The sequence below is a fragment of the Streptomyces sp. NPDC050164 genome (assembly GCF_044459945.1).
Classification (GTDB): domain Bacteria; phylum Actinomycetota; class Actinomycetes; order Streptomycetales; family Streptomycetaceae; genus Streptomyces; species Streptomyces coeruleorubidus_A.
On sequence record NZ_JBITJK010000023.1, the window covers coordinates 87,318 to 142,308 of the forward strand.

General features: G+C 70.5%; 54 protein-coding genes, 5 pseudogenes and 1 riboswitch (1 of these 60 running past the window's edge). Of the genes and pseudogenes, 32 read left to right on the forward strand and 27 right to left on the reverse strand.

What is annotated here, in order from left to right; genetic code table 11:
• The first annotated feature begins 124 nt into the window (after window positions 1-124).
• Window positions 125-733: a TetR/AcrR family transcriptional regulator gene (locus tag ACIBNA_RS27195; RefSeq protein WP_399167782.1), complete on the forward strand. Its 609-nt coding sequence runs from the start codon at window positions 125-127 to the stop codon at window positions 731-733.
• A gap of 7 nt (window positions 734-740) precedes the next feature.
• Here ACIBNA_RS27195 and ACIBNA_RS27200 read toward each other — a convergent pair whose 3' ends face one another.
• The 4 genes from ACIBNA_RS27200 to ACIBNA_RS27215 form a co-directional block, all read right to left on the reverse strand.
• Entirely contained in the window at window positions 741-1,064 is a 324-nt protein-coding gene (locus tag ACIBNA_RS27200) for a DMT family transporter (protein ID WP_399167783.1), read from the reverse strand.
• A 147-nt stretch (window positions 1,065-1,211) separates the two neighbouring features.
• A complete protein-coding gene (rsgA, locus tag ACIBNA_RS27205; protein WP_399167785.1) occupies window positions 1,212-2,222 on the reverse strand; it encodes a ribosome small subunit-dependent GTPase A in 1,011 nt (336 codons plus the stop codon).
• 17 nt (window positions 2,223-2,239) lie between these two features.
• Entirely contained in the window at window positions 2,240-3,556 is a 1,317-nt protein-coding gene (aroA, locus tag ACIBNA_RS27210; protein WP_274819327.1) for a 3-phosphoshikimate 1-carboxyvinyltransferase, read from the reverse strand.
• A gap of 124 nt (window positions 3,557-3,680) precedes the next feature.
• Window positions 3,681-4,403: a M50 family metallopeptidase gene (locus tag ACIBNA_RS27215; RefSeq protein WP_399167787.1), complete on the reverse strand. Its 723-nt coding sequence runs from the start codon at window positions 4,401-4,403 to the stop codon at window positions 3,681-3,683.
• A gap of 50 nt (window positions 4,404-4,453) precedes the next feature.
• On the opposite strand from ACIBNA_RS27215, the gene ACIBNA_RS27220 reads away from it, so the two are divergent.
• The 10 genes from ACIBNA_RS27220 to ACIBNA_RS27265 all read left to right on the forward strand — a co-directional run bounded on the left by ACIBNA_RS27220 (window position 4,454) and on the right by ACIBNA_RS27265 (window position 14,454).
• Window positions 4,454-5,269: an SOS response-associated peptidase gene (locus tag ACIBNA_RS27220; protein ID WP_399167789.1), complete on the forward strand. Its 816-nt coding sequence runs from the start codon at window positions 4,454-4,456 to the stop codon at window positions 5,267-5,269.
• Between the two features lies 1 nt (window position 5,270).
• Window positions 5,271-5,909: an alpha/beta family hydrolase gene (locus ACIBNA_RS27225; protein ID WP_399167791.1), complete on the forward strand. Its 639-nt coding sequence runs from the start codon at window positions 5,271-5,273 to the stop codon at window positions 5,907-5,909.
• Window positions 5,910-6,165: 256 nt separating this feature from the next.
• Window positions 6,166-6,852, forward strand: a complete 687-nt coding sequence (gene sigR / locus ACIBNA_RS27230) for an RNA polymerase sigma factor SigR (protein ID WP_059416549.1) — start codon at window positions 6,166-6,168, stop codon at window positions 6,850-6,852.
• Window positions 6,849-7,160, forward strand: coding sequence for a mycothiol system anti-sigma-R factor (gene rsrA, locus ACIBNA_RS27235; protein WP_033314427.1), 312 nt, complete (start codon window positions 6,849-6,851; stop codon window positions 7,158-7,160). Before sigR ends, rsrA begins: the two co-directional genes overlap by 4 nt.
• Window positions 7,161-7,312: 152 nt before the next feature.
• The gene (locus tag ACIBNA_RS27240) at window positions 7,313-8,644 is read left to right on the forward strand and encodes an HD-GYP domain-containing protein (RefSeq protein WP_399167792.1); all 1,332 of its coding nucleotides are present in this window, start codon (window positions 7,313-7,315) and stop codon (window positions 8,642-8,644) included.
• On the forward strand, window positions 8,641-9,888 hold the full coding sequence (locus ACIBNA_RS27245) for an HD-GYP domain-containing protein (RefSeq protein ID WP_399167794.1): 1,248 nt from the start codon (window positions 8,641-8,643) through the stop codon (window positions 9,886-9,888). Before ACIBNA_RS27240 ends, ACIBNA_RS27245 begins: the two co-directional genes overlap by 4 nt.
• 117 nt (window positions 9,889-10,005) lie before the next feature.
• Window positions 10,006-10,986, forward strand: coding sequence for a hypothetical protein (locus ACIBNA_RS27250; protein WP_274822165.1), 981 nt, complete (start codon window positions 10,006-10,008; stop codon window positions 10,984-10,986).
• A 69-nt stretch (window positions 10,987-11,055) separates the two neighbouring features.
• Window positions 11,056-11,706 carry a peptide deformylase gene (def, locus tag ACIBNA_RS27255; RefSeq protein WP_399167796.1) on the forward strand — a complete coding sequence of 217 codons (651 nt, stop codon included), beginning with the start codon at window positions 11,056-11,058 and terminating at the stop codon, window positions 11,704-11,706.
• 295 nt (window positions 11,707-12,001) lie between these two features.
• Window positions 12,002-13,087: an epi-isozizaene synthase gene (cyc1, locus tag ACIBNA_RS27260; RefSeq protein ID WP_399167797.1), complete on the forward strand. Its 1,086-nt coding sequence runs from the start codon at window positions 12,002-12,004 to the stop codon at window positions 13,085-13,087.
• A complete protein-coding gene (locus ACIBNA_RS27265) occupies window positions 13,084-14,454 on the forward strand; it encodes a cytochrome P450 (RefSeq protein ID WP_399167799.1) in 1,371 nt (456 codons plus the stop codon). Before cyc1 ends, ACIBNA_RS27265 begins: the two co-directional genes overlap by 4 nt.
• Here ACIBNA_RS27265 and ACIBNA_RS27270 read toward each other — a convergent pair.
• The 9 genes and pseudogenes from ACIBNA_RS27270 to ACIBNA_RS27310 form a co-directional block, all read right to left on the reverse strand.
• A pseudogene (locus ACIBNA_RS27270) lies at window positions 14,408-14,705 on the reverse strand (helix-turn-helix domain-containing protein); the annotation flags it as partial. The gene ACIBNA_RS27265 and the pseudogene ACIBNA_RS27270 overlap by 47 nt on opposite strands.
• 48 nt (window positions 14,706-14,753) lie before the next feature.
• The gene (locus ACIBNA_RS27275; RefSeq protein ID WP_399167802.1) at window positions 14,754-15,761 is read right to left on the reverse strand and encodes a ribonucleotide-diphosphate reductase subunit beta; all 1,008 of its coding nucleotides are present in this window, start codon (window positions 15,759-15,761) and stop codon (window positions 14,754-14,756) included.
• The gene (locus ACIBNA_RS27280; RefSeq protein ID WP_399167804.1) at window positions 15,761-18,118 is read right to left on the reverse strand and encodes a ribonucleoside-diphosphate reductase subunit alpha; all 2,358 of its coding nucleotides are present in this window, start codon (window positions 18,116-18,118) and stop codon (window positions 15,761-15,763) included. Before ACIBNA_RS27280 ends, ACIBNA_RS27275 begins: the two co-directional genes overlap by 1 nt.
• A gap of 145 nt (window positions 18,119-18,263) precedes the next feature.
• Window positions 18,264-18,346: riboswitch (cobalamin riboswitch) on the reverse strand.
• A gap of 77 nt (window positions 18,347-18,423) precedes the next feature.
• Window positions 18,424-18,930: a GNAT family N-acetyltransferase gene (locus tag ACIBNA_RS27285; protein ID WP_399167806.1), complete on the reverse strand. Its 507-nt coding sequence runs from the start codon at window positions 18,928-18,930 to the stop codon at window positions 18,424-18,426.
• Between the two features lie 72 nt (window positions 18,931-19,002).
• A complete protein-coding gene (mctP, locus tag ACIBNA_RS27290) occupies window positions 19,003-20,631 on the reverse strand; it encodes a monocarboxylate uptake permease MctP (RefSeq protein ID WP_399167808.1) in 1,629 nt (542 codons plus the stop codon).
• A complete protein-coding gene (locus ACIBNA_RS27295) occupies window positions 20,628-20,894 on the reverse strand; it encodes a DUF3311 domain-containing protein (protein WP_399167810.1) in 267 nt (88 codons plus the stop codon). The genes mctP and ACIBNA_RS27295 overlap by 4 nt, the downstream gene beginning before the upstream one ends.
• Window positions 20,895-21,015: 121 nt before the next feature.
• Window positions 21,016-21,216 carry a YbdD/YjiX family protein gene (locus ACIBNA_RS27300; RefSeq protein WP_399167812.1) on the reverse strand — a complete coding sequence of 67 codons (201 nt, stop codon included), beginning with the start codon at window positions 21,214-21,216 and terminating at the stop codon, window positions 21,016-21,018.
• Window positions 21,188-22,674: pseudogene (locus ACIBNA_RS27305) on the reverse strand (carbon starvation CstA family protein). The gene ACIBNA_RS27300 and the pseudogene ACIBNA_RS27305 overlap by 29 nt, the downstream one beginning before the upstream one ends.
• A 74-nt stretch (window positions 22,675-22,748) precedes the next feature.
• Complete coding sequence (locus ACIBNA_RS27310; protein ID WP_399167814.1) at window positions 22,749-23,513, reverse strand: GntR family transcriptional regulator; 765 nt, start codon at window positions 23,511-23,513, stop codon at window positions 22,749-22,751.
• A gap of 312 nt (window positions 23,514-23,825) precedes the next feature.
• Between ACIBNA_RS27310 and ACIBNA_RS27315 the strand changes: the two genes are divergently transcribed.
• The 4 genes from ACIBNA_RS27315 to ACIBNA_RS27330 all read left to right on the forward strand — a co-directional run bounded on the left by ACIBNA_RS27315 (window position 23,826) and on the right by ACIBNA_RS27330 (window position 28,589).
• Window positions 23,826-25,109, forward strand: coding sequence for an extracellular solute-binding protein (locus tag ACIBNA_RS27315; protein ID WP_399167816.1), 1,284 nt, complete (start codon window positions 23,826-23,828; stop codon window positions 25,107-25,109).
• Between the two features lie 73 nt (window positions 25,110-25,182).
• Entirely contained in the window at window positions 25,183-26,172 is a 990-nt protein-coding gene (locus ACIBNA_RS27320) for a carbohydrate ABC transporter permease (RefSeq protein WP_399167818.1), read from the forward strand.
• Window positions 26,169-27,008, forward strand: a complete 840-nt coding sequence (locus ACIBNA_RS27325; RefSeq protein WP_399167820.1) for a carbohydrate ABC transporter permease — start codon at window positions 26,169-26,171, stop codon at window positions 27,006-27,008. Before ACIBNA_RS27320 ends, ACIBNA_RS27325 begins: the two co-directional genes overlap by 4 nt.
• A 9-nt stretch (window positions 27,009-27,017) precedes the next feature.
• Window positions 27,018-28,589, forward strand: a complete 1,572-nt coding sequence (locus tag ACIBNA_RS27330; protein WP_399167822.1) for a glycoside hydrolase family 3 protein — start codon at window positions 27,018-27,020, stop codon at window positions 28,587-28,589.
• A 230-nt stretch (window positions 28,590-28,819) separates the two neighbouring features.
• On the opposite strand, the gene nagB is transcribed toward ACIBNA_RS27330, so the two are convergent.
• The gene (nagB, locus tag ACIBNA_RS27335; protein WP_399167825.1) at window positions 28,820-29,605 is read right to left on the reverse strand and encodes a glucosamine-6-phosphate deaminase; all 786 of its coding nucleotides are present in this window, start codon (window positions 29,603-29,605) and stop codon (window positions 28,820-28,822) included.
• A 292-nt stretch (window positions 29,606-29,897) separates the two neighbouring features.
• Between nagB and ACIBNA_RS27340 the strand changes: the two genes are divergently transcribed.
• Complete coding sequence (locus tag ACIBNA_RS27340; protein WP_399167827.1) at window positions 29,898-30,968, forward strand: SIS domain-containing protein; 1,071 nt, start codon at window positions 29,898-29,900, stop codon at window positions 30,966-30,968.
• Window positions 30,969-31,127: 159 nt separating this feature from the next.
• On the opposite strand, the gene ACIBNA_RS27345 is transcribed toward ACIBNA_RS27340, so the two are convergent.
• Entirely contained in the window at window positions 31,128-31,880 is a 753-nt protein-coding gene (locus ACIBNA_RS27345) for an SDR family oxidoreductase (RefSeq protein ID WP_399167829.1), read from the reverse strand.
• A 97-nt stretch (window positions 31,881-31,977) separates the two neighbouring features.
• On the opposite strand from ACIBNA_RS27345, the gene ACIBNA_RS27350 reads away from it, so the two are divergent.
• Both ACIBNA_RS27350 and ACIBNA_RS27355 read left to right on the forward strand, forming a co-directional pair.
• A complete protein-coding gene (locus tag ACIBNA_RS27350) occupies window positions 31,978-32,670 on the forward strand; it encodes a TetR/AcrR family transcriptional regulator (RefSeq protein WP_399167831.1) in 693 nt (230 codons plus the stop codon).
• Between the two features lie 401 nt (window positions 32,671-33,071).
• The gene (locus tag ACIBNA_RS27355; RefSeq protein ID WP_274822166.1) at window positions 33,072-34,538 is read left to right on the forward strand and encodes a sensor histidine kinase; all 1,467 of its coding nucleotides are present in this window, start codon (window positions 33,072-33,074) and stop codon (window positions 34,536-34,538) included.
• 191 nt (window positions 34,539-34,729) lie between these two features.
• Here the strand turns inward: ACIBNA_RS27355 and ACIBNA_RS27360 are convergent, their stop codons facing one another.
• Both ACIBNA_RS27360 and ACIBNA_RS27365 read right to left on the reverse strand, forming a co-directional pair.
• Window positions 34,730-34,987, reverse strand: a complete 258-nt coding sequence (locus tag ACIBNA_RS27360; protein ID WP_003992873.1) for a WhiB family transcriptional regulator — start codon at window positions 34,985-34,987, stop codon at window positions 34,730-34,732.
• Window positions 34,988-35,306: 319 nt separating this feature from the next.
• Window positions 35,307-36,275, reverse strand: coding sequence for a diacylglycerol/lipid kinase family protein (locus tag ACIBNA_RS27365; protein ID WP_399167833.1), 969 nt, complete (start codon window positions 36,273-36,275; stop codon window positions 35,307-35,309).
• Between the two features lie 115 nt (window positions 36,276-36,390).
• Between ACIBNA_RS27365 and ACIBNA_RS27370 the strand changes: the two genes are divergently transcribed.
• Window positions 36,391-36,831, forward strand: a complete 441-nt coding sequence (locus ACIBNA_RS27370) for a hypothetical protein (RefSeq protein WP_399167834.1) — start codon at window positions 36,391-36,393, stop codon at window positions 36,829-36,831.
• Between the two features lie 3 nt (window positions 36,832-36,834).
• Here ACIBNA_RS27370 and ACIBNA_RS27375 read toward each other — a convergent pair whose 3' ends face one another.
• The 3 genes and pseudogenes from ACIBNA_RS27375 to ACIBNA_RS27385 form a co-directional block, all read right to left on the reverse strand.
• The gene (locus ACIBNA_RS27375) at window positions 36,835-37,980 is read right to left on the reverse strand and encodes an RNA polymerase sigma factor SigF (RefSeq protein WP_399167878.1); all 1,146 of its coding nucleotides are present in this window, start codon (window positions 37,978-37,980) and stop codon (window positions 36,835-36,837) included.
• 17 nt (window positions 37,981-37,997) lie between these two features.
• Window positions 37,998-38,411, reverse strand: coding sequence for a hypothetical protein (locus tag ACIBNA_RS27380; protein ID WP_003992877.1), 414 nt, complete (start codon window positions 38,409-38,411; stop codon window positions 37,998-38,000).
• A 260-nt stretch (window positions 38,412-38,671) separates the two neighbouring features.
• Window positions 38,672-38,933, reverse strand: a pseudogene (locus ACIBNA_RS27385) (UBP-type zinc finger domain-containing protein).
• Window positions 38,934-38,996: 63 nt separating this feature from the next.
• Between ACIBNA_RS27385 and ACIBNA_RS27390 the strand changes: the two are divergent.
• Complete coding sequence (locus ACIBNA_RS27390) at window positions 38,997-40,595, forward strand: Na+/H+ antiporter (protein ID WP_399167836.1); 1,599 nt, start codon at window positions 38,997-38,999, stop codon at window positions 40,593-40,595.
• A gap of 79 nt (window positions 40,596-40,674) precedes the next feature.
• Here ACIBNA_RS27390 and ACIBNA_RS27395 read toward each other — a convergent pair whose 3' ends face one another.
• Window positions 40,675-41,592, reverse strand: a complete 918-nt coding sequence (locus ACIBNA_RS27395) for a 1-aminocyclopropane-1-carboxylate deaminase/D-cysteine desulfhydrase (protein ID WP_399167838.1) — start codon at window positions 41,590-41,592, stop codon at window positions 40,675-40,677.
• Window positions 41,593-41,904: 312 nt separating this feature from the next.
• A pseudogene (locus ACIBNA_RS27400) lies at window positions 41,905-42,131 on the reverse strand (DUF6010 family protein); the annotation flags it as partial.
• A gap of 291 nt (window positions 42,132-42,422) precedes the next feature.
• On the opposite strand from ACIBNA_RS27400, the gene ACIBNA_RS27405 reads away from it, so the two are divergent.
• From ACIBNA_RS27405 to ACIBNA_RS27415, 3 genes are all read left to right on the forward strand, one after another.
• Window positions 42,423-43,829, forward strand: coding sequence for a family 2B encapsulin nanocompartment shell protein (locus ACIBNA_RS27405; RefSeq protein WP_399167840.1), 1,407 nt, complete (start codon window positions 42,423-42,425; stop codon window positions 43,827-43,829).
• 111 nt (window positions 43,830-43,940) lie between these two features.
• Window positions 43,941-45,110, forward strand: a complete 1,170-nt coding sequence (locus tag ACIBNA_RS27410) for a family 2 encapsulin nanocompartment cargo protein polyprenyl transferase (protein WP_399167841.1) — start codon at window positions 43,941-43,943, stop codon at window positions 45,108-45,110.
• 304 nt (window positions 45,111-45,414) lie between these two features.
• Window positions 45,415-46,032, forward strand: a complete 618-nt coding sequence (locus tag ACIBNA_RS27415; RefSeq protein ID WP_399167843.1) for a GNAT family N-acetyltransferase — start codon at window positions 45,415-45,417, stop codon at window positions 46,030-46,032.
• Between the two features lie 512 nt (window positions 46,033-46,544).
• Here ACIBNA_RS27415 and ACIBNA_RS27420 read toward each other — a convergent pair.
• Window positions 46,545-47,135 carry a TetR/AcrR family transcriptional regulator gene (locus tag ACIBNA_RS27420; RefSeq protein ID WP_399167845.1) on the reverse strand — a complete coding sequence of 197 codons (591 nt, stop codon included), beginning with the start codon at window positions 47,133-47,135 and terminating at the stop codon, window positions 46,545-46,547.
• A 112-nt stretch (window positions 47,136-47,247) separates the two neighbouring features.
• Here ACIBNA_RS27420 and ACIBNA_RS27425 point away from each other — a divergent pair, with 112 nt between their 5' ends.
• The 5 genes from ACIBNA_RS27425 (at window position 47,248) to ACIBNA_RS27445 (ending at window position 50,122) form a co-directional block, all read left to right on the forward strand.
• Complete coding sequence (locus ACIBNA_RS27425) at window positions 47,248-47,832, forward strand: dihydrofolate reductase family protein (protein ID WP_399167847.1); 585 nt, start codon at window positions 47,248-47,250, stop codon at window positions 47,830-47,832.
• 26 nt (window positions 47,833-47,858) lie between these two features.
• The gene (locus ACIBNA_RS27430; protein ID WP_399167849.1) at window positions 47,859-48,134 is read left to right on the forward strand and encodes a hypothetical protein; all 276 of its coding nucleotides are present in this window, start codon (window positions 47,859-47,861) and stop codon (window positions 48,132-48,134) included.
• 84 nt (window positions 48,135-48,218) lie between these two features.
• Window positions 48,219-48,632 (forward strand): YciI family protein, encoded by a 414-nt coding sequence (locus ACIBNA_RS27435; protein WP_399167851.1) that lies wholly within the window; start codon window positions 48,219-48,221, stop codon window positions 48,630-48,632.
• Between the two features lie 28 nt (window positions 48,633-48,660).
• Window positions 48,661-49,881, forward strand: a complete 1,221-nt coding sequence (locus ACIBNA_RS27440; protein WP_399167853.1) for an RNA polymerase sigma factor — start codon at window positions 48,661-48,663, stop codon at window positions 49,879-49,881.
• Between the two features lie 10 nt (window positions 49,882-49,891).
• Window positions 49,892-50,122 carry a hypothetical protein gene (locus ACIBNA_RS27445; RefSeq protein ID WP_399167855.1) on the forward strand — a complete coding sequence of 77 codons (231 nt, stop codon included), beginning with the start codon at window positions 49,892-49,894 and terminating at the stop codon, window positions 50,120-50,122.
• Here the strand turns inward: ACIBNA_RS27445 and ACIBNA_RS27450 are convergent.
• A complete protein-coding gene (locus ACIBNA_RS27450) occupies window positions 50,119-50,853 on the reverse strand; it encodes a VOC family protein (protein ID WP_399167857.1) in 735 nt (244 codons plus the stop codon). The genes ACIBNA_RS27445 and ACIBNA_RS27450 overlap by 4 nt on opposite strands.
• 105 nt (window positions 50,854-50,958) lie before the next feature.
• On the opposite strand from ACIBNA_RS27450, the gene ACIBNA_RS27455 reads away from it, so the two are divergent.
• Both ACIBNA_RS27455 and ACIBNA_RS27460 read left to right on the forward strand, forming a co-directional pair.
• A complete protein-coding gene (locus tag ACIBNA_RS27455; RefSeq protein ID WP_399167859.1) occupies window positions 50,959-52,113 on the forward strand; it encodes an anion permease in 1,155 nt (384 codons plus the stop codon).
• Between the two features lie 16 nt (window positions 52,114-52,129).
• Window positions 52,130-52,363, forward strand: a complete 234-nt coding sequence (locus ACIBNA_RS27460) for a hypothetical protein (RefSeq protein ID WP_399167861.1) — start codon at window positions 52,130-52,132, stop codon at window positions 52,361-52,363.
• 75 nt (window positions 52,364-52,438) lie between these two features.
• Here the strand turns inward: ACIBNA_RS27460 and sodN are convergent, their stop codons facing one another.
• Window positions 52,439-52,834, reverse strand: a complete 396-nt coding sequence (gene sodN / locus ACIBNA_RS27465) for a superoxide dismutase, Ni (protein WP_399167863.1) — start codon at window positions 52,832-52,834, stop codon at window positions 52,439-52,441.
• A gap of 223 nt (window positions 52,835-53,057) precedes the next feature.
• Between sodN and ACIBNA_RS27470 the strand changes: the two are divergent.
• A pseudogene (locus ACIBNA_RS27470) lies at window positions 53,058-53,231 on the forward strand (S24 family peptidase); the annotation flags it as partial.
• A 65-nt stretch (window positions 53,232-53,296) separates the two neighbouring features.
• Here the strand turns inward: ACIBNA_RS27470 and ACIBNA_RS27475 are convergent.
• The gene (locus ACIBNA_RS27475; RefSeq protein WP_274819406.1) at window positions 53,297-53,956 is read right to left on the reverse strand and encodes a CGNR zinc finger domain-containing protein; all 660 of its coding nucleotides are present in this window, start codon (window positions 53,954-53,956) and stop codon (window positions 53,297-53,299) included.
• A gap of 89 nt (window positions 53,957-54,045) precedes the next feature.
• Between ACIBNA_RS27475 and ACIBNA_RS27480 the strand changes: the two genes are divergently transcribed.
• Window positions 54,046-54,816, forward strand: a complete 771-nt coding sequence (locus ACIBNA_RS27480) for a class I SAM-dependent methyltransferase (RefSeq protein ID WP_399167865.1) — start codon at window positions 54,046-54,048, stop codon at window positions 54,814-54,816.
• A gap of 55 nt (window positions 54,817-54,871) precedes the next feature.
• Here the strand turns inward: ACIBNA_RS27480 and ACIBNA_RS27485 are convergent, their stop codons facing one another.
• Window positions 54,872-54,991 carry the 3' end of an amino acid ABC transporter ATP-binding protein gene (locus tag ACIBNA_RS27485; RefSeq protein ID WP_399167867.1) on the reverse strand. It continues 642 nt past the right edge of the window, so the window shows 120 of its 762 coding nt (coding positions 643-762); its start codon lies beyond the right edge, outside the window; it ends in the stop codon at window positions 54,872-54,874.

The following is a 54,991-nucleotide window of genomic DNA, read 5'->3' on the forward strand; positions in this document are numbered from 1 at the left end:
CAAACCGCCGGAGGTACCCGCGTAGGTCGGCTCAAAGGCGCCCCCGCATGCGCTCGTGAACCCTTGACAGTGGTTTCGTGCGCGTCAAATCTGGGCGCAATGCCGCTCGCCCCAAGGGGAGGCGATGATGCCTGCAGCGCGGGAATCTCTACTGGACGCCGCTTACACGGCGCTGGCGCGCCGGCCGTGGTCCGCCGTACGGATGGTGGACGTGGCCGCGGCGGCAGGAGTGTCCCGGCAGACGCTGTACAACGAGTTCGGCGGCAAGGACGGCCTCGCCCGGGCGCTCGTACGGAGGGAGGCCGACGGATATCTCGCCGGCGTCGACCGCGCGCTCACCGCGCACAGCGACCCGCGCGACCGGCTCACCGCCACCGCCGAGTGGACCACCGCGGCGGCCCGCGAGAACGCCCTCGTCCGCGCCATGCTCACCGGCTGCTGGAGCGAACGGCTGCCGTCCCCGGCCCTGTCGGCCGTGCCCTCCACCTCCGTCGTACCGGCCCAGCGCCGCGCCGACGGCCCACTGCCTTCCCCCGGCGACTTCGTCGCCTTCGTCCGCGACCGTGCCGTCACCGCCCTGGCGGGATCCGGCACCCCCAAGTCCGACACCGCGGACCTCGCCCGCGCATGCGAACTCGCCGTCCGGCTCGCCCTGTCCTGCGTGGCCGCGCCACCCGGCGAGGGCGGCGTCGCCGCCCTGGTCCGCAGCGCCCTTCAGCGGCAGGCCGGCTGACAGGGCGTCAGTGCGCCGAACCCGACAACTGGAGCCCGACCACACCGATGATGACGAGGCTGATCGACACGATCTTCAGCGTCGACACCAGGTCGCCCAGGAACACCATGCCGTAGATCGCCGTGCCCGCCGCGCCGATACCGGTCCACACGGCGTAGGCGGGACCCACATCGAGTCTCTTCAGCGCCAGGGTCAGCAGGCCGAAGCTGCCGAGGGCGAAGACGCAGAACGCGATCGTCGGCCAGAGCCGTGTGAAACCGTGCGACAGCTTCAGACACACGGCGAAGCCGGTCTCCAGCAATCCCGCCACTATGACCAGCAGCCACGCCATGAGTCGTTCCTCCCGTATCCCACGTTCAGCGACCGCTTAGTCAGTTGGAGCGTGTACGCCAGATTTTTCAGCTTCTGGTCGGTCTTGCGTCCGGCTTGGTGCGATTATGCACTTACCGTCCACACGCCAAGACAAACAACGCGGAGGTCAGTCGCCTTCCTTCCGCTCCCGCGTGGCCAGCAGCCGCCGCAGCGAGTACAGCCGCGCCGGATCCGCGTGCCCCTCCGCCACCCACGCGTCCAGCGCGCAGTCGGGCTCGTCATGGCTGCACGCGCGCGGGCAGCCCTCGGTGCCCGGCTCCAGGTCGGGGAAGGCGTGGATGACCTGGGCAGGGTCCACGTGGTGCAGCCCGAAGGACCGTAGGCCCGGCGTGTCGATCACCCAGCCGTCGCTGCCCGACAGCGGCAGGGCAAGCGCCGAGGTGGTGGTGTGCCGGCCGCGGCCCGTCACCGCGTTCACATGTCCCGTCGTACGCCGTTGCTCCTGTGGCACCAGCGCGTTGACCAGGGTCGTCTTGCCGACACCGGAGTGGCCGACGAACGCGGTGATCTTGCCGTCGAGCTGCTCGCGTACGCGGGCGACGGCGGTGCCGCTTTGGAGTTCCTCGCGGCTGGTGACGACGTAGGGGATGTCGAGGTGCCCGTACAGCTCCAGCAGCTTGTCGGGCGGGGCGAGGTCCGACTTGGTCAGGACCAGCAGCGGGTCCAGGCCGCCGGCGTAGGCCGCGACCAGGCAGCGGTCGATCAGCCGCGGGCGGGGCTCGGGGTCGGCCAGGGCGGTGACGACGGCCAGCTGGTCGGCGTTGGCGACGACCACGCGCTCGTACGGGTCGTCGTCGTCCGCCGTGCGACGGAGTACGGACGTCCGTTCCTCGATGCGGACGATCCTCGCGAGTGAGTCCTTCCTTCCGGACAGGTCGCCGACGAGCGCCACGCGGTCGCCGACCACCGCCGCCTTGCGGCCCAGCTCGCGGGCCTTCATCGCCATCACCACACGGTCCTCGACGAGGCAGGTCAGGCGGCCCCGGTCGACCGTGAGGACGAGACCCTCGGCGGCGTCCTCGTGCTTGGGCCGGATGTTCGTCCGGGGCCGGGTGTTCCGGCGGCCGGGACGGGTGCGGATGTCGTCCTCGTCGGTGTGCTTGCCGTAGCGGCGCATGACCTGATCCCCGCGTCCTACGCCCCGAGCATCCCGGTCCACAGGTCGGGGAAGTCGGGCAGGGTCTTGGCCGTCGTCGCCACGTTCTCGATCTGCACTCCGTCGACCACCAGGCCGAGGATCGCGCCGGCCGTGGCCATGCGGTGGTCGTCGTACGTGTGGAAGATCCCGCCGTGCAGTCGGCGCGGGCGGATGTGCAGACCGTCGGCGGTCTCCGTGACGTCACCGCCGAGTTCGTTGATCTCCTTGGTCAGCGCCGCCAGGCGGTCCGTCTCGTGCAGCCGCAGATGGGCCACGCCGCGCAGGGTCGACGGGGAGTCCGCGAGGGCCGCGACCGCCGCGATGCCCGGCGTCAGCTCGCCGACCTCGCTCAGGTCGACGTCGATGCCGTGGATCGAGCCGGAGCCGGTGAACACGAGCCCGAACTCGGTCAGTTCGCAGGAGCCGCCCATCTCGGTGAAGATCTCGCGCAGCCGGTCACCGGGCTGGGTGGTGCGGGCCGGCCAGTCCGGGATGACGACCCGGCCGCCGGTCACCAGCGCGGCCGCCAGGAACGGCTGGGCGTTGGACAGGTCCGGCTCGATCGTCAGGTCGCGGCCGAGCAGGGCGCCGGGCGTGACCCGCCAGACGTTCGGTTCGCCGCCCGACTCGGGTGTGTCCACCTGGGCGCCGACCGCGCGCAGCATGTCGACGGTCATGCGGATGTGCGGCATGGAGGGCAGCGTGGCGCCGGTGTGGCGGACCTCGACGCCCTGGTTGAAGCGCGGGCCGGACAGCAGCAGGGCGCTCACGAACTGCGACGAGGAGGACGCGTCGATGGCGACCGGGCCGCCGTCCAGGGCGCCGCTGCCGTGCACGGTCAGCGGCAGCGCGCCACGGCCGTCGTCGTCGATCCGGGCGCCGAGCTGACGCAGCGCGTCGATGACTCCGTTCAGGGGACGCTCGTAGGAGCGGGGGTCGCCGTCGAAGCGGACGGGACCGTCGGCGAGCGCGGCGACCGGCGGCAGGAACCGCATCACCGTGCCGGCGTTGCCGACGTCGACCGTGGCCGGGCCGCGCAGGCCCGTGGGGATCACACGCCAGGCCTCGCCGGTGCCGTCCGGGCCGACGCCTTCCTCGATCTCGATGCCCATGGCGCGCAGCGCGGCTGCCATCAGCAGCGTGTCGCGGGAGCGCAGCGGGCGGCGCAGCCAGCCCGGTTCGGAGGCGAGGGAGGCGAGGACGAGGGCGCGGTTGGTGACCGACTTGGACCCGGGCACGTGGACCGTCGCGTCGACGGCTCCGCTCGCGTGCGGGGCGGGCCAGAGGGCGGTGTCTGCGGTGTTCGGGGCCATGGGCCCCACTTTATAAGGAGGCCGTCGCTCGGGTGCGGTGCCGTGGGGCTGGTCGCGCCCAGGCGGCGGGGCCGCACGTCGGCGCAGTCCCGCGCCCGGTGCGGCTGCGCCCCTTCGGGGCGCGTCACAAGTCCAGCAGCCAGCGCCCGCCCCCTATCAGGGAGCACAGCGACACCGCATGGAAAAGAAACAGCCACAACGCCGCCGGCACATGCGTCAGGCGCGACAACTGGTCCGCGTCCGAGTCCCCCGCCCCGCCCCGCGCCCGCTTGGCCTGGAGCTCGAACGCCGGACGCACCCCGCCGATCAGCAGGAACCACACCACCACGTACGCGAACGCCGCCTGTACCTGAGGGCCGGCCAGCCAGGACACCAGGACGAACAGGCCGCCGGTGACGATCATGGTGAGGGCGCCGTAGGCGTTGCGGATCATCACGAGCATGGCCAGCAGCAGGGCCGTGGCCAGCCACAGCAGGAGCGTGATGCGGTCGGAGCCCAGCAGGGCCGCGCCGCCGAGGCCCAGCAGGGGCGGGGCGGTGTAGCCGGAGGCCGCGGTGAGGATCATGCCGATGCCGTACGGCTTGCCGCGGCTGACGGTCAGGCCGCTGGTGTCCGAGTGCAGCCGTATGCCGGTGAGGGTGCGGCCGGTGAGCAGGGCCACGAGCCCGTGTCCGCCCTCGTGAGCGATGGTGATGGCGTTGCGGGAGATACGCCACAGGCCGTGCAGGATCACCACGGCGAGCGCGACTGCCAGGGTCGCGATCACCACCCAGAGGTCGGGCTCGGGCTGCGTGCCGGAGACCTCGTCCCAGAGGGAGGCGAGGGAGGCGGTTGCGGTGCTGTCCATGTGCGGCGTTGGCTCCCTGTGGGCGAATGGAATCTGGCAGTGTGGCACGTATGTGCGGACGGTATGCAGCGAGTCGTAGGCCAGAGGATCTCGCAGGAATCTTTGAGATCGAGAAGTGGGAGCCCGAGGAGACTCTGGAGCCCGACTACAACGTGGCGCCCACCAAAGAGGTCTACGCCGTCCTCGACCGCCCTCTGAAAGACGCGGACGACCCGCGCCCGGTTCGGCAGCTGCGCAAGCTGAAGTGGGGGCTCGTCCCGTCCTGGTCGAAGACCCCCGAGGGCGGCGCCCGGATGATCAACGCCCGCGCGGAGACCGTCCACGAGAAGCCGTCCTACCGCCGCGCCTTCACCTCCCGGCGCTGCATCGTGCCCGCCGACGGCTACTACGAGTGGGTCACCGGCAGGCAGGAACGCGAGCTGGAGGTCGAGGGCAAGAAGAAGCGGCCGCGCAAGCAGCCCTACTTCGTGACACCGGCGGACGGGTCGGTCTTCGCGATGGCCGGGCTGTACGAGTTCTGGCGGGACAAGACACTGCCGGACGACCACCCGCAGGCCTGGTGGGTGACGTGCTCCGTCATCACCACCGAGGCCGAGCAGAGCCCGCTGGCGGTGTCCCCGGCGGACGGTCCGCGGACTCTGGCCGAAATCCACCCCCGGATGCCGCTGATGCTGACGCCCGAGCGCTGGGACACCTGGCTGGACCCCTCCCGCACGGACGCCGACGACCTGCGCGAGCTGCTCGCCCCGCCGCCCGCCGGGCTGATGCGCGCCTACCCCGTCACCACGGCCGTCAGCAACGTCCGCAACAACGGCCCCGAGCTGCTCAAGGAGCTGGAAGGGCCCGAAGAGGGCACACTCTTCTGACGTGAGTTCCGACACGACCGAGATCGTCGAGACCGACGCCGGCCCCGCCCGTATCACCTGGCACGAGGCGAAGAAGGCCCGGCTGGTGCTCGCCGTCAGCCACGGCGCAGGCGGCGGCATCGAGGCCCGCGACCTGCAGGCCCTGGCCGCCGTCCTGCCCGCCCACGGCGTCACCGTGGCCCGCGTGGAGCAGCCCTGGCGGGTGGCCGGGAAGAAGCTGGCCCCCGCGCCCAGGACCCTGGACCTCGGCTGGCGCGGCATCTGGCCCGCGCTGGCCGAGCCCGGACTGCCGGTGATCTCCGGCGGCCGCAGCGCCGGGGCCCGCGTGGCCTGCCGTACCGCCGGCGAACTCGGCGCCCACGCGGTCCTCGCCCTTGGCTTTCCCCTGCACCCGCCCGGCAAGCCCGAGAAGTCCCGCGCCGCCGAGCTGCTGGGTTCCGGGGTGCCCGCCCTGGTCGTCCAGGGCGGGAACGACCCGTTCGGGAAGCCCGAGGAGTTCCCCGAGGGGCCGTACGAGCTCGTCGAGGTGCCGTACGGCGATCACGGCTTCGCCGTCCCCAAGCGCGCGGAGATCACGCAGGACGAGGCAGTGGCGGTCATCACGGACGCGGTCGTGGGGTGGACCGGGTCACTCGGGTAAAGCTCCGGGAATGCCGGGGCGGCGAGCACTGTTGTGCGGGACGTACGTGCTGGAGACCAGCGCCGACGCCGTAGGAGAGGAAGTCCGCCGCATGGGTTCGATCTACTGCCCGAGCCGCAGCAGCCGCCCCGACCTGGACTGGACGGTGCTGCACGCGGCCAGGACCGCACCCATTCGGGCGGCGGGCGGACCGGATCGTCGTCTATCCTCCGATTCGGGTGAGACCGGTCTCGGTCTCACGAGAACACTGGAGGAGGTGGGTCCGGTCACTGGGACCGACGCAGGGACCGAACACGGCCAGGCGGAGCAGCCCGAGGGCCAGGGTGGCACGGGCGCGGAGACGGCCGCGGAGCGCAACGCGCGCTTCGAGCGGGACGCGCTCGAGTTCCTCGACCAGATGTACTCGGCCGCGCTGCGCATGACGCGCAACCCGGCCGACGCCGAGGACCTGGTGCAGGAGACGTATGCCAAGGCGTACGCGTCCTTCCACCAGTTCCGCGAGGGCACCAATCTCAAGGCGTGGCTGTACCGGATCCTCACCAACACCTTCATCAACTCGTACCGCAAGAAGCAGCGTGAACCGCAGCGCTCCGCGGCCGAGGAGATCGAGGACTGGCAGCTCGCCCGTGCCGAGTCGCACATGTCGACGGGCTTGCGCTCCGCGGAGTCGCAGGCGCTCGATCACCTGCCCGACTCGGACGTGAAGGCAGCGCTCCAGGCGATCCCCGAAGAGTTCCGCATCGCCGTGTATCTCGCGGACGTCGAGGGCTTTGCGTACAAGGAGATCGCCGACATCATGGGGACACCCATCGGTACGGTGATGTCCCGGCTGCACCGGGGACGCCGTCAGCTGCGCGGCATGCTGGAGGACTACGCCCGTGACCGCGGAATGGTCCCGGCCGGCGCCGGAGAGTCGAACGAAGCGAAAGGCTCGGGGTCATGAGCTGCGGAGAGCCGCACGAGACGGATTGCAGCGAAATCCTCGATCATCTCTACGAGTTCCTCGACCGTGAGATGCCGGACTCGGACTGCGTGAAGTTCGAGCACCACTTCGAGGAATGCTCGCCCTGTCTGGAGAAGTACGGGCTCGAGCAGGCCGTGAAGAAGCTGGTCAAGCGCTGCTGCGGGCATGACGACGTGCCGGGCGACCTGCGCGACAAGGTCATGGGGCGGATCGAGCTGATCCGCTCCGGCCAGGCCGTCCCCGAGCAGGACGTCACGGCCTCGCCTGCCACGCCGCAGGAATCCTGATACTCCTGCGCTTTTCAACTACCCCGCCTCTCAAGGGGTAGTCATCCTCGAACGCATCACTCGAACGTGCTAACCCGCGGGTTATCGGCCCGCGGAGCCCCTGTCGGCGTCCTAGGCTCCGGGCCTGACGGACATGGCCGGGGGAGGGGTGCATGGAAGCGGTACCGGTGCGGGCACGGGTGTTCGTCGCCTGCGTCGCCGTCGCCGCCCTCCTCTGTCTGCTGCCGCTGCCGGACGTCCACACGCCCTGGTGGGCCGTGGCGCTGCTCGCCGCGCTGTACGCGGGCTGCGAGCGCGTCGCCCGGTCCCGGTTCGTCGGGATCTCCCATCCGGCCGGGACCTTCTCCCCCGTGCTGCTCGCCGGTGCCTTCCTGCTGCCCGCGCCCGCCGCCGCCCTGGTGGCCGTGCCCGGTGCGCTGCTCTCGCACGTCGAGCAGCGGCCCGTGGCGCTGCGCCGGGTCTGGCGGGCCGCCCAGCTCGTCCTCGGCGTATGGGCCGCGGCCCGGGTGCACTGGGCGCTCGGCGGGCGGGACGCGGTCGTCGCGGGCGACGTCCCCTACGCGCTCGGACCGGCCGGGGCGGCCGTGCTGGCGTTCTGCCTGGTGCTGGCGCTGCTGGACGGCGGGATCCTGGCCCTGGCCGAGCGGGTGCCGGTACGGCGGGCCTGGCGGGGACTGGTGGCGCGCTCCCTCGCGCCCATCGCCGTGCACGGACTGGCCGGGCTGATGATGGCCGTGCTGTGGCGCAGCCCGTACGGTCCCGTGGCCGCGCTGCTCGTGCTGCTGCCGATGTGCGTCTCCTGGTGGGCCTTCGCGCAGTACCACCGGGAACGGGCCGCCCATCAGGCGACCATCCGGGCGCTGGTCCAGGCCGTCGACATCAAGGACGGCTACACGCGCGGGCACAGCGAGCGCGTCGGGCAGGCCTCCATGATGATCGCGCGCGAGCTGGGCATGGACGACGAGCGAGTCGAGGTGCTCCGCTTCGCCGGGATCCTGCACGACGTCGGCAAGCTGGGCGTCCCCACCCGGCTGCTCAGGAAGGACGGGCCGCTCACGCCCGAGGAGCGGCGGGTGATCGAGCTGCACCCCGAGTACGGGCACGAGATGGTGCGCGGCATCGGCTTCCTCGGGGAGGCCCGCGCCGCCGTGCTGCACCACCACGAACGGCTGGACGGCACCGGGTACCCCTACGGCCTGATGGGCAGCCAGATCCCGGAATCCGCCCGTGTCGTGGCGGTCGCGGACGCCTTCGACGCCATGACCTCCACACGGAGCTACAGCAGGGCCCGGCCCGTCGCGGTCGCCCTGGCGGAACTGAAGCGGTGCTCCGGCAGCCAGTTCGACCCGGTGATGGTCGCGGCTCTCGTGGAGGCCGTCGGCCGGGCCGGGTGGCGCCCCGCCGTGACCGCCGACGACGTCCACCCGCCCCGGATTCCGCCGCCCGGCGCACCCGTCTCCAGCCGGCCGGGAGCACACCGGTGAGCGCGTACCGCCCGCCGCCGCTGTTCACACTCGTCCACGCCTGTGCCGCCCTCCTCGCCGCAGGGTCCCTCGCCGTCACCCTCTACAACGGGCTGGAGGAACGTGGGGTCGCCCTCGCCTTCGGTGTCCTCGTCACCGTCGGGGAGCTCGCCCGGCGCAACGGTGCGCAGGTCAGGGAGCCGGCGCCGCTCGGGGCCGCCGCGGCCCTGTCGTACGCGCTGCTCGGCGAGGCCGGCGGGCGGGCCACGCACCACGGCCTCGCCCAGGTCGTCGCCGTCGTGCTGGCCGCCTCGCTGCTCGGCAGCGTGCCGCACGTGGCGCGCGGGCAGGGACCCACGCTCGACCATCTGGCGCGCCGGGTGCTCACCGCCGGGTTCGTCGCCGTGTGCTTCCAGCCCCCCTACAACCGGGGCACGTTCGACGACTGGGGCGGCCCCGCCTACGCGCTGCTGCTGCTCGCGCTGCTGTCCCTGACCGCGCTGTGCGACGCCGTGCTCGCCGCCGCGCTGGCCCACTCCCGCACCGGCTGGCCCTTCGGGCCGGTGCTGAGGGACGAGCTGCGGGCCGTGTGCGGCATCGGCTCCGCCGTCATCGCGACCGGGGCGGTGATGGCCCTGGCGGTCGCCGTCGTGGGCCTGTGGGCGCTGCCCGTCTTCTCCGTGCCGCTGCTGCTCGCCCAGATGTCGTTCCGGCGGTACGCCGCCGTCCGGGCGACCTACCGGCAGACCATCGCCTCCCTCGCCCGGGCCACCGAGGTCGCGGGGTACACCCCCTGCGGGCACGCCCGCCGCGTCGCCGCGCTCAGTCAGGCCGTGGGGCGTGACCTGGGCCTCACCGAGCCCGAGCTGGCCGTGCTGGAGTACGCCGCGCTCATGCACGACATCGGCCAGCTGAGCCTCGTCGACCCGGTGCCGGCGGGCGCCACCGCGGGCCTGCCCGCCGCGGAACAGCGGCGGATCGCGCTGCTCGGCGCAGCGGTCGTACGGCAGACGGGCGTCGACGAGGCGGTCGCCGTGGTCGTGGAGCGGCAGGCCGACCCCTACGCGGAGCAGCCGCCGGCCGCGCGGATCGTCCGGGCCGTGAACGCGTACGAGGAGAAGTCCCGGGAAGGCGGTCCCGGCGGACCACTGACGGCGCTGGAGGAACTCCGCCTCGCCACCGCCGGGGAGTACGCCCCGGAGGTGGTGGAATCGCTGGCCCGGGTACTGTCCAGGAGCAGTCTGACCTTGCCCATGACTGGGTAACCCATGGGTAATGAGCGCCCCGGAGGCCGTACGTGGTTGGATGCGAAGAAGAAGGTGTCCGGGGGCTCGAAACACAGCTACGGCCAGCCCACCGCACGGAACTGGCAGGCGGGAATCGTGAGGATCTTCGGCAAGGGACGGCACCGGCCCTCCGCCTCCTGGCGGCAGGCCACAGACCGGGCGTTCACGCTCATCGGCGACGGCCGGTACGAGGACGCCGGCGCACTGTTGACACGTGCCGCCGACCTGGAGCCCTGGCTGTCCGAGTCCTGGTTCAACCTCGCCCTGCTGCACAAGTTCCGGCACGACTGGGAGCAGGCGCGGGCGGCGGGCCTCAGGGCCGTGGCGCTGCTCGACCGGGACACAGGCGCGCCCGACTGGTGGAACGTCGGCATCGCCGCGACCGCCCTCCAGGATTGGCCGCTGGCCCGGCGCGCCTGGCAGGCCTACGGGCTGCGGGTGCCGGGGCCGGCCAACGACTCCGGTGAGCCCGTCGGCATGGACCTCGGCAGCGCGGCCGTACGGCTGTCCCCGGAGGGGGAGGCCGAGGTCGTGTGGGGACGGCGGCTGGATCCCGCGCGGATCGAGGTGCTGTCCATTCCGCTGCCGTCGTCGGGGCGGCGCTGGGGTGAGGTCGTGCTGCACGACGGCGTGCCGCACGGGGAGCGGACCACGGCCGCCGGGCACACGTACCCGGTGTTCGACGAGATCGAGCTGTGGGCGCCGTCGCCGGTGCCGACGTGGGTGGTGCTGCTGGAGGCGGCGACCGAGGCGGACCGGGACGCGCTGGAGCAGCTCGCCGCGGATGCCGGGTTCGCCGCGGAGGACTGGTCTTCTTCGGTGCGGTTGCTGTGCCGGATGTGCTCCGAGTCACGGATGCCGTCCGATGAGGGCGACGGGGAGCATCTCGATCCGCATGATCACAGTGAGCCGGGGCATCCCGGGCCGCTGGGGCATCGGACGGACGGGCAGCTGTGGGTTCCCGAGCGGGAGTGCGGGCTGGCTGCGCCGGCTTCGCTTGTGAGGGGGCTGCTGGACGGGTGGGTGGCCGACAGTCCGGATTCCCGGGACTGGCGGGATCTGGAAGAGGTCTGCTAGGTCCTGCTTCCCCCGTACCCTGTATCAGCATCCCAGCTTGGATTTGTTCAGGAAGGCGTACGTAACGTCATGGCTCAGCAGGACACCGATCAGCAGCGCGCGGGCGTGCTCCCCGTCGATGACGAGGGGTACGTGATCGACACGGAGGACTGCGAGGAGCGCGAGGCGGCCTGGCGGGAGCGGGGGACCTCGCGGCCGATCACGGTGGTCGGGAACCCGGTGCTGCACAAGGAGTGCAGGGACGTCACCGAGTTCGGCGACGAGCTGCAGCAGCTGGTGGCGGACATGTTCGCGAGCCAGCGCACCGCCGAGGGTGTGGGCCTGGCCGCCAACCAGATCGGCGTCGACCTGAAGGTCTTCGTCTACGACTGCCCGGACGACGAGGGCGTCCGGCACACCGGCGTCGTCTGCAACCCCAGGCTCGTCGAACTGCCCGCCGAGAAGCGCCGGCTGGACGACAGCAACGAGGGCTGCCTGTCGGTGCCGACCGCGTACGCGCCGCTCGCCCGGCCCGACTACGCCGAGGTGACCGGGCAGGACGAGAAGGGCAACTCGATCCGGGTGCGCGGCACCGGATACTTCGCTCGGTGTTTGCAGCACGAGACCGACCACCTGTACGGCTACCTGTACATCGACCGCCTCTCCAAGCGTGAACGCAAGGACGCGCTGCGGCAGATGGCCGAGAACGAGCCCCGGTACCCCGTCGTCGCGAACGACTGATACCCCACGATCACCAGGCGAACGGCGTCTGTTCGGGTTTCCCACCCTGGACAGGCGCCGTTCGTCTGCGTCGTTCGCCTGTCCGTCGCACGTTCGATCGCTTCCGCTCTCCTGGTGATCCGGTACTAGTCACTCAACGGGAGGTTCCCGGCACTATGGGGTAGCGAATGAAGCAAATGCGGTCCCAGGACGGTCAGTTGTAGTGCTGAATGGGGGGAGCGGGACATGCAACGGCGCACGCCCGGCACGGAAGGAGGGGCGCCCGCGCCAACTGGCGGCTGAGAGGGGTTAGTTCGTGCATGCTTTGTCACACGGCACCACATCGACACCGACCACCATCGCAGTTCCACCGTCGCTCTCCCTTCAGGTGATCGAGGCGGCGTTTCCCCGGCAACTCCACCCGTATTGGCCGAAGTGCCAGGAGAAGACCCGGGCGTGGCTGCTCGAAAAGCGGCTCATGCCTGCGGACAAGGTGGAGGCATATGCCGACGGCCTGTGCTACACGGACCTCATGGCCGGGTACTACATCGGCGCCTCCGACGAGGTCATGCAGGCGATCGCGGACTACAGCGCCTGGTTCTTCGTCTGGGACGACCGTCACGACCGCGACATCGTGCACGGCCGCCCGGTCGCCTGGCGGCGGCTGCGGGACCAGTTGCACACGGCCCTCGACTCACCCGGGGAGCACCTGCACCACGAGGACCCACTGGTCGCGGGGTTCGCCGACAGCGTGCTGCGGCTGTACGTCTTCCTGCCGGCGACGTGGAACCTCCGGTTCGCCCGGCACTTCCACGAGGTGATCGACGCGTACGACCGGGAGTTCCACAACCGCACCCACGGAATCGTGCCCACGGTCGCGGAATATCTCCGGTTGCGCCGGCTCACCTTTGCCCACTGGATCTGGACGGATCTGCTGGAGCCGACCGCGGGATGCGAACTCCCCGACGCCGTGCGAAAACACCCGGCATATCGGCGGGCCGCGCTGCTGAGCCAGGAGTTCGCCGCTTGGTACAACGATCTCTGCTCGCTGCCGAAAGAATTAGCGGGCGACGAGGTGCACAATCTAGGAATCAGTCTCATCGCCCATGAGGGGCTGACCCTGGAACAGGCGGTCGCGGAAGTCAGGAACCGTGTCGAGAATTGCATCACGGAATTCCTCGACGTCGAAAAGGAAGCATTACGGTTCGCCGACGACCTCGCCGACGGCACCGTGCGGGGGAAGGAACTCAGCGCCGCCGTGCGGGTCTGTCTGGGAAATATGCGGAACTGGTTCAGTTCCGTCTACTGGTTCCATCACGAGTCCGGCCGGTACATGGTCGACAGCTGGGACGACCGGTCCACGCCCCCGTACGTCAACAACGAAGCGGCAGGTGAGAAATGACCGTCGAGTCTGTGAAGCCTGAAGCCCCTGTGGTTCCTCAGCTGCGTGAACCGCCCCGGGCGGGCGGCGGTGTCCCCGTCCTGGGGCACGGCTGGAAGCTGGTGCGCGACCCGCTGGCGTTCATGTCCCGGCTGCGCGACCACGGCGACGTGCTCCGCCTGAAGCTCGGGCCGAAGACGGTCTACGCCGTCACCACCCCGGCCCTCACCGGCGCCCTGGCGCTGAGCAACGACTTCGTCATCGCCGGGCCGCTGTGGGAGTCCCTGGAGGGCCTGCTCGGCAAGGAGGGCGTGGCCACGGCGAACGGCCCGCGGCACCGGCGCCAGCGGCGCACCATCCAGCCCGCCTTCCGGCTCGACGCCATCCCCGCCTACGGGCCGATCATGGAGGAGGAGGCGCACGCGCTCACCGAGCGCTGGAAGCCCGGCGAGACCATCGACTGCACCTCCGAGTCCTTCCGGGTGGCCGTGCGCATCGCGGCCCGCTGCCTGCTGCGCGGCGACTACATGGACGAGCGGGCGGAGCGGCTGTGCGTCGCGCTCGCCACCGTCTTCCGCGGGATGTACCGGCGGATGGTGGTGCCGCTCGGGCCGCTCTACAAGCTGCCGCTCCCGGCCAACCGCGAATTCAACCGGGCATTGGCCGATTTGCATCTCCTGGTGGACGAGATCGTCGCCGAGCGCCGCGCATCCGGTCAAAAGCCGGACGATTTGCTGACGGCATTGCTGGAGGCGACGGACGAGAATGGCGATCCCATCGGGGAACAGGAGATCCACGACCAGGTCGTCGCGATCCTCACCCCCGGCAGCGAAACCGTCGCCTCCACGATCATGTGGCTGCTGCATATGCTCGCGGAACACCCTGAACAGGCGGACAGGGTGCGTGACGAAGTAGAAGCGGTCACCGGTGGGAGGCCGGTGGCATTTGCGGATGTCCAAGGACTCAGGCACACCAACAATGTCGTCGTCGAGTCCATGCGCTTGAGCCCGGCCGTGTGGATTCTGACGCGGCGCGCGGTACGGGACACGGAACTCGGCGGATACCGGATTCCGGCCGGGGCGGACATCGTCTACAGCCCGTACGCGATCCAGCGCGATGCGAAGTCGTACGAGCGGCACCTGGAGTTCGACCCCGACCGCTGGCTTCCGGACCGGGTCAAGGACATCCCCAAGCACGCCATGAGCCCGTTCAGCGTGGGCAACCGCAAGTGCCCGAGCGACCACTTCTCGATGGCCCAGCTGACGCTGATCACGGCGGCGCTGGCCACCAAGTACCGCTTCGAGCAGGTGGCCGGCTCGAACGACGGCACCCGGGTCGGCATCACACTGCGGCCGCACGACCTGCTGCTGCGGCCGGTGCCGAGGTGAGCGGGGGAGAGGGCCAGGCCGCTTCGGGGCCCCCGAAGGTCCGCTGGTAGGCGTCCGGCGTCGGGACCACGGCCCGGACGAAGCGGTGGCGCGGCGCGGCCGCGTTGCCGAACCCTGTTCGACCGGCGAACGCGTCCATCTTCTCGTCCGTCGCTTCCAGCAGCCGCTGGGCCGGCAGCACGCGCTGGCGCAGGATCCAGCGGTGGGTTGGTGATCCCGGTCTGCTGGAAGCGACGGGCGAGGCTCGCGGGTACTGCCGGGCTCAGGGAGGCCCAGGAGACCCGCGCAGGTGTGTCGGCTCAGAAGTCCTCGTCCAGGTCGACGGTGCCCTCCACCGCCACCTGGTACGCGGAGGGCCGCCGCTCGAAGAAGTTGGTCAGCTCCTGAACCCCCTGGAGCTCCATGAAGGAGAAGGGGTTCTCGGAGCCGTACACCGGAGCGAAGCCCAGGCGGGTGAGCCGCTGGTCGGCGACGCACTCCAGGTACTGCCGCATCGACTCGGTGTTCATGCCCGGCAGGCCGTCACCGCACAGGTCGCGCGCGAACTGCAGCTCGGCCTCGACGGCCTCGCGGAGCATGTCCGTCACCTGCTGCTGGAGCAGGTCGTCGAACAGCTCCGGCTCCTCCTTGCGGACGGTGTCGACCACGTCGAAGGCGAACGACATGTGCATCGTCTCGTCGCGGAACACCCAGTTGGTGCCGGTGGCCAGACCGTGCAGCAGGCCCCGGCTGCGGAACCAGTAGACGTAGGCGAAGGCACCGTAGAAGAACAGGCCCTCGATGCACGCGGCGAAGCAGATCAGGTTGAGCAGGAAGCGGCGCCGGTCGGCCTTGCTGTCCAGCCGGTCGATCTTCTCCACCGAGTCCATCCACGTGAAGCAGAACTCGGCCTTCTCGCGGATGGAGGGGATGTTCTCGACGGCGGCGAAGGCGGCGGCACGGTCCTCCGGGTCGGGGAGGTAGGTGTCCAGCAGGGTCAGGTAGAACTGGACGTGCACCGCCTCCTCGAAGAGCTGACGGCTCAAGTACAGCCGCGCCTCGGGGGAGTTGATGTGCTTGTACAGCGTCAGCACCAGGTTGTTCGCGACGATCGAGTCACCCGTGGCGAAGAAGGCGACCAGCCGGCCGATCAGGTGCTGCTCGGCGGGTGACAGCTTGGCGAGGTCGGTGACGTCCGAGTGGAGGTCGACCTCCTCCACCGTCCAGGTGTTCTTGATGGCGTCCCGGTAGCGCTCGTAGAAGTCCGGGTAACGCATCGGGCGGAGAGTCAGCTCGAAGCCGGGGTCGAGAAGGTTTTGGGTGGTCATTATTGGCAGGCCTCGCAGGACTCGGGGTTTTCCAGGGAGCAGGCGACGGCGTCTTCGGGCGCCGCCTGCTGCACGGGGACGGTGCCCTGGGCGGCGCGGGCGATGCGGGTCGCCGGGCGCGAGCGCAGGTAGTACGTGGTCTTCAGCCCGGACTTCCAGGCGTAGGCGTACATCGAGGAGAGCTTGCCGATGGTCGGCGTCTCCAGGAAGAGGTTCAGGGACTGGGACTGGTCCAGGAACGGGGTCCTGGCCGCCGCCATGTCGATCAGGCCGCGCTGCGGGATCTCCCACGCCGTGCGGTACAGGGCGCGTACGTCCTCCGGGATCCAGGCGAAGTCCTGCACCGAGCCGTTCGCCTCGCGCAGGGCCTCCCGGCTGCGGGCATCCCAGACGCCGAGCCGCTTCAGCTCCTCCACCAGGTAGGAGTTGACCTGGAGGAACTCACCCGACAGCGTCTCGCGCTTGAACAGGTTGGACACCTGCGGCTCGATGCACTCGTACACGCCCGCGATGGAGGCGATCGTGGCCGTCGGTGCGATGGCGAGGAGCAGGGAGTTGCGCATGCCGGTCGCGGCGATGCGCTCGCGCAGGACTGCCCAGCGCTCCGGCCAGGCCGGCTCCACGTCGTAGTGGTCGGGATGGAGCACGCCCCTGGCGGTACGGGTCTTCTCCCAGGCGGGCAGTGGTCCGTTGCGCTCGGCCAGGTCGGCGGAGGCCTCGTACGCGGCGAGCATGATGCGCTCGGCGATACGGGTGGAGAGCGCCTTGGCCTCCGGCGAGTCGAAGGGCAGGCGCAGCTTGAAGAAGACGTCCTGCAGGCCCATGGCTCCCAGGCCCACGGGACGCCACCTGGCGTTGGAACGGCCCGCCTGCTCGGTCGGGTAGAAGTTGATGTCCACGACCCGGTCGAGGAACGTGACGGCCGTACGGACGGTCTCGTCCAGCCGCTCCCAGTCGATGTCCCCGCCGGCCTGGTCGACGAGCGCGCCGAGGTTGACCGACCCCAGGTTGCAGACCGCCGTCTCCCCGTCGCTGGTGACCTCCAGGATCTCCGTGCAGAGGTTGGAGGAGTGGACGACGTGGCCCGGCTCGGCCGTCTGGTTGGCGGTGCGGTTGGCGGCGTCCTTGAAGGTCATCCAGCCGTTGCCGGTCTGCGCGAGGGTGCGCATCATGCGGCCGTACAGCTCGCGGGCGGGCAGGGTCTTCCTGGCGAGACCCTTCGCCTCGGCCGCCCGGTAGGCGGCGTCGAACTCCTCGCCCCACAGGTCGACCAGCTCGGGCACGTCGCAGGGGGAGAACAGCGACCACTGCGCGTCGGCGTTCACCCGCCGCATGAACTCGTCGGGCACCCAGTGCGCGAGGTTCAGGTTGTGCGTGCGGCGCGCGTCCTCGCCGGTGTTGTCGCGCAGCTCCAGGAACTCCTCGATGTCCGAGTGCCAGGTCTCCAGGTAGACCGCGGCGGCGCCCTTGCGGCGGCCGCCCTGGTTCACGGCGGCGACCGAGGCGTCGAGGGTCTTCAGGAACGGGACGATGCCGTTGGAGTGGCCGTTGGTGCCGCGGATCAGCGAACCGCGCGCACGGATACGGGAGTACGCGATTCCGATACCGCCGGCGTGCTTCGACAGCCGGGCCACCTGGTGGTACCGGTCGTAGATGGAGTCCAGCTCGTCCTTGGGGGAGTCGAGGAGGTAGCAGGACGACATCTGGGGGTGCCGCGTGCCGGAGTTGAAGAGGGTGGGGGAGGAGGGGAGGTAGTCGAGGCGGCTCATGAGCCCGTAGAGCGCGGCGACTTCGTCCAGTGCGCGAGCGGTGTCGTCCTCGGCGAGACCGGCGGCGACGCGGAGCATGAAGTGCTGTGGCGTCTCGATCACGCGACGGGTGATCGGGTGCCGGAGCAGGTAACGGCTGTGGAGCGTGCGCAGGCCGAAGTAGCCGAAGCGGTCGTCGGCGGCCGTGTCGATCAGGGCGTCGAGACGGGCGGCGTGGATGCGTACGAACTCGGCGGTCCGGTCGGCGATGAGGCCCTCCCGGTGCCCGACCGCGACGGACTCGGTGAAGCATGTGACGCCCTGCGAGGCGGCCTCGGCGCGGATGCCGATCGTCAGCAGGCGCGCGGCCAGCCGGGAGTAGGCGGGATCCTCGGAGATGAGGCCGGCGGCCGCCTCCGTCGCCAGATCGCGCAACTCCGACTCGTCGGCCCGCGCGGACCGGCCGCGCAGCGCGGCGGCGGCGACCCGGCCGGGGTCGGTGTCGGGGAGGTCGGCGGTCAGCTCGGTCAGGGTCCGCAGCAGCGCGGCACCGGGACCGTCGTGCTCTTTTTCGGCGGCTGAGACCGGATCGGCTGGCGCGATGGTCACGTGGGGCTCTCCCTCGCTCGGCACGGGGGCCTCGCGCAGGGCAGGGGCAGCACACGAGCACACGCGGCGTCGCGTCCACCGGCCCATTCCACGAGGCCCGGATGTTCGGGGTACACCGGCCGGACGGCCGGGCGCGCTGTCGGCAGGTCCTCGGACTGACTCCCATGCACGCATAAAGAGGCATGGGTACACCGTTGCGGGACAGTTCCGGATTCACACCGGATTCCCCTGCGGCGACAGCGAGCATGAGCATACATCTTGTGCCGGGTGGAGAAAGCACCCCTAGATGTAGTGTCGCGATGGTTTCACAGCGTCAACTCGTAGGTGAGGAGAGTGATGTCGTCGAGCTCCGGAATCGGGTTCCAGTCCCGCTCCGGGACACGGACGAAGCCGAGACGTTCGTAGATGCGGTGGGCGGCGTACATGGTGCGCTGCGTCGACAGGACGACGCGGACGCAGCCGTCCGTCGCGCGGGCGCGGTCGACGCAGGCGCGGACGAGGGCCTCTCCGGCGCCGCGGCCGCGGGCCTCGTGGGCGACGGCGAGCATCCGTATCTCGGCCTCTGAGGGCAGGGCGATGTCGGCCATGGGACCGCCGGCGGGGACGAAGGTGACGCCACCGAGCAGGTGTTCGCCCCGGGTGGCCACCAGGACGTCCGCGGCGGCGGCCCGCTTGGCCACGTCCTTGAGTTCGCCGAGGTACGAGTCGCTCTCACCGAAGTCGAGGAGGTCGTCCTTCAGGTAGGCCTGGGCGGTGATCTCGCCGAGGGCGTCGTATTCGGTGGGCTTCACTCGCCGGATGAGGATGTCCATGGTCCGAGTGTGCGGGACGGGTATGACAACGGGCCGCCGGCTTTTCACCGACGGCCCGTCGTCACCTGCGACTCAGTGCGAGGTGCCCGCCGTCGCCGGCGGAAGCTCCACCTGGACGCCGGGGTCGCCCGCGTCCGCCGTGTAGTCCTCCGGCTTGGTCTCGTCGACGCCGTCGGGGGCCTTCAGGGCCCTGAGGATGAAGGTCAGGATCACGGTGACGACGACGTTCAGGACGAACGCCGTGAGGCCGATGTAGCCGATCTCGCCGATGCCGGGGATCTCCTTCGAGGAGCCGCCGAAGTGCTTCTGGGTCGGTGAGGCGACGCCGTACGCGGCGACCGTGCCGTAGAGCATGCCGACCGCCCAGCCGGCGAGCAGGGCCCAGCGGTGGAACCAGCGGGTGAACAGGCCGCCGACCAGGGCCGGGAAGGTCTGCAGGATCCAGATGCCGCCGAGGAGCTGGAAGTTGATGGCGACCGTCTTGTCCATGGTGAGGACGAAGGCCAGGGCGCCCACCTTCACCAGCAGCGAGACGAGCTTGGAGACCTTGGTCTCCTGCGCCGGCGTGGCGTCGGGCTTGATGAAGTCCTTGTAGATGTTGCGGGTGAAGAGGTTCGCGGCCGCGATGGACATGATGGCGGCCGGGACCAGGGCCCCGATGCCGATCGCCGCGAAGGCCACGCCCGCGAACCAGTCCGGGAACATGGTCTCGAACAGCTGCGGGATCGCCAGCTGCCCGTTCTGCACCTTGATCCCGGCCGCGATCGCCATGAAGCCGAGCAGCGCGAGCAGGCCCAGCATCAGCGAGTACAGCGGCAGGATCGTGGTGTTGCGGCGGATCACCTCACGGCTCTTCGAGGACAGCGTCGCCGTGATCGAGTGCGGGTACATGAAGAGCGCGAGCGCGGAGCCCAGCGCCAGCGTGGCGTACGTCCACTGCCCCGCCTCCGCCGGCACCAGCGCACCGCGCGGCGCGCCCGTCGCCGGGTTGGTCTGACCGTACGCCTCGCCGGCCTTGGCGAAGATCTCGTCGAACCCGCCCAGCTTGATCGGGATGTAGATGATCGCCACCGCGATGACGATGTAGATCAGGGTGTCCTTCACGAACGCGATCAGCGCCGGCGCCCGCAGGCCCGACGAGTACGTGTACGCCGCCAGCACACCGAAGGCGATCAGCAGCGGCAGGTCCTTGATGAACCAGTTCGTGTTCTCGCCGCCGCCGACGCCCATCACGTCCAGCACGGCCTGGATGCCGACCAGCTGGAGCGCGATGTACGGCATCGTCGCGAGGATGCCGGTGAGGGCCACGGCCAGGGAGAGGCCCTTGGAGCCGAAGCGGCCGCGCACGAAGTCGGAGGTCGTGACGTACCCGTGCTTGTGCGAGACCGACCACAGGCGGGGCAGGAACGTGAAGATCAGCGGGTAGACCAGGATCGTGTACGGCACCGCGAAGAAGCCGGCCGCGCCCGCCGCGTAGATCGCCGCGGGGACGGCGACGAAGGTGTACGCCGTGTACAGGTCGCCGCCGAGCAGGAACCAGGTGACCCAGGTGCCGAACGAGCGGCCGCCCAGGCCCCATTCGTCGAGGCTGTGCTCGTTCTCGGCCTTGCGCCAGCGCGCGGCCAGGAAGCCCATGACCGTGACGAGCAGGAAGAAGAAGATGAAGACGGCGAGTGCGACGCCGTTCACGCCGTCGTTCACTCCGACGCACCGCCCTTCGCGGCCGAGCGGGCGCGCTGGTCACGCTGCCACAGCTTGTAGGCGATCACCGTCAGGAGGGTGGAGATCAGCACCCACGCCATCTGGTACCAGTAGAAGAACGGGATCCCGATGAAGGCCGGGTCGGTCTTGGCGTACGAGCCGACCCACAGCATGGCCACGAAGGGCGCTATGAGGCAGAGAGCGATGACGACGCGCATCGGCGTCACCAGCGCCTCTCTGCTGGCTTCTGGGGCTTGCGACATCGGCGGCTCCGTCCAGTGATCACCTGTGGAATGCGCAGGCAATCTAGGTCAGGGTGTGGCGAGAACGGAACCCCTCGTTGTAATGCGGTACTCAAAAGAAATCAGTTCTCCACGGCGGCGCTCAGCAGCAGCGGAACCCCTGCCGGGGATCCTTCTCCTGCCGCTGCGTGCGCAGCCGCTCGAAGTCCCGGCGGGAGGGCACCTCCGCGTCCGGATGCTCCCTGCGGACGTGTACGACATAACGGTTGTACGCTGACTCATCGGTCAACTCCCGTACATACCAGCGCACACCCCTATACGCGCGTCTCAGTGCCGACCGCATCCCGGGCCTCCTCCTTCTCCTCCTTCGTCGGGAACAAGCCGGCCGGAGCGACGATCCTCGACTCGACGTACGGCGCCTCGCTCAGCGACGACAGCGCGGGACGGCGTACGTGCCGGACGCACACCCGGGCCGCGTCGACGACGACGACCACGATCAGCAGGGCCGGGATCGCCGAGAGGACGCCGTCCACCGTGGAGTTGGTGACCACGGTGTGCCTGTCGTCCATGGTCTTGGCGGGCGGCAGCACCTCGCCCCGGTCGATCGCGTCCTGGAACACCTGCCGCTGCTTGAAGAAGCCGACCTTGGGATCGCTGGAGAACACCTTCTGCCAGCTCGTGGTCAGCGTCACCGCCGCGTCCCAGGCGAGCGGGATCCCGGTGATCCAGGCCCACTTCAGACGGCCGCTCTTCACGAGCAGCGTGGTGCACACCGCCAGGGCGACCGCCGCCAGCAGCTGGTTGGAGATGCCGAAGATCGGGAAGAGCTGGTTGATGCCGCCCAGGGGTTCGTGGACGCCGACCCAGAGGAAGTAGCCCCACTCAGCGTCGGCAGGGTGATCACGACACCCAGCGCCAGCAGCACGATCGTGCCGATCTTCATGAAGGTCGACAGGTAGTCGCGCGGCGCCAGCAGCATCCACACCGGCAGGATCGAGGCGATGAACCCGTACGCCACCAGCCAGACGACCAGCGTGGATGGCGCCAGCGTGAACGTCTCGACCCAGGACGACTCGGCCACCCAGCGGCCCGCGACCAGCGCGAGCAGCAGCAGCGCCACGCCGATCAGCGACACCTCGGCCACCCGGCCCGGCCGCAGCACCCGCACGTAGAAGCCCATCAGCAGGGCGATCGGGATCGTCATGCCGATGGAGAAGGTGCCCCACGGCGACTGTGCGAGGGCGTTGACGATGACCAGGGCCAGCACGCCGAGCAGGATGATCATGATGGCGAACGCGGCGAGGAGGGCCGCCGCCCCGCCGAACGGGCCGATCTCCTCCCGCGCCATCTGCCCCAGCGATCTGCCGTCGCGCCGCGTGGAGAAGAACAGCACCACCATGTCCTGGACCGCACCCGCGAAGACGACACCGGCGATGATCCAGATCGTGCCGGGCAGATGGCCCATCTGGGCGGCCAGTACCGGGCCGACCAGCGGTCCGGCGCCCGCGATCGCCGCGAAGTGGTGGCCGAGCAGGACGCGGCGGTCGGTGGGGTGGAAGTCGATGCCGTTGTTCAGCCGCTCCGCCGGGGTGGCCCGGGTCCGGTCGGCCTTGAGCACCTTCTACGCGATGAACTTCGCGTAGAAGCGGTAGGCGATCGCGTACGTCCCGAGGGCGGCCGCCACCATCCAGGCGGCCGAGACCTCCTCGCCCCGGGACAGCGCGAGCACGGTCCAGCCGGCCGCGCCGACCAGTGCGACCAGGGTCCAGACAACAACGGTTCGGGGGTTCGCGATACGCACCGGGGAGTCTTCCCGTCCATGCGGCGACGGGAGGAACGTAAGGCAGGAAAGGGAGTTGCGCTACACCGCGTGCGCTACTCGGCGGGCCTCTTGAGCCGTGCCACGAACTTGTACCGGTCCCCCCGGTACACCGACCGCACCCACTCCACCGGCTGCCCTTCCCGGTCCAGCGAGTGCCGGGAGAGCATCAGCATCGGCAGGCCGACGTCCGTGCCGAGCAGGCCGGCCTCGCGCGGCGTGGCCAGCGAGGTCTCGATGGTCTCCTCGGCCTCCGCGAGATGGACGTCGTAGACCTCGGCGAGCGCGGTGTAGAGGGACGTGTGCTTCACCAGGGACCGGCGCAGGGCCGGGAAGCGCTTCGCGCTCAGGTGGGTGGTCTCGATGGCCATGGGCTCGCCGTTGGCCATGCGCAGCCGCTCGATGCGCAGCACCCGTCCGCCGGTCGTGATGTCGAGGAGCCCGGCGAGGCGGTCGTCGGCGGTGATGTAGCCGATGTCCAGGAGCTGCGAGGTGGGTTCGAGACCCTGGGCGCGCATGTCCTCGGTGTACGAGGTCAGTTGCAGCGCCTGGGAGACCTTGGGCTTGGCGACGAACGTGCCCTTGCCCTGGATGCGCTCCAGCCGGCCCTCGACGACCAGCTCCTGGAGCGCCTGGCGCACGGTCGTGCGCGAGGTGTCGAACTCGGCCGCCAGTGTGCGCTCGGGCGGGACCGGCGTGCCCGGCGCCTGGGTCTCGGTCATGTCGAGCAGGTGCTTCTTCAGGCGGTAGTACTTGGGCACGCGTGCGGTACGAACGGGCGCCCCGCTCTCGTTCTCCGCACTGCTGATGTCGGTGCTCATGCTCCGCCTTCCCGGCTCCTGTGCCGACACGATCCCACTTGTATACCGTCGGCGCCTTTTTTGGTCTAGTCCACAACTCCAAGTGGTCCACCTGGAGTATGCCGTGCCCGGTCGGGTTTTCGCCGGGTTCTTACTTAAAGGTTCCTGCATATGTAGGTCGCATAACGGCTGGTCAGAGCTTATTCCGGACCCTTGACAGGCCTACTGGTCTGGTCCAGGCTCCCCCTACTGGTCTACACCATTGGTCCAGGGCCTGACCCCACGTCTACCGCGGGGAGCAGGAGGGTCGGTGGCATCCCTGAGGAGGGTGGCGTGAAGCGCAAGCTGATATCCGCGATCGGTATCGCGGGCATGGTGGTCTCCATCGCGGCGTGCGGGGCCGAGGGGGGCAGCGGGGGTTCGGACAAGGGTGCGGACGCCAAGGAGCTGACCGTCTGGCTCACCGTCGACGCCCAGAACAACTGGCCGGAGCTGGTGAAGGCCGCCGACGCGGCAGTCAAGAAGAAGCACCCGGGCCTCAAGATCAACCACGAGTACTACGGCTGGCCCGACAAGAACGCCAAGCTCGACGCCGTCCTCGCCACCGACAAGGTCCCCGACGTGGTCGAGATGGGCAACACCGAGATGCTCGGTTACATGGTCAAGGGCGCCTTCGCGCCGCTGGAGCCCGCCGACTTCGCCAGCTCGGACGCCTGGCTGGACGGCCTCAAGGCCTCGGTGACCTACGAGGGCAAGACCTACGGCGTCCCGTACTACGCCGGCGGCCGCGTCGCCAACTGGCGGGGGGACGTGGCGGCTTCGGTCGGGGTGAAGACGCCCCCGAAGACGTACAAGGAGCTCACCGCCGCCCTGGACAAGATCCAGAAGAAGCAGGGCGACAAGTTCAGCGCCTGGTACCAGCCGACCCGCGACTGGTACGCGGCCATGTCCTTCGTCTACGACGCCGGCGGCGCCATCGCCACCGAGTCGGGCGGACAGTGGAAGGCCTCTCTCTCCTCGCCCGAGTCGCTCAAGGGCCTGAAGGAGTTCAAGAACGTCGTCGACAAGTACATGCACGGCGACAAGACCAAGGACGAGTCCGACCGCTACATCGTCTACGGCCAGGGCAAGTCCGCCATGATCTTCGCCGCCGCCTGGGAGGGCGCGACCGCCGAGGACCCCAAGAACGACAAGAGCGGCAAGCTCAAGGGCAACCTCGAGAACTTCGTGATGCCCGGCCCGTCCGGCAAGAACATGCCCGTCTTCCTGGGCGGCTCCGACCTCGCCGTCCCGGTGAAGTCCGACGCTCAGGCGCTGGCCGCCGAGTGGATCAACGCGTTCACCGGACCCTCCGGCCAGAAAGGCCTGATGGCCAAGGGCAACCTGCCCAACAACAAGACCGACCTCACGACGCTGAAGAACGACCCGAAGACGGCGGTCCCCGCCACCGCGGCCGAGTCCAACTGGTTCGTCCCGATGGCCCCCGGCTGGGGCCAGGTCGAGAAGGCACAGATCCTGCAGACCATGCTGCAGAACATCGGCACCGGCAAGAAGTCGGTCGAGGCCGCCGCCAAGGAGGCGGACGCGGCGATCGACAAGGTCATCAACACCAAGTGACCTTCGAGCGGGGCTCCCTCACGGGCGGAGCCCCGCCCTCCGTACGACCTGAGGGACCGCCGAGGAGTGCGCGATGAGTGCCGCAGACACCACCACCCCTGTCAAGGTGCCGCCGCCGCGGCAGGCACCGCCGCCACCGGGCCTGGCGGACACGCCCCGTAGGCCACGGACGTCGAGCCCGGCCGCGGTCCCCTGGCTGCTGCTCGCGCCCTGCCTGCTGATCCTGGCCCTGGTCATGGGCTATCCGCTGGCCCGCCTGATCACCCTGTCCTTCCAGACGTTCGGGCAGTCCCAGCTGTGGGGCTTCCAGCCGGCCGAGTCGGTCGGGTTCGACAACTTCGCGAAGGTGCTGGGCGACGGCGAGTTCTGGACCGTCGCGGTCCGCACGACCGTCTTCGCCGCCGGGGCCGTCGTCTTCACGATGGTGATCGGCATGGCGATCGCCCTGCTCCTCCAGCGGGTCTCCGGCTGGCTGAAGGTGCTCATCAACATCGTGCTGGTGGCCAGCTGGGGCATGCCGGTGATCGTGGCCACCACGGTCTTCAAGTGGCTCTTCGACTCGGACTACGGCGTCTTCAACGCGCTGCTCAGCAAGCTGCCCGGCGTCGAGATGATCGGCCACAACTGGTTCGCGAGCGGGCCCGAGGGCCTGGCCGTGATCATGCTGCTGATCGTGTGGGGAGCCGTGCCGTTCGTGGTGATCATGCTCAGCGCGGGTCTCACCCAGGTGCCGAAGGAGCTGGAGGAGGCGGCCCGCCTGGACGGCGCCGGCTCCTGGGGCGTCTTCCGCTATGTCACCCTGCCCGTCCTCAAGCCGATCATCGTGATGCTCACGACCCTGTCGGTCATCTGGGACATGGGCGTCTTCCCCCAGGTGTTCGTCATGCGGAACGGTCACCCCGAGCCGGAGTTCCAGGTCCTCAACACCTATTCCTACGACCGGGCGTTCGTGGTCAACGACTACGCCCAGGGCTCGGCCATCGCGCTGATCACCGTCCTGCTGCTGCTCGGCGTGGTCGCCGTCTACATGCGGCAGATGCTGAAGATCGGAGAGGTCGAATGAGCAGCACGCTGACCGGCCGCCGGGCGCCGAGGATCTGGTGGAACGCCCTCGGTCTCCTGGTCTTCGTCACCGCGGGCTTCCCGCTCTACTGGATGCTCAACACGGCGTTCAAGCCCGCCAAGGACGCCATCGACCCGGACCCCAGCCTGCTGCCGACCGGCATCACCTTCGCCAACTTCGGCCGGGCGCTGGACATCGCCGACTTCTGGGGCCCGGTGGGCCGCAGCATGGTGGTGTCGCTGGCGGTGGTCGTCATCGGCATGGCCGTGGGGCTGCTGGCCGCGCTCGCCATCTCCCGCTTCGCCTTCCGCGGCCGCAAGATCGTGATCGTGGGCATCCTCGCGGTCCAGATGGTCCCGCTGGTCGCCATGATCATCCCGGTGTTCCTGCTGCTCAACGACCTGGGCCAGTACGACCGGCTGACGGGCCTCATCATCACGTACCTGACCTTCATCCTCCCGTTCACCGTGTGGACGCTGAGGGGCTTCATCGTCAACATCCCGAAGGAACTGGAGGAAGCGGCCATGGTCGACGGCTGCTCCCGCACGGGTGCCTTCCTCCGGGTGGTCTTCCCGCTCCTGGCCCCCGGCATGGTCGCCACCTCGGTCTACGGCTTCATCCAGGCCTGGAACGAGTACCTCTACGCCCTGATGCTGCTCAGCCAGAAGAACCAGACGGCGACCGTCTGGCTCGGCAACTTCACCACCAAGCACGGCACCGAATACGCCCCGATGATGGCCGGCGCCACGATGATGGCCGTGCCGATCGTCGCCCTCTTCCTCCTCGTTCAGCGCAAGATGGCCGCGGGCCTGACCGCGGGCGCCGTGAAGGGATGACCCCACCCGATGACCACACTCGCCGGCGGTACCGACACGCTCACGCGTGACGCCCTGACGGTTCTCCAGCCCGGCTTCACCGGAACCACCGCCCCCGACTGGCTGCTGCGCCGGCTCGGCGAGGGCCTCGCCTCCGTCGGCCTGTTCGGCCGCAACATCGCCTCGCCCGGCCAACTGGCCGCGCTGACCGCGCAACTGCGGGCCGAGCGCGACGACGTCCTGGTCGCGATCGACGAGGAAGGCGGTGACGTGACGCGCCTGGAGGTGCGCAGCGGCTCCTCCTTCCCGGGCAACCACGCCCTCGGCGCGGTGGACGACGCGGAGCTGACGCGAGAGGTCGCCCACGAACTGGGCCGCCGTCTCGCGGCCTGCGGCGTGAACCTCAACTGGGCCCCGTCCGCCGACGTCAACTCCAACCCGCGCAACCCGGTGATCGGCGTGCGCTCCTTCGGCGCCGACACCGCACTGGCCGCCCGGCACACCGCGGCCTATGTGACGGGCCTCCAGTCCGCCGGAGTCGCCGCCTGCACCAAGCACTTCCCCGGCCACGGCGACACGGCCGTCGACTCCCACCACGCCCTGCCGCGCATCGACGTCCCCGCGGACGTGCTGACCGACCGCGAACTGACCCCGTTCCGCGCGGCCATCGCCGCCGGCAGCCGGGCCGTGATGAGCGCCCACATCCTCGTCCCGGCCCTGGACCCCGACCGCCCGGCGACCCTCTCCCGCCGCATCCTGACCGGCCTGCTGCGCGGCGAACTCGGCTACGACGGCCTCATCGTCACCGACGGCATGGAGATGCGGGCCATCGCCGGCATCTACGGCATCGAACGCGGCAGCGTCCTCGCCGTCGCCGCCGGTGCCGACGCGATCTGCGTGGGCGGCGGCCTGGCCGACGACGCGACCGTACGGCGCCTGCGGGACGCCCTGGTCGCGGCGGTACGCACGGGCGAACTGCCCGAGGAACGCCTGGCCGAGGCCGCGGACCGGGTACGGGCACTGGCCCGCTGGGCGAGCACGCCCGGCCGAGCCCTCGAGGAGACTCGCGGCAGCGAGATCGGCCTGCACGCCGCCCGCCGCGCCCTCACGGTCACCGTCGCCCCCGGCACGGGGAGCCCGGAGACCTTCAAGCCCCTCACCGAACCGCCCTACGTCGCCGCCCTCACCCCCGTCGCCAACATCGCGGTCGGCGACGAGACCCCCTGGGGCGTCGCCGCCGAACTCGTCCACCTCCTGCCGGGCACGGTGACGGGCAGCTTCTCCGCCGAGGACGGCAGGGAGGGGAACGGCAAGGTGGCTGACGGCAAGGTGGCTGACGAGGAGAGCGATGCCGGTGACGGCGCCGGGCGGGCGGCCCTTCAGGCAGCCGGCCCCCGCCGCATCGTCGCCGTCGTCCGCGACGAACACCGCCACCCCTGGATGGCCTCGGCCCTCGACACCCTGCTGGCCGCCCGCCCCGACACCATCGTGGTCGAAATGGGCGTCCCCCAGGCCCCACCCCGAGGCGCCCTGCACATCGCCACCCAAGGCGCGGCCCGCGTCTGCGGCCGCGCCGCGGCCGAGGTGATCGCCGGGTTGTAGGCGGGAGGCACGGGGAGTCGTCCAGGCGGGTCTTCCCACTGCTGCTTCCCTGGAGGAGGACGAGGCCGCCGCCCGCGCCGCCCGGCTGATCGCCGAGGTGTACGAGGACGGCACGGTCGCGACCGGGATCACCAGCGGCGCCACCCGGGGCCTGCCCCGAGCTGCGCGAGCACGTACCTCCTCATCGCCGTCCTCGTCGTCCACTGGGTCATGACAGGGGAGCTCGGCCGTCAGATCCCCTGCCACTCCGGCTTGTTGGCGTAGGTGTGCCGGAAGTAGTCCGCCAGCTTCAGCTTCGACGCGGCGGCCTCGTCGATCACGACGGTCGCATGCGGGTGGAGCTGGAGCGCGGACGCGGGGCACACCGCGGCGACCGGCCCCTCCACCGTCGCCGCGACCGCGTCCGCCTTGCCCTCGCCGGTGGCGAGCAGCACCAGGTGCCGGGCCTCCAGGATGGTGCCGATGCCCTGCGTGATCACGTGGTGCGGCACCTGGTCGATGTCGCCGCCGAAGAAGCGCGCGTTGTCGATCCGGGTCTGCTCGGTCAGCGTCTTGATCCGCGTCCGCGACGCAAGCGACGAGCACGGCTCGTTGAACCCTATGTGGCCGTCGGTCCCGATCCCGAGCAACTGAAGGTCCACGCCCCCGGCGTCCCCGAGGGCCTTGTCGTACGCCTCGCACGCCCCCTGCACGTCCTCGGCCGTGCCGTCCGGCCCCATGAACTGGTCCATCCCGACCCCGAGCGGCTCCAGCACCTCACGCCGCAGCACCGAGCGGTACGACTCCGGATGGTCGGCGGGCAGCCCCACGTACTCGTCGAGCTGGGCTATCCGCGCCCGCGTCACGCTCACGGCACCGGAACGCACCTTGGCCGCCAGCGCCTCGTACACGGGCAGGGGCGTCGAGCCGGTCGCCACGCCGAGCAGGGCGCCGGGCTTGCGCCGCAGCAGCTGAGCCATGGCCTCGGCGATGAGCTCGCCGCCCGCCTTGGCGTCCGGAACGATGACAACTTCCACGCTGGGCCTGCCGATCTGAGAGGGATGCTCAACTGGGACTGGACCCGGAAGGGGCCGTGTGGTTTAGACCAATCTAACAGAGCGAGGGCGCCGCTCCCAGGGTGAATACCGCCGGTCCCACAGGGGCAGCCGCCCGGTGCCGGCCAGGTCTCCGGCAGGTGAACAGCGCCCTTCCCGGTGGGCGTTCCGAGGTGCCGGGAAGTGGAATGGGAGTTGTATCGCGTGGGCGATCCGCGGTGCGGGGGAGTGGAATGGGAGCTGCATCTGCCCGCGCCCCCGGAAGGGACCCGCCATGACCGCCGCCACACCGGACACCCTCAGCGAGCGCCCGGGCCGGATCATGGCCCGGGAGATGGCGGAGCAGCCCGCCGTCCTGCGCCGGATCCTGGCCGACGGCGCCCCCGCCATCCGGGACGTGGCACGGCAGATCGCCGCCCGCGCTCCCCGCTTCGTCCTGCTGACCGCCCGCGGCACCTCCGACAACGCCGCCCTCTACGCCAAGTACCTCCTGGAGATCCGGCTCGGCCTGCCCTGCGGACTCACCTCGATGTCCACGACCACGGCCTACGGCGCCCGGCCCGACCTCACGGACGTCCTCGTCGTCACCGTCAGCCAGTCCGGCGGCTCCCCGGACCTGGTCGCCTCGACCCGGGCCGCCCGCGAGGCCGGCGCGATCACGCTCGCCGTCACCAACAACCCGGACTCACCCCTCGCCGGCGTCTCCGAGTACCACATCGACATCATGGCCGGACCGGAGAAGGCCCTCCCCGCGACCAAGACGTACACCGCCTCCCTTCTCGCGCTCTACCTGTTCGCCGAGGGCCTGCGCGGCGGCGACGGCGCACCCGCGCACGTGCTGCCGGACCTCGCCGAGCAACTGCTCGCCCGGCAGGACGAGGTGCGCACCCTCGCCGCCCGCTACCGCTTCGCCGAGCGCATGGTGATCACCTCACGCGGCTATGGCTACCCCACGGCCAAGGAGGCCGCCCTCAAGCTGATGGAGACCAGCTACATCCCCGCCCTCTCCTACTCCGGCGCCGACCTGCTGCACGGACCGCTCGCCATGGTCGACAACGTCTCGCCGGTCATCGCCGTGGTCATCGACGGCAAGGGCGGCGAAGCGCTCCAGCCGGTGCTCGACCGGCTGCGCGGCCGCGGTGCCGACCTGGTCGTCATCGGCCCCAGGCATCAGGTCGAGCAGGCGTCGGCCGGGTTCGTCCTGCCGACGGACGATGTCGCCGAGGAGGTCCAGCCCGTCCTGGAGATCATCCCCCTCCAGCTCCTGGCCTACGAGGTCACCATCGCCCGCGGCCAGGACCCGGACGCCCCTCGCGCGCTGGCGAAGGTGACGGAGACTCGCTGATGGCCAGGGCAGGGCGACGGGGACTCGCTGGGGCCGGGGCCGGGATATGGACACTCGCTGGGACCGGGGCGTGGGGACGGGAGACCCGCGCTGAGGACCAGAGCATGGTGACCGAACTCGCTGATGGGGCCCGTGATCCCCCGCTGCCTGCGGCGGCCACTATGTGAGCGAACCCCCCGTCGCATCCACCCAGCTCCCCGTGACCCACCGCCCCCCGTCCGAGACCAGGAACGCCACCACGTCGGCGACTTCGGCCGGTTCGCCCACCCCGCCCAGCGCCGATATCGCCGCGGCCTTCGCCCAGCCGTCGGCACTGCCGCGCAGCAACTGGGCCGTGTTGTCCGTGTCGATGATCCCCGGCGCCACCGAGTTCACCGTGATGCCCCGAGGGCCCAGCACCTTGGACAGGTCCCGTGAGAGGACGTCCAGCGCGCCCTTCGTCATCGCGTACGCCATGTTGTCCGGCATCACCGCCGTCCGGGCCAGCCCCGAGGAGATGTTGACGACCCGGCCGCCGTCCCGCAGCCGGTTCATGCCCTGTTTGAGGATGAAGAACGGCGCCTTCACATTGACCGCGAAGACCTTGTCGTACTCCTGCTCGTCCAGCTCCTGGATCGGCCGCGTGTTGCCGATCCCCGCGTTGTTCACCAGGATGTTCAGCCCGTCCGCGTGCCGGTCGAACTCCGCCCACAGCGCCTCGGCGTCCCCCGGTACGCCCAGCTCCACGCCCACCGCGAACGCCGAGCCGCCCGCCGCCTCGATCGCCGCGACCGTCTCCTTCGCCGCCGTCTCGTTCCTGCCGTAGTGCACCCCGACCCGCGCGCCGTCGCGGCCCAACCGCTCGGCGATCCCTCGCCCGATGCCCCTGCTCGCCCCGGTGACGAGTGCCGTCCTGCCCGTGAGCACGCCCATGGCGGCGCCCCCTTCGCATTTCACTAGTGGTCGCTACAGAAATGACCGTACCCCAGTCCGCCGACATTTCTCTAGCGCCCGCTATAAAATGCACTCCATGGCGAACGACGACGGGACCGCGAGGGCTGCGGGGCACGGAACCGCTGGGGTCGAGAGGCCCGGAACCGCGGCGGGCAGGGGCAAGGGAAGGCCCCGCGGCCGCCCCCGCTCCTTCGATCGCGAGACCGCACTGGAGAAGGCGCTCCTGGCCTTCTGGGAACACGGCTACGAGGCCACGTCCGTCTCCGACCTCACCCGCGTCATGGACATCGGCGCCCCCAGCCTCTACGCGGCCTTCGGAGACAAGCGGTCCCTTTTCGAGGAGGTCGTGCAGGTCTACGGCACGAGGTACGGCTCGTTCACCGACCGGGCCCTCGCCGAGGAACCCACCGCCCGGGCCGCCGTCGAGCGCACGCTGCGCGAGGCCGCCGCCGCGTACACGGAACCCGGCCACCCGCACGGCTGCCTCGTCGTCCACGCCGCCGCGAACTGCTCGACCCCCGAGGTCGAACAGTCGCTGCGGGACCGCCGCAACGCCAACATCGCCGCGTTCGAGAGCCGCATCAGAGCCGATGTCGCCGCCGGCGTACTGCCCCCGGGCACCGACGCCGCCGCCCTGGCCCGCCATACCGGAGCGATGATCCAGGGCATGTCGCAACAGGCGCGGGACGGGGCGAGCCGGGAGGGACTGGAGGCGGTCGCAGAAATTGCCATGTGCATCTGGCCCCGCACAGGAACCCACACGGGTTAGGCTGCGTGGAGGATGCCACTGCGTCCCGCCAGCCGGAAAGATAACAACAACGAACAGCCTCCAACGCATGGACACCCATGAGTGGTCTAGTCCACAATGCGTTACGAGAGCGCGTGCCAAGCGCGACAGCAGCCTCCGCCTTCCCCGCACAGGAAGGCGGACAGAGGAACCGAGGCTCTCTGCCCTGACTGCCCCGGCTCCTCGCCCTTCGGCCGACCGGGACCGCACACCCCACGGCCGATACTGCTCCGGGCTGCGGTGCCGGGAGGGTTGAGGGTCCCTCCCAGGCGCCGCGGCCCGCGGGTGTTCCAGGAGCCCACACCGGTCCGGACCCGCACATTTCGGAGCCGTACATTTCAGAGCCGTACAAACCCCCGGGTACGCTCGCTCACGTGCCCTCCATGAACGAACTCGTACGCCAGCACACCGCCCTCGACGACACCGATCTCGAGTGGCTCCACCTGCTGGTCTCGGAGTGGCAGCTGCTCTCCGACCTCTCCTTCGCCGACCTGGTGCTGTGGGTCCCCACCAGCGACGGCACGAGGTACGTGTCCGTTGCGCAGATGCGGCCCAACACCGGTCCGACGTCCTACCAGGACGACATGGTGGGCCACCTCGTCCCGCGTGGCCGCCGCCCGATGCTGGACGTCGCCCACGACGAGGGCCGCATCGTGCGCGAAGGGGACCCCGAGTGGCGCGAAGAGGTCCCCGTCCGGGTCGAGTCGATCCCCGTACGGCGGGAGGGACGCGTCCTCGGGGTCATCGCACGCAACACCAACCTGCTCACCGTCCGCACCCCGAGCCGCCTGGAGCTCACCTACCTCCAGAGTGCCTCCGACCTCGCACAGATGATCGCGGCCGGCGCCTTCCCGTTCGCGAACCAGCAGCTCGATATGGACGCCTCGCCCCGGGTAGGCGACGGCCTGATCCGGCTCGACGCCGACGGCATCGTCCAGTACGCCTCCCCGAACGCGCTGTCCGCCTACCACCGCCTCGGCCTCGCCTCCGACCTCGTCGGCCAGCACCTGGGCAAGACCACCGCCGAACTGGCCCCGACCCGGGGCCCGGTGGACGAGGCGCTCGCCAAGGTCGCCAGCGGCTGGGCGCCGCGCGAGTTCGAGATCGAGGCCAGCGACGGGGTCATCCAGTTCCGCGCGATCCCCCTCAAACCCAAGGGCACCCGCATCGGCTCGCTGGTCCTGCTCCGCGACGTCACCGAACTCCGCCGCCGCGAACGCGAGTTGATCACCAAGGACGCGACGATCCGGGAGATCCACCACCGCGTCAAGAACAACCTCCAGACGGTGGCGGCCCTGCTCCGCCTGCAGGCCCGGCGCATCGAATCCGACCGCGGCCGCGAGGCCCTGGAGGAGGCGGTGCGACGCGTCGGATCGATTGCGATCGTGCACGAGACGCTCTCCCAGAATCTGGACGAGCGCGTGGAGTTCGACGACATCGCCGACCGCGTCCTGGCGATGGTCGCGGAGATCTCCCCGGGCAAGGTCACGGGCCGGCGCACCGGCCGCTTCGGCATCCTCGACGCCGAGGTCGCCACCCCGCTGTCGATGGTGCTGACGGAGGTTCTTCAGAACGCGCTGGAGCACGGCTTCCGCGAGGGCGACACCGGCACGGTCGAGGTGTCGGCGGTCCGCGGCGGTACGGCCAAGGAGGCCCGCCTGCTGGTCACCGTCCAGGACGACGGCGCCGGCCTGCCGGACGGCTTCGACCCGCAGACCGCGGGCAACCTCGGCCTCCAGATCGTACGGACCCTGGTGGAGGGCGAGTTGGGCGGCACCTTCGACATGGTCCCGGCCCCGGAGCGCGGCACCCGTGTGATCCTGGACATCCCGGTGCGGGCCCAGAAGTAGCGGAATCGGGAGCTCTGGAGAAGGGGCGCCGCAAAAGCAATGAGCCCCGGGCCACCAAGTGGCCCGGGGCTAAAGCTCGTTGCTGCTTAACTCAAGCGCATCGGGGGAACTGCGCGCTGCGGCTCGGGGGCGGGAGATGCGTACTCGCTGTACGCGCCGCCAAGCTCAGGCTGTCAGCAGGGGTGGGGTTGTCAGGCGGAGGCCTGACGGGCCCGGTTGCGGGCGGCACGGCGCTTCATGGCGCGGCGCTCGTCCTCGCTGAGACCACCCCAGACGCCGGAGTCCTGGCCGGACTCGAGCGCCCACTGCAGACACTGCTCGATCACCGGGCAGCGACGGCAGACGGCCTTGGCTTCCTCGATCTGCAGCAGCGCAGGACCGGTGTTGCCGATGGGGAAGAAGAGCTCGGGGTCTTCCTCGCGGCAAACGGCGTTGTGACGCCAGTCCATGGCTGCTACCTCTCCTTGGTATTACGTGCAGGTGCTTGTGAATGTGAACGCTTTCACGAATCCCTCAACAAGTGAAGGGCCGACCGCCAGGTTCCCTGGCGTGGGTCCTGTGAGTTGAAGAGGGGTTCTGGTGATCAGTGGAGGCCGATGTTGCGGGCCGTCCCGATCGCCACGTAGAGACTCGCAAACCTCAGCGGCGGATACAACCCCTTCTGGAAAGTTTTTTTTGATTCTTCGGTGTCGACTAGGTCACAGCCGTACTTCCATGGGGTGGACCCTGGCCTAAACGTTCGAGTGAAAGGACTTTAGCCAGTTCTGCTCACACAATCACACGCAGTGCACGGCGTACGCCTGTGAACGTCACGCTTGTCCGCAGCCCCAGGTGGTCACCGTCCATCTGGAGGGGGAGCGGCACCTTCGAATGCAAGGTGAACTCCGTCAAATCGTGCAGGGAGGTGGCGTGCTTGCCATGGGGTCCGCGCTCGGGGGACGAAGTGAGCAACTGGGTGCCATACCGGGCAACCGCTGCGGTGGACAGGCGGCTGAGACCGAAGAGATCGAGGCCGGTATCGAACGAGGCCTTAGGCGCCGCGTAGATCGGGCGATTCCCCAGAAACGTCCACGGAGAGGTGTTCGAGACTATGGACAGCACCAGATCGGTGACCGGATCCTCGCCGGCCCGCTCCAGCGTGATCGTCCCGTGCCGGCGGTTCGACTCGCCGAGGAGCTGGCGCACGACCTGGCGTACGTAAAGAGCGTGTGTGGATTTCCGGCCGCGCTCGCGGTGCTGTTCCACCCGGCCGACCACACCGGCGTCGAAGCCGAGCCCCGCGTTGAAGGTGAACCAGCGCGAGGGCACCGCCTCGTCCTCCGTGCCCGGCGTGCCGGCGGTCAGGCCCAGGCCGACGGTGCGTTCGCTGCCGTCGCGCAGGGCGTCCAGCAGGGCGCCGGTGGCTTCCACCGCGTCGTTGGGCAGGCCCAAAGCGCGGGCGAAGACGTTGGTGGAGCCGCCCGGGACCACGGCGAGGCCGGGGAGGTGTCCCGGATCGGGGCCGGCGTGCAGGAGGCCGTTGACCACCTCGTTGACCGTGCCGTCGCCGCCGAGGGCCACCACCAGGTCGATGTCGTCGCTCTCCGCCGCGTGCCGGCCCAGGTCGCGCGCGTGGCCGCGGTACTCGGTGGTGACCGCCTCCAGCTTCATCTCGCTGGCGAGCGCGTGGATCAGTACGTCGCGCGTGCGCGCACTTGTGGTGGTTGCCGCCGGATTGACCACGAGAAGTGCACGCATGACTGGCAGCGTACCTACTGGGTGGTACCGGGCCCAGGCCGAGGTAGGGATCAGGTAAGAGAGCGGGGGTGAACCTCGCCACGAGGGGGCGTATGACGAGGGCTACTCTTCAGGGGTGAGCAGTGAGCAGACCCCCACCACCCCGGACAACACCGGCCCCCGCCCGCGGCGGCTGACGTACGCCGCGCTGCTGGCCGCACTGGAAGGGCTCGCGCTGGTCGTCGGCGGCGTCTGGATTCTCGTCCTCGGTCTCACGGGTGAGCCGGACGACCGGCAGCAGGCCGTGACCGGGGGCATCACGCTCGTCGTGCTCGCGCTGCTGCCGCTGCTCGCCGCGCGCGGGCTGCTGGCCCGCCGCAGCTGGAGCCGCGGCCCGGCCGTCATCACCCAGCTCATGGCGCTGCCGGTGGCCTACAACCTGCTCCAGGCCGACAGCATGGCCATTCCGGCCGGGATCGCCCTCGCGGTCGTGGCCGTCGCGGCGCTCGTGCTGCTCGTGAACCCCGAGACGACCCGGGCCCTCGGGATCCGCGGGCCCGGCAACGTACAGAAGTAGCCGTCACTCCTCGACGAGGAGCTTCTCCCGGAGCTGCGCCAGTGTGCGCGCGAGCAGCCGCGAGACGTGCATCTGCGAGATGCCGACCTCCTGCGCGATCTGCGACTGGGTCATGTTGCCGAAGAAGCGCAGCAGCAGGATCCGCTTCTCGCGCGGCGGGAGGTCCTCCAGAAGCGGCTTGAGGGACTCCCGGTACTCCACGCCCTCCAGCGCCTCGTCCTCCGCGCCGAGGGTGTCCGCGACCGCCGGGGACTCGTCGTCGGTGTCGGGGACGTCCAAGGACAGCGTGGAGTACGCGTTGGCGGACTCCAGGCCCTCCAGGACCTCCTCCTCCGAGATCGCCAGCTTCTCGGCGAGCTCGTGGACCGTGGGGGAGCGGCCGTGCAGCTGCGAGAGCTCGGCCGTGGCCGTGGTCAGCGAGAGGCGCAGCTCCTGGAGCCGGCGCGGGACGCGCACCGCCCAGCCCTTGTCGCGGAAGTGCCGCTTGATCTCGCCGACGACCGTCGGGGTCGCGTATGTGGAGAACTCCACGCCGCGGTCCGGGTCGAAGCGGTCGACCGACTTGATCAGCCCGATCGTGGCGACCTGGGTGAGGTCGTCGAGCGGCTCGCCGCGGTTGCGGAAGCGCCGCGCGAGATGCTCCACGAGCGGCAGGTGCATGCGGACCAGCTGGTTGCGCAGCTCCGCGTACTCGGGGCTGCCGCTGTTCAGGGTGCGCAGTTTGAGGAACATCTCGCGCGCCCCGCTGCGGTCCGGGGAGCCGTGCTGCGCGCCCTGTGCGTGGTGTGCGCGCGGCGCTTCGTCCTCGGGCTGTCGCTCGTGCTCGCTCATCGTCCCGCCCGTCGCCCTTCCCCGAGCCCTCGCCTCCTCCGCCACTCCCGACTGCGCGCGAGTGGGGGGACCCCCCTGGGCAGGAGATGCTGCGATCCCTCCGCCGGGAGGCGCGCTCCGCACGCCACCGTCCCGGTCCGGCCGCCCGCCGCCCGGAAGGACGGCCCCCGCGGAGTCGTCCTCGGGATGCGGGCGGGCCTGCTCGGGGATGCCGTCGATGCCGTCCGCCATGCGCCGGGTGTCGTCGGGCGCCGTGCCCGCGTCTGTGCCCGTGCCCTCGGCCGGCAGCTCTCGTGTGCCGCGCTCTTCGTCCCGCACCGGCCCGTCCTCGTTCCTCACGCCGGCCCGGGTCCCGCGCCGCGCTGTTTGTAGAGGCTGATCGAAACGGTTTTGTCCTTGTCCACGGCGGAGGAGACCTTGCCCGCCAGAGCGGACAGGACGGTCCAGGCGAAGGTGTCCCGCGAGGGGGCATGGCCATCCGTGGTCGGCGCCGAGACGGTGACCTCGAGTGAGTCGTCGACGAGGCGGAAGACGCAGCTGAGGACGGAGCCGGGCACGGCCTGCTGAAGCAGGATCGCGCAGGCCTCGTCCACCGCGATGCGCAGGTCCTCGATCTCGTCGAGGGTGAAGTCCAAACGGGCCGCGAGACCGGCCGTGGCCGTACGCAGCACCGACAGGTAGGCACCCGCGGCCGGCAGCCGGACTTCCACGAAGTCCTGCGTCGCGGGCTCGCCTGCGATCTGGGACACCCTCACCTCCATGGTGGTACAAGTGTTTCAGGGCCGAGGGTCGCCCCCCGGGGTAACGCGATACATGGTTCAGCGGTGACGCTACCGCGCTCTCGACGGTCCTGTCCCCGGGACCCCATCCCCTTGCAGTCACTCACAGTAAACCTCTGGATACGCTCCGTGTCTAGAGGTTCTGCGGACCCAAATGGGAAGACCGTGCGCCGGGTTGACGTACCCAGACGTCAGACGGTCGAACCGTCCCGCGCCGGGGTCCTGTCGAGTCACACCAGGACATGATCGACGAAGCACCAGCGCCAAGTCTCCCCGGGCTCATGGGTCCGCATCACGGGATGCCCGGACTCCTTGTGGTGCTCCGCCGCGTGCCGCCCCGGCGAGGAGGTCACAGCAGCCGACGTGACCGCAGCTCAGGCACAGCCGCAGTTGCACCGGATCCATGCCCTCCGCCAGACACTCCGGACACGTCTCGCCGAGCGGAACGGGTTCGGGGTGCGGCAGCGCCTCGGCGTGCGTGCACTGTTTCATGATTGCCAGGTTACGACGGTCGCGCGGAAGACCGTGTCGAAAAAAGAGGGCGGGGCGGGAACGATGGACGTGATGCCACTGCTGTTGCTGGTGGCGGGCAGCGCCGCGATCGCCGCGGTGGCCAGGCGCACACCCGTGCCGGCGCCGCTGCTGCTGGTTGCGGTCGGGCTGGCGGTCAGTTCAGTCCCCGGGGTGCCGGACTACACCCTCGACCCGCACATCGTGCTGCCGCTCATCCTGCCCCCGCTGCTGCACACGGCCGCCACCGACAGCTCCTACCTCGACCTGCGGGCGCAGCTGCGGCCGGTCGCGCTGCTGTCCGTCGGGTACGTGCTGTTCGCGACCTTCGTCGTCGGCTGGGCCCTGTACGTGATCGTGCCGGACCTGCCGCTGACCGCGGCCCTGGTCTTCGGCGCGGTGGTGGCGCCGCCGGACGCGGTCGCGGCGACGGCCGTGGCCCGCCGGGTGGGGCTGCCGTCGCGGATCACCACGATCCTCCAGGGCGAGTCCCTGCTGAACGACGCCACCGCGATCACCGCCTACCGGGTGGCCCTGGCCGCCGCCGTCGGCGAGGGCGCGACCTGGGCCGGGGGCATCGGCGAGTTCCTGCTCGCGGCGGTCGGCGGCGTCGTGGTCGGGCTCGTGCTGATGGCGCCGATCCACTGGCTGCGCACGCACGTGAAGGAGGCGCTGTTCCAGAACACGCTCTCCCTGCTGACCCCGTTCGTCGCGTACGCCGTCGCCGAGCAGGTGCACGCCTCCGGTGTCATCGCGGTCGTGGTCGTCGCGCTCTACCTGGGACACCGCGCGTGGCAGGTCGACTTCGCCACGCGTCTGCAGGAGGAGGCGGTGTGGAAGATGGTCGCCTTCGTCCTGGAGTCGGCGGTGTTCGCGCTGATCGGACTCCAGTTGCCGGTGGTGCTGAGGGGCCTCGGGGAGTACGAGGGGGTCCTGGCCGCCTGGTACGCGGTCGTCGTCTTCCTGGTGGTCGTCGCGGCCCGGTTCTTGTGGGTGTACCCGGCGACCTTCCTGCCACGGCTGCTGTCGGCCCGGATCCGGGAGCGGGAGGCGAGTCCGACCTGGAGGGGGCCGTTCATCGTCGCGTGGGCCGGCATGCGGGGCGTGGTCTCGCTCGCCATCGCCTTCTCGATCCCGCTCACCCTGCACGATGGCGAGGGGCCCTTCCCGCATCGCAACCTCATCCTCTTCCTGACCTTCACGACGGTCATCGGGACGCTGGTCGTGCAGGGTCTGACCCTGCCCCCGCTGATCCGTCTGCTGAAGTTCCCCGGGCGGGACACACAGGCCGAGACACTGGCCGAGGCCAACGCCCAGGCGCAGGCCTCCCGGGCCGCCGAGCGGCGCCTGGACGAACTCCTCGCCGACGAGCGCAACGCACTGCCCGCGCCGCTCGCCGACCGGCTCCGCACCGTCCTGGAGCGCCGCCGCAACGCCGTCTGGGAACGGCTCGGGCAGGCCAACCCGGTCACCGGGGAGTCCGTCGACGACACCTACCGGCGGCTGTCGCGGGAGATGATCAGCGCCGAGCGCGAGGTGTTCGTCAAACTCCGGGACGCCCGGTACATCGACGACGAGATGCTGCGGACGCTGCTGCGCAGGCTGGACCTGGAGGAGGCGGCGGCGTTCCGGGAAACGGCGTAGAGGTGGGAGGGGCGGACGATACGGACGCGCGCTGCCGGGCGTCGGGGGGCGGCGGGCGTCAGGGGAAGGGGCGCAGACGTCACGGGAAGGGGCGGCCGGTGACCACGGCCGCCACGGTCGTCCCGCGCGGGAAGGCGCCATCGTCGGCCAGGGTGACGAGCCCGTACAGCAGCTTGGCGACATACAGGCGTTCCACGGGCAGTCCGTGACGGTGCTCGAAGTCCGCGGCGAAGGAGCCGAGCTCGTCGGGCACGCGCGCGTAGCCGCCGAAGTGGAAGCGGTCGTCGAGGTTCCAGGTGCCGCGCGGGCCGCCGAAGGCCTGGTGCTGCAAGGCCCTGACGTCGGCGGCCAGGAAGCCGCCCTTGAGGACCGGGACCCCCAGGGCACGTTGCCCAGGGGCGAGTCCGGCGGCCAGTCCCGCCAGCGTGCCGCCGGTGCCGCAGGCCACGGCGACGACATCGGCCCGGCCGTGCAGTTCGGCGCCGAGCGCCCGGCAGGCGCGTACGGCCTCCGCGTTGCTGCCGCCCTCGGGGACGACGTACGCCTCCTCGGCGTCCGCCGCGCGCAGGATCGCGGCCAGGGCCCGTGGCTCGGACTTGCGGCGGTACGTCGCCCTGTCGACGAAGTGCAGCCGCATGCCGTCGGCCGTGCAGCGGGTCAGCGAGGGGTTGAGGGGCCGGTCGGCCAGCTCCTCGCCGCGTACGACGCCGACCGTGGGGATGCCGAGCAGCCGGCCGGCCGCGGCCGTGGCGCGCAGGTGGTTGGAGTAGGCGCCGCCGAACGTGACGACGGTACGGCCGGCCGCCGCCGCGAGGTTCGGCGCCAGCTTGCGCCACTTGTTGCCGATCAGCTCCGGGTGGATCAGGTCGTCCCGCTTCAGCACCAGCCGGACGCCGTGGTGCTCGAACCGGTCGTCCACGACTTCCTGCACCGGCGAGGGCAGCCGGGGACGCAGAGCCGCGAGACGGGGTGCGTCGGGGGTGTCGGGGCTGGTCACCAGGCCATTGTCGCTCGGGGTGGGGCGGTCTGACGTGCGGCCCTAACCCGCGCCGGCCGGGCGCCAGCGCCGGGTCGCCCGGCCGAGCCTGCACCGCGTCAGCCTGCCGTCGCCCCAGGGCCGACGGTGATTGCCTCCAGCTGCGCGTTGGGGCCCGCGGGTCGCCGGTGGCCGGTCGCGCAGTTCCCCGCGCCCTTCATGGGGCGCCGCACCAGCCGCCGTTCCCCAACGCTGTCAGCCTGTGGTCGGTGCCGGCTCGGCGTGCTTGGTCCGGCGGTGGTCGCGTACGAGGGCGATGAGGGACGGGCCGCCCCGCACGCACCAGAGTGCGATCACCGGGTCGCAGATCGCGCAGCCCAGGGAAGGGGTGTGGGCGGAAGGGGATGATCGGGTCGCCCTTGATGTGGTGGACGTGTCCCACGCCGTGTGCAGGCACCGGCGACCATGACCGCGTTCAGGCGCCGCCGGTGCGGTTCGCGGACGAGGGACATCAACGGGGCATAGAGGATGCCGATGCCGATCGGTGCGACGTACTGCATGGTTGGGCCGTCTCCGGAGTCGGTGGAAGGAACGGACGCCAGGCCGGATCCGGTCCCGCGCGCTCCCCAGCGGCATTACCGACAGGTTCCAACGGGTTGTCGCCAGCCGCCCGGGGCCCGGCCGCGCAGCCCGCGAACGCCGGAAAAGGGGCCCCTTCTGCCCAGTCGTACGAAGATCCATTCCCGCTCTTTCGTGTAATAGCACCGCGACGCTGTCTGAGGAAGGCTTGAGCGTGCACACCGATGCCCGAGACGTATGGGCGTCGGTAACAACCGGGAGGGCAGTTCTCTATGTCGGTAGGCGAAGAGGTCCGCACGGAGGAGACCAGGCCGCAGCAGAGTCTCGGCACGGCGGCCGCGCGGAACCTGGCCACCACGACCAAGTCCGTGCCACAGATGCAGGAGATCAGCTCCCGCTGGCTGCTGCGCATGCTGCCCTGGGTCGACATCCAAGGGGGTACGTATCGGGTGAACCGGCGGCTGACGTTCGCCGTCGGCGACGGCCGGATCACGTTCGTGAAGACCGGCGACCGCGTCGAGATCATCCCCGCGGAGCTGGGCGAACTGCCGGCGCTGCGGTCGTACGAGGACCAGGAGGTGCTCTCCGAGATCGCCCGGCGCTGCGAGCAGCGGGAGATCGCGGCGGGCGGGGTGATCGCATCGTTCGGCAGCCAGTGCGACGAGGTGTACCTGCTGGCGCACGGCAGGGTGGAGAAGATCGGCACGGGCCCGTACGGCGACGACGAGTCCCTCGGGGTCCTCGCCGACGGTGCCTACCTCGGCGACGAGGCGCTGCTGAACGACGACGCCATCTGGGAGTACACGGCCCGCGCGCTCACCGCGTGCACCGTGCTCGTCCTGTCCCGCCAGGACGTCGAGCAGATCGCGGAGCGCTCGGACTCGCTGCACGAGCACCTCCAGCAGCGCCGCTCGATCCCCGAGCAGCGCTCCAACAAGTACGGCGAGAAGGAGATCGACCTCGCCTCCGGCCACTCCGGCGAGCCGGACATCCCGCACACCTTCGTCGACTACGAGGCCAGGCCCCGTGAGTACGAACTGAGCGTCGCCCAGACCGTCCTGCGCATCCACACGCGCGTGGCCGACCTCTACAACCAGCCCATGAACCAGACCGAGCAGCAGATCCGGCTGACGGTCGAGGCGCTGAAGGAGCGCCAGGAGCACGAGCTCGTCAACAACCGCGACTTCGGCCTTTTGCACAACTGCGAATACGACCAGCGGATCCAGCCGCACGACGGCGTGCCCAGCCCGGACGATCTGGACGAACTGCTCAGCAGGCGCCGCGGCACCAAACTGCTCCTCGCCCACCCGCGCGCGATCGCCGCGATCGGCCGTGAGCTCAACAAGCGAGGGCTCGTCCCCGAGACCATCGACATGGGCGGCAACCGCATCCCCACCTGGCGGGGGGTGCCGATCTTCCCGTGCAACAAGATCCCGGTGACCCCGGAGCGGACGACGTCGATCATCGCCATGCGTACCGGCGAGAGCGACCAGGGCGTCATCGGCCTGCGGGCCTCCGGCATTCCGGACGAGATCGAGCCGAGCCTGTCGGTGCGCTTCATGGGCATCAACGAACAGGCCATCATCAAGTACCTGGTCACGGCCTACCACTCGGCCGCGGTGCTGGTACCGGACGCGCTCGGCGTCCTGGAGAACGTCGAGATCGGCCGCTGGCAGTGACGCTTGCCGTACGCCGGCCGTGTCCGCGCCCGGCAGCGCGGGTACACCCTCGGGGTACGCGCCCAACGGCAGCGGAAGCGCCACCGTCCGCTCAGTCTCCGAGGCGGTCCCATGGGTGAGTCCCTCACGGAGTCCAGGACGCAGACGACGCTGCCCGCCCCCGGTGGGCAGCGCGGTACCGAGCCCGGGCGTGCGGCCGGGGCACCGGAAAGGCGGGGGCCCATCGGGACACAGCGGGACGGCCGGCCGGGACAGGCCGAGGGGCACGAGGCGGTCATGCTCCTGGAGCGGGCCCGTGCGGAGGTCGACCCGGTACTGCGGGACGCGCTGGGCTCGCTGCCCGGGCCGATGCGCCGGATCACGCTCTACCACTTCGGCTGGGAGCAGCCGGACGGCACACCCGCCGAGGGCGGCTCCGGCAAGGCGATCCGGCCCGCGCTCGTCCTAGCCGCGGCGGCCGCCCTCGGCGGACCCGAGGCGCGGGCGGCGGCGCTCCGGGCGGCCGCGGCGGTGGAGCTGGTCCACAACTTCACGTTGCTGCACGACGACGTGATGGACCGGGACACCACCCGCCGGCACCGGCCCACCGCGTGGACCGTGTTCGGCGACCACGACGCGATCCTCGCCGGGGACGCCCTCCAGGCGCTGGCCATGCGGCTGCTCGCCGAGGACCCGCATCCGGCGGCTCCGGCCGCCACCGCCCGGCTGGCGGACTGCGTGGTCGAACTGTGCGCGGGACAGCACGCGGACACGGCCATGGAGCGGCGCGCCCCCGGCGAGGTCACGCTCGACGAGGTGCTCGCCATGGCGGAGGCCAAGACGGGCGCACTGCTGGGGAGCGCCTGTGCGATCGGCGGGCTGTACGCGGGTGCCGGGGCCGCGGACGTGGCGGCGCTGGACGCGTTCGGCCGGGAGGCCGGGCTCGCTTTCCAGCTCATCGACGACGTCATCGGCATATGGGGCGACCCGTGCCGCACCGGCAAGCCCGTCGGCGCGGATCTGGCCGCCCGCAAAAAGTCCCTGCCGGTCGTGGCGGCCTTCACCTCCGGCACACCGGCGGCCGCGGAACTCGCCGAACTGTACGCACGACCCAGCGAGAAGGAGGACCTCGACCACATCGCCCTGACCGTGGAGCGGGCGGGCGGCCGTGACTGGGCGCAGAACCAGGCGGCCGACCGGATGGCAGTGGCGATGCAGCAACTGGCACGCGCGGTGCCGGACCCGGAGGCGGCGGGCGGGCTGCTGGCCCTCGCCGAGTTCGTGACACGGCGCAGCAGTTGACGGCCGCCGGAGCGGCAACCGGCCGTCGGCAGCACTTGACGGACCTTCGGGTGACCGAAGGGCAGGACCCCGGAGTGCCGGGGCCGTGCGGCTCCTGACTCCGCACGGCCCCGGGCCTCCGGCCAGGCGGGTCCCGCACTGCCCCACGGTGTGCGGGGCCCGCCTCCTACTGCCTACTGCCGGTCATGACAGGCGCTTTGGGCAACTGTTCGATGAAATCCCGCCAAGCTCCTGCCCCACTTACGGGGACGGCTCCCAACCGCCCTACGATCAACGCCCGTCGGGACGAGTGAAGGGGCGGGACATGGGTGTGGCGATCCGGACGGCTGGCGAGGAGGACCAGGAGCTGGTCGTCCGGCTGCTGGACGAGGCGTTCCAGGACGACCCCGTGAGCGGCTGGGTCTTCCCCGGGGCGGAGGACCGTCGAGCCAATCACCCCGGGCTCATGGCCGCCTTCACCGGCATCGTGCTCGAGGCCGGACGCATCGACCTCACCGAGGACGGTTCGGCCTGTGCGCTGTGGCTGTCCATGCCGGCCGACGACCATGACGGCGACGCCGAGGACGACGGCCCGGCCCAGGTGCGTCAGGCCGTCGACCCGGACAACGAACGCATCGAGGCGATCGGCCGGCTGACCGCCGACATCCATCCCTCCGGGCGGGCCCACGAGTACCTGTGGATGATCGCCGTGGCCCCCCGCCGCCAGGGCGAGGGCCTCGGCACGGCGCTCATCGAGTCGGTCCTCGACCGCTGCGACCGCGAGGGGCTGCCCGCGTACCTGGAGGCGAGCAGCGCCCGCAGTCGCAAGCTGTACGAGCGCCTCGGCTTCGAGCTCACCGGCCCGGTGCTCGACCTCCCGGAGGACGGCCCGACCATGTGGCCGATGTGGCGCGAGCCCCGCACCGCCGAGGTCGCGTCCTGACCTTCTCGGCCCAGGCCTTGCCCTGCCCGGGCGCCTGACTCTGTCTGGCCGTCCGGTTGGCCTCGGCGGATTCCCGCATCGGCAATGCCGCGTCCTGGTTCTCCCCGCCCGCGCCTGGCTCGACCGGGCGCGCCGGCTCTGTCCAGCCCTGCCTCGGCCTCGGGGGAGCGTCGTATCGGCAAGGCCGCGTCCTGATCCTCTTCGCCCATGCCCGGTTCGACCGGGCCCTTGGCTGGTCTGGCCGTCCGGCTGGCCTCGGGGGGCGTCGTATCGGCAAGGCCGCGTCTTGACCTCTCCGCCCGTGCCCGGCTCGACGGGCCCCTGGCTCTGTCCGGCCCTCCGGCCGACCTCGGCCCCTGCCCCTCCCGTCGGCCCGGCTCCAGCCTCTCCGGCCGACCTCGGCCCCTGCCCCTCCGGTCGGCCCGGCTCAAGCCCCTCCGGTCAGCCCGCCCCGGGCCGCTCCACGAGCTGCTTGCGGCCAGCCCCCGCCCCTCCGCCCAGCCCTGCCCCTCCTACCCCTCCGGCAGCACCGCCGCCACGATCCGCTCCACCAGGCCGTCCGGCACGCTCACCCCGGGCAGTACGCCCTCCAGGACACCCGGCAGGGTCAGGTGCTCCAGGAGCAGGCCGAGCATGGCCAGGTACAGCACGGCGACGGACTCGTCGCCGCCGGGGAGGCCGGCTGTCCGGTGGAACTCCATGGCCTCCTCCAGGTCGCCGCGCACCGACTTGGTGTAGGAGGCGAGCAGTTCGGGACGCCGGGTGGCCTCCAGGCGCAGCTCCATGAGGGCCAGGTAGCCCGTGCGGTCGCGGGTCGCGCGGGCCATCAGGTCGTACATGAAGGCCGTGACCAGTGAGCGGTCCTTGGGGCGGGTCATCAGCTCGGCGACCACGTCGGGGTCGGGCGCGAGCCGTGCGTGCAGCCGGGTGTCGATCTGGCGCAGCAGGTCGGCACGGCCGGTGAAGTAGTTGGAGGCCGTGCCCACGGGCACGCCGGCCTCCGCGTCCACTGCGCGGAACGTCAGCCCGCGCGCTCCCTCGCGCGCGAGCACCTCGACGCCGGCGTCGACGAGCGCGGCCCGGCGCTCGGGGTTGCTGGCCATGCGGAGTCCCTTCTCCCACTTTCGACGGCTCGCGGTTATTCTCTTGCAACCACTACAGAAGGAGTACTACAACTGAAGTCGTTGCAGCGGCAGCCTACGAAAAGAGACCGGCTTGCGAAAGCTCACGTACTACATCGCCTGTTCCCTCGACGGCTTCATCGGCGACCCGGGTGGCGACGGATCTGAGATGGTCCGTTTCGCCGACGAGGACCTCGCCGCCTTCGTGAAGGCGGAATACCCGGAGACCCTGCCCACCCACGTCCGCCGGGCCCTCGGCATCGACGACCTGCCGAACAAGCGGTTCGACACCATCATCCAGGGCCGGGGCAGTTATGACGTCGCCCTGGAGGAAGACATCACCAGCCCGTATGCCCATCTGCGCGAATACGTCGCCTCCAGCACCCTGAAGGAGTCGCCCGACCCGAACGTCGAGATCATCGCGGACGATCTGGTCGGAAAGGTCCGCGAACTGAAGGCCGAGGACGGCGAGTTCGGCATCTACCTGTGCGGCGGCTCCAAGATCGCGGGCGAACTGCTCGACGAGATCGACGAGCTCGTGGTCAAGACCTACCCGCTGGTGTACGGCGCGGGCATGCCCATGTTCGGCTCCGGGTTCGCGATCTCGGAGTTCACCCTGGAGTCGGTGCGCACGTTCGGCAACGGCGCGCTGGTGCGCACGTACAGCAGGAAGCGCTGACGCCCCGACCGGCCTACCCTGAGGACATGGGCAGCGAAGAACACGTCTGTCCGACCTGCGGACAGCCAGTGGAAACAGTCGTCCGGCGTCACAAGACGCTGGGCGCGTGGGTCCCGCTCTGGGTGCGGGGTCCCTGCCGCAACCCCGAGTGCCCGGCCTTTGACGCGGGGGTGGCCGAGGGCGGTCACGCCGGCGAGGGCACCCGGACCGCCGACCAGCCCCGGTCCGCCGAGGGCACCGCCCCACCTGCGACGACCCCACCCGAAGACGCCCCCGGAGAAACCGTCGTGGAAAATCCCTGAGCTCGTGTCGAGAATCCCGGCCCGGCTCCGACGTCCCGTGTGAGAGCCGCCCGCCAGGGCGGTGAGAGCCGAAGGAGCGGACTGATGAAGTACCTGGTCATGGTGCAGGGCACGCAGGCGGACTACGAAGCCATGCGCGGCAAGGCGTCGGCGAACTCCCCCGCCTGGGGCGAGGAGGAGCTGCAGGCCATGTTCGCCTACATGGGCGCCATCAACGACGACCTCTCCGAGACGGGCGAACTCGTCGACGCGCAGGGCCTGGCCGAGCCGGCGCAGACCCGGCACGTCACCCTCGGTGACGACGGCAAGGCGGTGATCACCGACGGCCCGTACAGCGAGACCAAGGAGCTGCTGGCCGGCTACTGGGTCCTGGAGTGCGAGAGCCTGGAACGGGTTACGGAGATCGCCGAGCGCGTCGCCCGGTGCCCCCAACCGGCCGGCGCCCCCGACTCACCGGTCGTGATCCGTCCGGTCATGGACGGCTCCGGGGACATCTGAGGGCCGGGCGACACCGACGGACGCGCCGGTGAAGAGCACACCCGAGATCGAGGACCTGCTGCGCCGGAACGCGCCGCAGGTCCTCGGCGCGCTGGTCAGGCGGTACGGACACTTCGACGCCGCCGAGGACGCCGTACAGGAGGCGCTGCTCGCGGCGGCCGGGCAGTGGCCCGGGGAGGGTGTGCCCGGCAATCCGCGCGGCTGGCTGATCAAGGTCGCCTCGCGGCGGCTGACCGACGCCCTGCGCAGCGAGGAGGCGCGGCGGCAGCGCGAGGAGCGGGCGGCGGCGCTCACGCCTCGCGACGCCTTCACCGCCCCGCCACCCGGGGAGCGCGCTCCCCGCGAGGACGACACCCTCTCGCTGCTCTTCCTGTGCTGCCATCCGGACCTGACGCCGCCCGCGCAGATCGCGCTCACGCTGCGCGCCGTCGGCGGTCTGACCACGGCGGAGATCGCCCGCGCGTATCTGGTGCCGGAGGCGACGATGGCGCAGAGAATCAGCCGGGCCAAGCAGAAAGTGCGGGGCGTGCGCTTCGGCCGCCCCGAGCGCTGGGAGCAGCGGCTGCCGTCCGTCCTCCAGACCCTCTACCTGATCTTCAACGAGGGCTATACGGCCACCTCCGGCACCGCCCTCCAGCGGCGGGACCTCGCGGGCGAGGCCGTACGCCTGACCCGCACGGTCCACCGGCTGCTCCCCGACGACTGCGAGGTGGCCGGCCTGCTCGCGCTGATGCTGCTCACCGACGCCCGCCGCGACGCGCGCAGCGGACCGCACGGCGATCTGATCCCCCTCGACGAGCAGGACCGCGACCGCTGGGACAAGGCCGCGATCGAGGAGGGCGTCGCGCTGGTCACCGGGGCGCTGTCCCGGGGCCGGCACGGGCCGTACCAACTGCGTGCCGCGATCGCCGCAGTCCACGACGAGGCACCCTTGCCCGAGGTGACGGACTGGGCCGAGATCCTCGGTCTGTACGACGTCCTCGTCCGCCTGGTCCCCGGCCCGGTCGAACGCCTCAACCGCGCGGTCGCCGTCGCCATGGTCCACGGTCCGCACGCCGGCCTGTCCGAACTGGACGCCCTGGCAGCCGTGTTGAAGGGCCACCGCCTGGACGCCGTACGAGGACACCTCCTGGAACGCGTCGGCGATCCCCAAGCCGCCCGTGCCGCCTACGAGTCGGCGGCCGCCCAGACCCTCAGCCTGCCCGAGCAGCGCTATCTCCAGGCGCGGGCGGCGCGGTTGAAGGACTAGCGTGTGAGGCATGGACATGGCGGGGAAGCGGCGGCGCCGGGTGTGGCGCCGGGTGGTGATCGTGTGGGCGCTGGCCGTGGTCGTCGCGGGCGGGCTGACGCTGTGGATGCAGGACTCGACGGAGCCGCAGGGGCCGTACGTCTGGGAAGAGAACGATCCCGAGGAGACACCGGACCTGCCGCCCTGCCCGACGCCCGAGGAGGGCGGGGCGGTCCTGTGTGCGTACGCCGAAGTGGATTAGGCGCGCAGTCTGCCCGTCTCCGGATTCCGGGTCGTCAGGCAGTACGTGCCGCCCGCCGGGTCGCGCATCAGTGTCCAGCCCGAGAAGTCGGCCACGAACACAGCCCCCAGCTCCTCGTGCCACGCCCGGGCCGCCGCGACGTCCGCGCAGGCGAGGTCGAGGTGGGCGGAGGCCGGGCGTTCCTCGTCGAGGCGTTGCAGGAGCAGGCGTACCGGCAGGCCGGGCGGCGGCTCGACCACGTGGAACTCAGGGAGTGAACCGGGCCGCGACGTCCAGCCGTCCAGCAGCCCGCTCCAGAAGGCGACTTCGGCGTCGTAGGCAGACGGCGGCACGTCCACGCACACCTGGTCGAGGCGGCTGCCCCGCACCACCCCCGGCCGCGACGATTGCCCGCGCCAAGGGTCCGCGCAGAACAACTGCCCGCCGGGCGACCGCAGCACGACGAGCGACCCGAGGTCGGCCACCACGCTCGCGCCGAGCCGCGTCGCCGAGTCGGCGAACTCCCTCACGTCGTCCACACAGAAGTCGAGATGCGCACCGCCGTTGTCCGATCGCACCGCCTGGACCTTCAGACAGGCGTCGGCGTCGTCCGGGAGCAGCGTGCCGAACTCGGAGTGTTCTCCGCGCAGTTCGGAGAGCCGGGTGTCCGTGACCGCCGTCCAGAAGTCGCATGCGGTGTCGAAGGCCTCGCGCGGGCGGTCGATGAAGGCGTAGGTCCAGCGGATTCTCATGGTCCAGATCGTAGAGGGGCGACGTCATCGCCACCTGCGTGAACCTTGACCAGCCTTTGCCTTGCCGTTCCCCGCCTATTGGCCTGCACTTGTTTGCATTCAGGAATGGACCACATCACGTTCCTCGTGGCGGTCGTCATCGTGACGGCGCTCGCCTTCGACTTCACCAACGGATTCCACGACACGGCGAACGCGATGGCCACGTCCATCGCCACCGGCGCGCTCGCTCCCCGTACGGCGGTCCTGATCAGCGGTGTCCTCAACGTGGTCGGTGCCTTTCTGTCCACCGAGGTCGCCAAGACCATCTCGGGCGGCATAGTGGACGACACCCTCGTCACCCCGGGGATGATCTTCGCGGGCCTGGTCGGGGCGATCCTGTGGAACCTGCTGACCTGGCTGGTCGGTCTGCCGTCGAGTTCCTCGCACGCCCTGTTCGGCGGACTGATCGGGGCCGTGTGGGTCGGGGCGGGCAGTCACGGCGTCAACTTCGACAAGGTCGTCGAGAAGGTGCTGGTGCCGGCGGTGGCCTCGCCGGTCGTGGCCGGTGTCGCCGCGCTGCTGGCCACCTACCTCGCCTACCGGCTCACCGACCGCGCCCGCAAAGAGTCCGTGACCAAGGGCTTCCGGGTCGGCCAGATCGCCTCGGCCTCGCTGGTCTCCCTCGCCCACGGCACGAACGACGCGCAGAAGACCATGGGCGTCATCACCCTCACCCTGATCTCGGCCGGTGCGCTCGGCCACGACGCCGGACCGCCCCTGTGGGTGATCGCGTCCGCGGGCCTCGCCATCGGTCTCGGCACGTACCTCGGCGGCTGGCGCATCATCCGCACGATGGGCAAGGGCCTCACCGAGATCCAGTCGCCGCAGGGCTTCGCCGCCGAAACAGCCTCCACCACCGTCATCCTGACCTCCGCGCACCTCGGCTTCGCCCTGTCCACCACCCAGGTCGCCTCGGGCAGCATCCTCGGCGCGGGTCTCGGCCGCAGGCTCGCGGAGGTCCGCTGGGGCGTGGCGGGCCGCATGGCGCTCGCGTGGCTGATCACGCTGCCCGCCGCCGCACTGGTCGGCGGCCTGGCCGCGAGCGTGGTCCAGAGCGGCGGCGACCTCGGTACGGCGGTTGTCGCCCTGGTCGGCGCGGCCCTCGCCGCGGGCATCGTGGTCGTCTCGCGCCGCAATCCGGTGGACGCGCACAACGTCAACGACGCGCAGGAAGTCACCATCCGCAGCGAGCCGCCCGCCAAGGTCGGCACGGCCGCCTGAACCACGGGGAGTCGACATGCATCTGGACTGGACCGCACTCGGCCAGGTCACCGCGGTGAGCATCGGCGTCACCATCGCCGTGGTCGTCGTCTTCGCCCTCGGCGTCCTCGGCCTCGCCCAACTGGAGGGCGCCCGCGAACAGCAGGGCCGCACCTTTGCCCTCGGCCTCACCCAGGCGGCGCTGTGCTTCCTCGCCTGCGCGGCCGTGGTGGCGTACGGGATCTTCCTGATCGTCCCGCAGTTCCACTGACCGGCACCGACCGTCACTCACGACGAAAGGGCCCGGCCGGTTCTCCCGGCCGGGCCCCTTCGTCTGCCCGTGACTTCAGGCCTTCTTGGTCTCCCAGAAGATCTTGTCGACCTGGGCGATGTAGTCCAGCGCCTTCTGGCCGGTCGCCGGGTCGGTCGAACCCTTGGCGGCCGAGAGGGCCTTGAGGGTGTCGTTGACCAGCTGGTGCAGCTCGGGGTACTTCTCGAAGTGCGGCGGCTTGAAGTAGTCGCTCCACAGCACGGACACGTGGTGCTTCGCGAGCTCCGCGCGCTGCTCCTTGATGGTGGTGGCACGCGCCTGGAAGTGCGGGTCGTCGTTGCCGGCCATCTTCTCCTGGATGGCCTTCACCGACTCCGCCTCGATGCGGGCCTGGGCAGGGTCGTACACACCGCAGGGAAGGTCACAGTGTGCGCTGACCTTGACCTTGGGGGCAAACAGGCGGGAAAGCATGGAGCATTCCTTCCTCGTGATCGTCTTCTCACAGGGGACATTACTCCGTGAGGGACGGCTTTTCGCGAGTGCCCCCATGGGCTTAGGACAAAAGTCCGGGGTGAGACTGAGACTGGTGGACGAAGAACCGGGGAGGTGCCGGCTGATGCCGGAGCTGTCGCAGGAGTCCGAGCGGGGGAGGTCGGCCGCGCCCTTCGGGGTGGCCGAGGTGACCGGTCCGTCCATGGTGCCCACGCTGTACCACGGGGACCGGCTCCTGGTGCACTACGGGGCCCGGATCAAGCCCGGTGACGTCGTCGTGCTGCGGCACCCCTTCCAGCAGGACCTGCTCGTCGTCAAGCGGATCGCCCAGCGGCGCGAGAACGGCTGGTGGGTGCTCGCGGACAACGCGTACGCCGGCGGCGACAGCACCGACTACGGCGTCGTGCCCGACGAACTGGTGCTCGGCCGGGTCCGGTTCCGCTACCGGCCGCTCAGGCCCGGCCGCCGCTCGCCGTGGGCGCTGCTCGGCTGGGCGCTGTCGGCCGCCAGGCCCGTCTTCTCGGGCAGGTCGGGCCGGGCCGCCTCCAGGCGCTTGCGGGCGCGGTAGGCCGCCACGTTGGCGCGGGTCGCGCAGCGGTCGGAGCAGTAGCGCCGGGAGCGGTTGGTGGAGGTGTCCAGGTAGGCGTTGCGGCAGGGCGCGGCCTCGCACAGGCCGAGCCGGTCCACGCCGTACTCGGTCAGGTGGAACGCCAGGCCCATCGCCGCGATCGCCGCGTAGCCCGCGGTCGCGTTGGACGGATGGTCCGCCAGGTGCATGTGCCACAGGGGACGGCCGTCGTCGTCGCGGAAGTCGTGCCCGGAGATCTGCGGACTCACCGGGAACTCCAGCAGCAGTGAGTTCAGCAGGTCCACGGCGAGCGTCTCGTCGCCGGTGTCGGCCGCCTCGAAGACCGCGCGCAGCCGGGCCCGCACCGAGCGGAAGCGTGTGACGTCCGCGTCGGTGGCGCGACGGGCCGCCGACTGGTTGACGCCGAACAGATCACGGACCGCCTCGACCGACGTCAGGGTGTCCTTGCCCCGGGCCGGTTCCTCGGTGTTGACGAGGCGCACCGCATAGTCCGAGTAATAGGCCAGTTCCACTTGTAGTCCTTACGGAGGGGCTTTATGGTCGTGAGCGCGCACTTGTAACAGCTGATGGTGCTTCCAGGGTATTACGAGGGAGGGGCTCGATGACGGACGCGGACACCACCACGGCCACCACCGACTGGCAGGCCTGGCAGGAGAGCTGGGACCGGCAGCAGGAGTGGTATCTGCCCGACCGCGAGGAACGATTCCGGATCATGCTCGACATGGTCGAGGCCCTCGTGGGCACCGCCCCGCGCGTGCTGGACCTCGCCTGCGGCACGGGGAGTATCACCGCCCGGCTGCTCGCCCGGTTCCCGGAGGCCACCAGCACCGGCGTCGACCTCGACCCGGCGCTCCTCGCCATCGCCCAGGGCACCTTCGCGGGCGACGACCGGGTCACCCTGGTCACCGCCGACCTCAAGGAACCCGACTGGCCGGCGAAGCTGCCGTACGACTCGTACGACGCCGTCCTGACCGCGACGGCCCTGCACTGGCTGCACCGGGAACCCCTCGCGGACCTCTACGGCCAGGTCGCGGGAGTGGTCCGCGACGGCGGTGTCTTCATGAACGCGGACCACATGATCGACGAGACGACGCCCGGGATCAACGCCGCCGAGCGCGCGCAGCGCCACGCCCGCATGGAACAGGCCAGGCGATCCGGCGTCCTCGGCTGGACCGAGTGGTGGCAGCTCGCCGCCAAGGACCCGGTCCTCGCCGAACCCACGGCCCGGCGCTACGAGATCTACGGCGACCACGCGGACGGCGACATGCCGTCGGCGGCGTGGCACGCGCGCGTGCTGCGCGAGAAGGGGTTCGGCGAGGCCAGGCCGGTGTGGTGCTCGCCCTCGGACACCCTGCTGCTCGCCCTGAAGTAGCAAGCCGAAGGGGGCGGTACGGAGTTCCCGTACCGCCCCCTCGCCGTGTGTGAAGTCAGAGCACCTTCGACAGGAACGACTTCGTCCGCTCGTGCTGCGGGTTCGTCAGTACCTCACGCGGGTGGCCGGATTCGACCACCACACCGCCGTCCATGAAGACCAGACTGTCGCCCAC

Coding starts and splice junctions, on each gene's coding strand:
- ACIBNA_RS27420 (WP_399167845.1), bottom strand. CDS start 47,135: ATGGCCAGCAACCCCGAGCGCCGGGCCGCGCTCGTCGACGCCGGCGTC.
- ACIBNA_RS27295 (WP_399167810.1), bottom strand. CDS start 20,894: ATGTCGCAAGCCCCAGAAGCCAGCAGAGAGGCGCTGGTGACGCCGATG.
- ACIBNA_RS27215 (WP_399167787.1), bottom strand. CDS start 4,403: ATGGACAGCACCGCAACCGCCTCCCTCGCCTCCCTCTGGGACGAGGTC.
- ACIBNA_RS27480 (WP_399167865.1), top strand. CDS start 54,046: ATGACGGACGCGGACACCACCACGGCCACCACCGACTGGCAGGCCTGG.
- ACIBNA_RS27325 (WP_399167820.1), top strand. CDS start 26,169: ATGAGCAGCACGCTGACCGGCCGCCGGGCGCCGAGGATCTGGTGGAAC.
- ACIBNA_RS27310 (WP_399167814.1), bottom strand. CDS start 23,513: ATGAGCACCGACATCAGCAGTGCGGAGAACGAGAGCGGGGCGCCCGTT.
- ACIBNA_RS27445 (WP_399167855.1), top strand. CDS start 49,892: ATGGACATGGCGGGGAAGCGGCGGCGCCGGGTGTGGCGCCGGGTGGTG.
- ACIBNA_RS27405 (WP_399167840.1), top strand. CDS start 42,423: ATGTCGGTAGGCGAAGAGGTCCGCACGGAGGAGACCAGGCCGCAGCAG.
- ACIBNA_RS27330 (WP_399167822.1), top strand. CDS start 27,018: ATGACCACACTCGCCGGCGGTACCGACACGCTCACGCGTGACGCCCTG.
- ACIBNA_RS27345 (WP_399167829.1), bottom strand. CDS start 31,880: ATGGGCGTGCTCACGGGCAGGACGGCACTCGTCACCGGGGCGAGCAGG.
- ACIBNA_RS27195 (WP_399167782.1), top strand. CDS start 125: ATGATGCCTGCAGCGCGGGAATCTCTACTGGACGCCGCTTACACGGCG.
- aroA (WP_274819327.1), bottom strand. CDS start 3,556: ATGGCCCCGAACACCGCAGACACCGCCCTCTGGCCCGCCCCGCACGCG.
- ACIBNA_RS27410 (WP_399167841.1), top strand. CDS start 43,941: ATGGGTGAGTCCCTCACGGAGTCCAGGACGCAGACGACGCTGCCCGCC.
- ACIBNA_RS27360 (WP_003992873.1), bottom strand. CDS start 34,987: ATGGACTGGCGTCACAACGCCGTTTGCCGCGAGGAAGACCCCGAGCTC.
- ACIBNA_RS27265 (WP_399167799.1), top strand. CDS start 13,084: ATGACCGTCGAGTCTGTGAAGCCTGAAGCCCCTGTGGTTCCTCAGCTG.
- ACIBNA_RS27430 (WP_399167849.1), top strand. CDS start 47,859: ATGGGCAGCGAAGAACACGTCTGTCCGACCTGCGGACAGCCAGTGGAA.
- ACIBNA_RS27435 (WP_399167851.1), top strand. CDS start 48,219: ATGAAGTACCTGGTCATGGTGCAGGGCACGCAGGCGGACTACGAAGCC.
- rsgA (WP_399167785.1), bottom strand. CDS start 2,222: ATGCGCCGCTACGGCAAGCACACCGACGAGGACGACATCCGCACCCGT.
- ACIBNA_RS27220 (WP_399167789.1), top strand. CDS start 4,454: ATGTGCGGACGGTATGCAGCGAGTCGTAGGCCAGAGGATCTCGCAGGA.
- ACIBNA_RS27390 (WP_399167836.1), top strand. CDS start 38,997: ATGGACGTGATGCCACTGCTGTTGCTGGTGGCGGGCAGCGCCGCGATC.
- sodN (WP_399167863.1), bottom strand. CDS start 52,834: ATGCTTTCCCGCCTGTTTGCCCCCAAGGTCAAGGTCAGCGCACACTGT.
- ACIBNA_RS27340 (WP_399167827.1), top strand. CDS start 29,898: ATGACCGCCGCCACACCGGACACCCTCAGCGAGCGCCCGGGCCGGATC.
- ACIBNA_RS27460 (WP_399167861.1), top strand. CDS start 52,130: ATGCATCTGGACTGGACCGCACTCGGCCAGGTCACCGCGGTGAGCATC.
- ACIBNA_RS27275 (WP_399167802.1), bottom strand. CDS start 15,761: ATGACCACCCAAAACCTTCTCGACCCCGGCTTCGAGCTGACTCTCCGC.
- ACIBNA_RS27355 (WP_274822166.1), top strand. CDS start 33,072: ATGAACGAACTCGTACGCCAGCACACCGCCCTCGACGACACCGATCTC.
- ACIBNA_RS27240 (WP_399167792.1), top strand. CDS start 7,313: ATGGAAGCGGTACCGGTGCGGGCACGGGTGTTCGTCGCCTGCGTCGCC.
- ACIBNA_RS27450 (WP_399167857.1), bottom strand. CDS start 50,853: ATGAGAATCCGCTGGACCTACGCCTTCATCGACCGCCCGCGCGAGGCC.
- ACIBNA_RS27350 (WP_399167831.1), top strand. CDS start 31,978: ATGGCGAACGACGACGGGACCGCGAGGGCTGCGGGGCACGGAACCGCT.
- ACIBNA_RS27285 (WP_399167806.1), bottom strand. CDS start 18,930: ATGGACATCCTCATCCGGCGAGTGAAGCCCACCGAATACGACGCCCTC.
- ACIBNA_RS27365 (WP_399167833.1), bottom strand. CDS start 36,275: ATGCGTGCACTTCTCGTGGTCAATCCGGCGGCAACCACCACAAGTGCG.
- rsrA (WP_033314427.1), top strand. CDS start 6,849: ATGAGCTGCGGAGAGCCGCACGAGACGGATTGCAGCGAAATCCTCGAT.
- ACIBNA_RS27320 (WP_399167818.1), top strand. CDS start 25,183: ATGAGTGCCGCAGACACCACCACCCCTGTCAAGGTGCCGCCGCCGCGG.
- ACIBNA_RS27200 (WP_399167783.1), bottom strand. CDS start 1,064: ATGGCGTGGCTGCTGGTCATAGTGGCGGGATTGCTGGAGACCGGCTTC.
- ACIBNA_RS27300 (WP_399167812.1), bottom strand. CDS start 21,216: ATGCGGTCGGCACTGAGACGCGCGTATAGGGGTGTGCGCTGGTATGTA.
- ACIBNA_RS27455 (WP_399167859.1), top strand. CDS start 50,959: ATGGACCACATCACGTTCCTCGTGGCGGTCGTCATCGTGACGGCGCTC.
- def (WP_399167796.1), top strand. CDS start 11,056: ATGGCTCAGCAGGACACCGATCAGCAGCGCGCGGGCGTGCTCCCCGTC.
- ACIBNA_RS27415 (WP_399167843.1), top strand. CDS start 45,415: ATGGGTGTGGCGATCCGGACGGCTGGCGAGGAGGACCAGGAGCTGGTC.